Source organism: Acinetobacter oleivorans DR1 (assembly GCF_000196795.1).
Lineage (GTDB): Bacteria > Pseudomonadota > Gammaproteobacteria > Pseudomonadales > Moraxellaceae > Acinetobacter > Acinetobacter oleivorans.
Genome location: NC_014259.1, coordinates 3,343,095 through 3,400,765, shown reverse-complemented (window position 1 = coordinate 3,400,765; position 57,671 = coordinate 3,343,095). Strand labels below are relative to the sequence as shown.

Genomic DNA, 57,671 nt, shown 5'->3' with positions numbered 1-57,671 from the left:
TGCATGCCTCCAATAGAAGCAACTTTTGCTGTTTCCAAAAGATATTGATCGGCTGAATCAAATCCTAGCTTTTGGATTTTGTCACCATACTTTGACAAGTCCAAGAATAAGAAAAATCCACCTTCAGGCTCAGTCACTTCTAAACCAGTGCAGCTTTTCAAATCCTCAATGAATGTCTGCATGTTTTGTCTCGCAACTACCGCGCGTTTCTTTGCAACGTCATCCATGTATTCTTGCATTGCTTCATGCGTCGCAATTTGGGCATAGGTGGAAGCAAATGAGTTTAAGTTAACCTGTACCTTCTCCATAACTTTAATCAGTTTGTCCGAAGCACAAATATATCCAGATCGGTCTCCATGCATTCCATAGGTTTTACCGGGACCAGTAATATAAATAGTGTAGTCCCACATAGAGTGTGTCTGGGCCTTAAACTGCTGCGTAATATTTGAAATGTTTGCAGGCTTAGTATTCAAAATATGTGATTCATAAGGGCAATCAAAAAGCACATAGATTGGGCTTAGACCTTTTGATAAACGTTCGGCATTGGTAGTTAAAATCACTTTCGAAATCGACTCTAAGTCATCACGAGTATAAATTTTGCCAGAAGGGTTTAAACAGTCACCAAGAATGATAATTTTGGTTTTATCTGTAATGGTCTTTTCTAATTCAACTACATCAATCGCTTGGTTATAAAAGTCTTTGACATAGATTGGTTTAGCTTTACCTAAGTGTAATTCAATCATGTCTGCGTAATGGGGCCAGTTTGGTACTGGGTAAATCACTTCATCGTCTGGATTTAGAAGTGTATGGAATACAACGGTGATAGCGCCCTTAATACCTCCAGGAGTCACCATGATTTCAGTATCTGGGTTGAAGCTGATGTCTCGTAAACGCTTCACACGCTCAGCAATAGACTTTCGTAAGAAAGGAAAGCCTTTAACTGGGGCAAACTCATGGATAATTGCAGCATTATTCGAGATATAACTCTTAACTGCATTATCAATGCCGCTATTAGTCTTTTCATCCAATGTACCAATACTTAAATCAATGACCTGATCATCTGCATTAGATTTTTGATTTAATTCTAAAATTTTCGCCTTAGTTCCGTGTGTAATTGATTCACGTAAATTCAAGGCTGCTTGTGAAATACCTAAGTTTTGCATTATTAGATCTCAAAATCCGTTTTTAATTAAAGTGATACAGCTTGATTAAACATTGCATTCCACATCTTAAGCTGGGCTTTTAATGTTTCATTCGCCCCGAACTTAATCTCATCAAGGTCTTCTTGATCATTACAGTTATTATGGACACACTGTTTAGCATCTTGAGCGTGACGATCTTCGACGCCATTTTCGATATGGGCGTTAAAATAGACTTCAACTTTCTTAACGAATTCATTTGGATCAAGGTTTTTGTTATTAAATCGGAATGCTTCACGGAATACTGTAAGCATCTTATCTGCATGGTTCTCGAGCGCCATGACTGCTCCCAACATGCGAGGATAACTGCCTGTAATCAAACCTTGGATAGTATCTCGATACTGTAATGTCTCTGCGATGATTCGATCACTATTCTTAGCTTGCTGAACCTTCATCTCTGGAAGATTGTATTCTGCAGCGCCAAATACATTGAGCGCATTCTCCATAAATATTTCATGGCACTTGGCCTTTTCACCCATACCTGTTTCTTCACTTAAGATGTGGGTGAATAGGACTAGGGTGTCCATATCATTTTCAAAAGCAGATCGTGAACATACATGAGCAATTCCTTTCACTGTCAGCTCTGTACGATAGAAGAAGTTGTCACGAAATAAGATATATGATTCTGGCGTCCAAGACGTAGAAGTTAAATGCTTGAAATAATTGTTTTGGAAAATTTCATGATCATCCATTTTAGTAATGAATTCATCTAACTCAGCACTAATAGTTCCTTTACAATCAACATTTCCATTGATGATTACTTTAGAGTTCATTCTTGAATTATCCTTTTATAATAAAAATTATTTTTACAGCGAAATTTTTATAACAAAGAAGTAATCAAAAAAAATGAGTATTAAATATTTTAATGTTTGATAAAATTATCTAATATTTATGTGATGATTTATATTTTCGTGTAGTTTGACTTGGTTAAAAATCAAAAATGGAATTTTAAATGTATCTTTTAGAATATTTTTCAGTGCTGCAACTTTCGATAATGTTAATAACAATAGTTTTTTCTTATATTATTTTTGGAATGGTGGGTTTTGGAACTGCGTTAATTGCGAGTCCTGTATTACTTAACTTTTTACCTCTCTCACAAATTATTCCACTATTAGCCTTACTAGATATGTTCGCTGCCATTTCAAATGTCATTAAAGATGGTAAGAAGGCAGACTTTTCTGAATTAAAATTTCTAATCCCACTTATGTTTGTCGGTAGTTTTCTTGGCTTTATACTACTGATGAGAGTTAATGCAAGTTACGCACTTCTAGCATTTGGCATCTTTACGCTTTTATATGCTATTTACTCATTAAGCGGCTTTAAGCCACAGAAAAAACTAGAGAAAAAATTTGTTTTCCCTTTTGGGTTATCTGGTGGTTTCTTAGGAGCCATGTTTGGTAGCGGTGGGTTTTTATATGCGATTTACCTCAATGGACGAATCGAAACCCCAGAAAAAATCCGTGTCACTCAAACTACATTAATTGGGTGTAGTACGGTTTTTCGAGTCATTCTATTTACTACAGCGGGTGTGTACTTTTCGGATAACTTATTTTCACTTGCGCTTCTGTTTATCCCATCAATGTTGATAGGTGCGTTCATTGGTAAGCGAATTACACTCAAATTGTCTAAACAACAATTCTTGAAGATTATTAATGTCATTGTACTGCTATCTGGAATCTCGATTATTGTTAAATATGCTTTAACAATATAGATTTATTATTAGTAATACTTAAGCTAATTGATTTAGATATTAATAATTTTAATTTTATTCTATTTGTTTTAATAACGAAGGGTAAGATACATATATTGCTTTGTAGAAAATATTAACCAATACCTTGATACCTATAGTGGAATAAAACTAATTAATAAATACCCATTTATAATTGGTTTTAATGGCGTGATAGTTGGTTCTGAAAAAATAACTATAGACGCAGTAAATATTGCATTAAGCTCATTTAAAATTAATTTAAGTGAGAAAGTCACAAGAGATAAGTATAGGGGTAATCAATTTAGCAAGATTGCTAAAGATCGATATATACCTGCACGTGATGTGCGAGAGATACAGCAGGTGATAGCCAATAAAAAAACCGCTATAGATAGCGGTTTTTTATTTAGCAGATGCTTAAACTTACCAGCTTAACGCACCACCAGTTTGGTAGTCAGTTACGCGAGTTTCAAAGAAGTTCTTCTCTTTACGTAAGTCCATCATCTCAGACATCCACGCAAATGGATTCGTTACACCAGCAAATTGCTCTGGTAAACCTAACTGAGATAAACGGCGGTTACAGATGAATTTCAAATATTCTTCCATCATGCTTGCGTTCATACCCAATACACCACGTGGCATTGTGTCACGCGCATATTCGATTTCAAGCATTGTGCCTTCAACAATCATTTGAACCACTTCTTGTTGGAACTCAGCGCTCCAAAGGTGAGGGTTCTCAATCTTGATTTGGTTAATCATATCGATACCAAAGTTCAAGTGCATAGACTCATCACGCAAGATGTATTGGAATTGCTCAGCAACACCGTTCATCTTGTTACGGCGCCCCATACTCAAAATTTGAGTAAAGCCACAGTAGAAGAAGATCCCTTCAAGAACACAGTAGAATGCAATCAGGTTACGAAGTAAACGCTGATCGTTTTCAGGCGTGCCTGTGTGGAAATTAGGATCAGTTAAAGATTGAGTATATTTCAATCCCCACGCTGCTTTACGCGCAACAGATGGAACTTCACGGTACATGTTGAAGACTTCGCCTTCATCCATACCTAAAGATTCGATACAGTATTGGTAAGCGTGAGTGTGAATCGCTTCTTCAAATGCTTGACGCAAAATGTACTGACGGCATTCAGGGTTAGTAATGTGGCGGTAAATTGCCAATACTAAGTTGTTTGCAACCAAAGAGTCCGCAGTCGAGAAGAAACCTAAAGAACGCATAACAATCGTACGCTCATCTTCAGTTAAGCCGTTTTCAGACTTCCAAAGCGCGATGTCTAGGTTCATGTTTACTTCTTGCGGCATCCAGTGGTTTGCACACCCGTCAAGATACTTCTGCCAAGCCCATTCATATTTAAATGGAACAAGCTGGTTCAAGTCCGCACGACAGTTAATCATTGCTTTGTCATCAACTTGAACACGTTGCGCGCCCATTTCTAGCTCTTCAAGGCCAGGGGCAACATCTAAGTGTTCTAAGGCTGCAGAGGCTCTAGCCACCGTATCGGAGGCAACTGTTGGTCGCACGGAATGGGTTCCAGCGGATTGTGGAGCTGCCACGCTCTGCGATGATGACTGCGCAGCAGATACATTCTGCGAATCAGACGTTTTTTCCGGTTGGATGGGCGCAGACTTGTGTTCAGGTGCAGCCGGTTTTTGCGAATCATCTTCAAAATCGTCCCAACTAAGGATAGACATTTTTGTTCTCTCTTCGTTGTGTATATCTATATTTGACATCTCTTAAACGAAGATGTCCCTACTATACGCTTTTAATGTGTAAACAAAATTAAGTTTTATTGATGCATGACCAAATTTTGGGCCTCTGGTCTCTACTCACTACAACTTATTTTGCTTACGCTGTTGCTTACGTATTGTGAAAAATGCGTAAATCAATGGTATATAAAAGAAAAGAAAGGCAAAGATTAAAACTCCAACACCAAGCATATAGTTATGGCTGAGATGAAAAAGCATAATCTTTACCTCTTAAAATTGCTCTTTAGTGAAAAAGAGCAATTTCATTGAATGTTATTGGCAAGCTTCACAATCTGGGTTGTCGATTGAACAAGCCATTGGAACTGGAGCTGCTTGGGTAAAACCATCTTCTTCAACAGCTTCTGGTTTTTTCGCTTCTACAACAGGGGCAGCAACTGCCGCTGCTTCAACAGTCGCAGGTTTAACTGCGTTTAAAGCACCTGTGTTGATTGTAGATTTTTCAGCAGAAGTTGCGCCTAAAGCTCGGAGGTAATAAGTCGTCTTAAGACCACGTAACCATGCCATCTTGTAAGTGATGTCAAGTTTCTTACCATTTGCACCAGAGATGTAAAGGTTAAGAGACTGAGCTTGATCAATCCACTTTTGACGGCGTGATGCAGCATCAACGATCCAACGTGTATCTACTTCAAATGCAGTAGCAAAGATTGCTTTTAATTCTTCAGGAATACGAGCAATTTTTTGTACTGAACCTTCAAAGTGTTTCAAGTCATTAACCATCACTGTGTCCCAAAGACCACGATCTTTTAATGCACGAACGAGGTAAGGGTTAATTACAGTGAACTCACCAGACAAGTTAGATTTCACATATAAGTTCTGGAATGTTGGCTCAATAGACTGAGAAACACCACAAATGTTAGAGATGGTTGCAGTAGGAGCAATCGCCATCACGTTTGAGTTACGCATACCGTCTTTTTGAACTTTGGCACGTAAAGTGTCCCAGTCTAAACGTTGAGTACGGTCAACTTCGAACATGCGCTCTGGACGAGATTTCGCAACAATTTCTAAAGAGTCGATTGGAAGGATACCTTGATCCCACAATGAACCTTTGAATGTTGAGTAAGAACCACGTTCAACAGCCAAGTTGCTTGAAGTTTCAATCGCGTAGTAGCTAATTACTTCCATTGATTCATCAGCAAAATCAATAGCAGCGTCTGAACCGTAAGCGATGTTCATTTCATATAGAGCATCTTGGAAGCCCATGATACCCATACCCACTGGGCGGTGTTTCAAGTTCGAGTTTTTCGCTTGTGGTACAGCGTAGTAGTTAATGTCGATAACGTTATCGAGCATGCGTACTGCTGTTTTAATTGTGCGAGCTAACTTCTCACGGTCTAACACACCACCTTGAACGTGTTGTACAAGGTTGATTGAGCCCAAGTTACATACTGCAATTTCGTCTTGATTTGTATTCAAGGTAATTTCAGTACATAAGTTAGATGAGTGAACTACACCAACATGTTGTTGTGGTGAACGTAAGTTACATACATCTTTGAATGTAATCCACGGGTGACCAGTTTCAAACAACATAGAAAGCATTTTGCGCCATAAGTCTTTAGCACGTACTTTCTTGTGTAGCATGTTGGTTTCTTTCGCTACAGACTCATAGTAAGCATAACGCTCAGCAAATTCAGCACCAGTTAAGTCGTGCAAGTCTGGAGTTTCAGAAGGGGTAAATAGTGTCCATTCACCATCTTCAAATACACGTTGCATAAACAAGTCTGGAACCCAGTTTGCAGTGTTCATGTCGTGTGTACGGCGACGGTCATCACCCGTGTTTTTTCGAAGTTCTAAAAACTCTTCGATGTCTAAGTGCCAAGTTTCTAAGTATGCACACACGGCACCTTTACGCTTACCACCTTGGTTTACTGCAACAGCTGTATCGTTCGCAACTTTTAGGAATGGAACTACACCCTGAGACTTACCGTTTGTACCCTTAATGTAAGAGTTCAATGCACGTACAGGTGTCCAGTCATTCCCTAAACCACCAGCCCATTTAGAAAGCATAGCGTTGTCACGCATTGCGCCATAAATGTCGTAAAGGTCATCGCCAATTGTTGTTAAGTAACAACTAGAAAGCTGTGGACGTAATGTACCTGAGTTAAACAGGGTAGGCGTAGACGCCATGTAGTCGAAGCTAGACAATAAGTTATAGAACTCGATTGCACGTTCTTCTTTATCTTGCTCATTTAACGCAAGACCCATCGACACACGCATGAAGAATAATTGTGGTAATTCAAAGCGAACGCCGTTTGAGTGAATGAAGTAACGGTCAAATAAAGTCTGTAAACCTAAGTAGGTAAACTGATTAGAACGTTCTGGCTGAATTGCTGCTGCCAATTTCTCTAAATCGAAATCAAGCAAGTCTGGTGAAAGCAAGTCAAGCTCTACACCTTTTTTCAAAAAGGCTTCGAGTGCATTGTTTTCAGGCGTATCTGTAGGTAAGCCTAAGAATGCTAAACCTGTGCTCACTAATTCACTAGAAAGCAAACGTGCAGTTACGTAAGTATAGTTTGGTTCTTGTTCAATACGAGTACGTGTTGCCATCATCATTGTAGTGGCAATATCACTTTCTTTTACGCCGTTATATAAGTTCTTAACGGTTTCATCAACAATAGCCTGAACGTCAATACCTTCCAAACCTTCAGCTGCTTTCGCTACAGTTGCTTGCAATGCACTCAAATCAAGTGGCTGAAGCTGACCGTTAGCATCGGTAACTTGTAACGTAGGGTGGTGGTTTGAGTTCGTTTGCTGACGAGCAGTAGTACGTTGTTCACGGTAAATCACGTAAGCGCGAGCAACTTTCTGTTCTCCGGTACGCATTAAAGCAAGTTCAACCTGATCTTGAATTTCTTCAATATGGATTGTACCGCCTGATGGTAAACGACGAGTGAAAGTATTTAATACCATTTCCGTCAGTTGGGTAATACGGTCATGAATACGGCTTGAATCCGAACTCTGTTGACCTTCCACAGCAAGAAAAGCTTTACCAATCGCAACAGAAATTTTCTCTGCATCAAATGCAGCAACATCTCCAGTGCGTTTGATCACCTGAATTTGACCGGGAGTCGAAGTAATTACGCTCATGCCAGCATAGCTCCATTGTCACTTTTGTTATGTTTATAGACCGTTTGAACCGAGCAAAAAGTATGCCACGATGTTTGAGGGATAAACACAAGACTTAGTAGTTAAAGTTTATTTTGAACACAAGATACGGGATTTTTCATAGCAGATCAATCTTGACTTTTTAGTAATTTTTTATCTGTATGATTTGATGGGAGATAGCATAGCAAAGCTATTAAAAAACGCTTATAGATAACTTTGTGGATAACTCAAAAAACAATCACTTAAATACAATTAATGTAGGGGAAGAAATAATTTGTTTAATATTCATACATTGGAAATATGAATAGAATATGAAATTTCATAACAATAACTAAATGTTAAAAACACGAGAAAATTCAAAGGTTAATAAAATGCAACAAAACACGGTTGTCATGTATCAGTTTGGTGAACGCCTACTTGTTTACAATGTAAACGTGTGTATATTGCAAATGATAAACGAATGTATCTGCAAGATTTTTAAGATGCATGTAATGAGATTTATAGGGGCAATGATATGAGCCAAGAAGAAAAGTTACCAAAGATTCTGATCGTTGAAGATGACGAGCGTTTAGCACGATTAACTCAAGAGTATTTAATCCGCAACGGCTTGGAAGTTGGTGTAGAAACTGATGGTAACCGTGCAATTCGTCGTATTATTAGTGAACAACCAGACCTAGTGGTCTTGGATGTCATGTTGCCGGGTGCCGATGGCTTAACTGTTTGCCGTGAAGTTCGTCCACATTATCATCAACCGATTTTGATGTTGACTGCACGTACAGAAGATATGGATCAGGTACTTGGTCTAGAAATGGGTGCAGACGACTATGTTGCTAAACCAGTTCAACCACGTGTGCTATTAGCGCGTATTCGTGCACTATTACGTCGCACAGATAAAACTGTAGAAGACGAAGTTGCACAGCGTATCGAATTTGATGACCTTGTAATTGATAATGGCGGCCGTTCTGTAACACTGCATGGTGAGCTTGTTGATTTCACTAGCGCAGAATATGACCTATTATGGTTGCTTGCATCAAATGCTGGTCGTATCTTATCGCGTGAAGATATCTTCGAACGTTTACGCGGTATTGAATACGATGGTCAGGACCGTTCAATCGATGTCCGTATCTCACGTATTCGTCCAAAAATTGGTGATGATCCTGAAAATCCAAAACGTATTAAAACAGTGCGTAGTAAAGGTTACTTGTTCGTTAAAGAAACCAATGGGTTATAAGATCTGAATAAACTTCCTATAAGGTTGGTCGAGTGTTTAAACACAGCATATTCCTGCGAATCTATGCGGGACTGGTAATTCTTGTTGTTTTGGTTGCCGTTTTTGGTTATTTGCTTGTACAAATTATCAATTATCAGCGTGCTCAAGAATACCGTGAATCTTTAACTGATGGTATTTCTTATGTCATTAGTGAGGGAGTCGCTCGACAACCGGGGAAGCAACAGAAAATAGACTGGGTTTCAGATGCATCAGATTTATTGGAACTTCCAATTTATTACACTGATGCGAGCAAGGTTGAGTTATCTCGTACTGAGAAAAAACGGATCGAAGCTCAAAAGTCTGTTGTCCGTTACGATGCCAGTAATAGTATCGCGTATATCATTATTGGTTTACGTGACGATCCTCAGCACTTTTTATCGATAAAAGTAGACAAAATTAGTGAGCGCCAAATGAAGGCTCTCCCTATTTTTGTACTTGATTATCTAATGTTTTATCCGGGGCAAGAACAAGAATATCTTGCCAAGATTCAAAAACATTTTTCATATCCAATTAATATCTACAATATTCAAGATATTAATCTAGACTCTGAGCAAATTGGTCGTTTACGCCAAGACCAAAGTGTCATGTTGTACAAAGATAGTGCAACAATGCGCGGAACAACCATTTCAATCGTATCTCCAATACCAAATCAGCCTACACGAGTTCTGGTTCTTGGACCGGTTCCAATGTTTAACTGGATGCCTTTACAGCTTTCTGCCGGAATTACCTTATTTAGCCTATTCTTACTGAGCTTAGGTGTTTATGGTCTTATCTTGCCGTTAGAACGTAAAATTCGCCAAGTACGTTATGCATTAAACCGCATGAAGTCAGGTGATCTGTCATTGCGTGTTCCTATTGAAGGAAGTGACGAAATGGCAAACTTGGCATCAAGTTATAACAATATGTCTGATCATATTCAGCGTTTAATTGAGGCTCAGCGTGAGTTGATGAGAGCTGTATCTCATGAGCTTAGAACGCCGGTTGCCCGTATCCGTTTTGGTACAGAGATGTTGGCAGAGGAAGATGATTACAACCATCGTATGCATCAGGTCGATATGATTGATAAAGATATTGAAGCGCTCAATACCTTAATTGATGAAATCATGACTTATGCAAAGCTAGAGCAGGGCACACCTTCATTAGATTTTGCTGAAATTGCGCTATTTGATGTATTGGATCAAGTTGCGGTAGAAACTGAAGCTTTAAAAACGCAAAAAGAAATTGAGCTTGTTGCTCCTCCTGTTTATTTGAAAGTAGATGCAGAGCGCCGTTATTTACATCGAGTGGTTCAAAACTTGGTGGGTAATGCTGTGCGTTATTGTGATAACAAAGTTCGTATTACAGGTGGTGTTCACAGCGATGGCATGGCCTTTGTTTGTGTTGAAGATGATGGTGCCGGAATTCCTGAGCAAGATCGTCAAAGAGTATTTGAAGCATTTGCGCGTTTAGATGACAGCCGTACGCGTGCGTCAGGTGGTTATGGTTTAGGATTGTCAATTGTAAGTCGTATTGCTTACTGGTTCGGTGGTGAGATTAAAGTAGATGAAAGTCCTACCTTAGGTGGAGCTCGCTTTATCATGACATGGCCGGCAAAACGCTTTAAACAGCCTCCGTTGAAAACCAATAAAAAAGCACCTTCATAAAGGTGCTTTTTTATTGTATTACTTATAATTGAGTTGCATCTGGTTCCAAAATAGGTTTTCCGCTTCTTAAGCTGGTTAACGCATCGGAATTAAAGTCGATCAGTAATGAATTATTTTTTGCATCAATCTGATATTTTTGAATAAGAGGTTGATCTCCATTAAGCGTTTCTATTTTATATTCATCTGCAATATGCAAAATACCTTCTAGGTTTGTTGTCGTTGACGCAAAATCCTGTCTAAATATTTCATAGACATCTCGCAAGTCAAAAATTGCATTATTCGCATCTGGATGTTTGTGAATATAGCTTTCTATATGTCGCACAAGTAACTGAGCAAACAAGTAGTAGTTTGGTTTATGCGTATATTCTAGAGTCATGCATTTTTCTCCTTATTATCTGTTATTAGCATACATGGCAAAACACAGGTTATTGTATAAAATTCATTACACTAGATGATTAAATGAAAACCTATAAAGATATAAAGACCCGATTACGCCCTTGGCGTTTTGCTTGATATAAAGCGTCATCTGCTTCTTTAAATAAATTTTCAATCGCTCTATGGGATGAAGGGGAATATAAACTTATACCAATACTGACTTGTATGAAAATTGGTAATTTCCCATAAATATAAATCGGTTGCTGACTAATTTTAATTCGTATTTGCTCTGCAAGGTCAAAGGCACTCTCTTTTGTGGTATCTGCAATGAAAATTGCAAATTCTTCACCGCCAAATCGTCCTAATAAATCATGAGGATGCAAAATATTTTGAATAGTGGTAACACAGGTTTGTAGGGCGCGATCACCTATTTGATGGCCATAGTTGTCGTTAACTTGTTTGAAATGATCTACATCCAACATAAAAAAGGCTGAGGTTTTATTTTCCTTGTGCACTTTTTCTTGAAGTAGCCTGACCGACTGTAAAAATTGGCGTCGAGTAAGACTTGAGGTTAACTCGTCATGCGCAATCGCGTGTTGAAGCTTTTGAATTAATTCTGAGTGTAAAACGCTAATACTGGAAACCGTAAGAGGGGCAATCGTCATCATAATTAACCCAATACGGATTGAAATCGTATTGCTGAAATAGTCATTTGGATAGAGTAAAAGATAATGTCCAGAGACATGATAAATAATGTAGGCACTCGTAAGACTTGTAATGAGTGCAACAACAATAGGTTTGTAGCGAATTGCACACCAAATCAGTGCAGCAATTGGATAGAGTAGCGAACCGGGACCAGAGTCATAATAACTGGCTGCAATAGAAATGAGGACAGCTCCGAAAGGTAAAAGGTCGGTTAGTTGTAAGCCGCGATTTCTTGAAAAATAATGTTTTACCTGACTATATTGAGGTAGATTTAATATGATCGGTAAAAGAAGCAAAGCATTTTGCAATTCTGAAGTGAACCAGTAACCAAATTCATCCCACAAACCACCAAGCATAAATTTAGTATTAAACATGGGCACGAAAGTTGCTGCAAACAATGCGCCTGCTACACTTCCTACTCCGCATAAAGCAAATAAAAAAAGGTAAGAATAACCTCGGTAGGCTGCTTTAATATGCTGATTAAAAAACATATAGAGTGCAAACGTAGTAACAACATAAAGAAAATTTGACGTTGTTAAAACGAGTGTAAGAGCAAATGGAGTACCCTGAAGTAAATCAGCAACGACATAGCCGCTATAAGCACCTAAAAATGAGCTTAATCGACGTGTGCTTGGAAAGCGAATGAGTAAACCAAGCAAAACCGAGTTAGCAGGCCAGAAGAATGCGAGAAAGCTTAAAGGGCGAGATGCGATGCCAATAAAACAACATACTGCAATAATGAAGCTAAACAGGAGAAAAATTTTTAAAGAGGAGAAAAATGAAAATTCACGAAGTGAGTATGGCATCAGCTGCCCTTAATGATAAATACTCTTATCCAAGAGTAATAAAATATTATGCATGACTAAACATTCATCATAATTCAGAGGAGAAGCTGAATACAATAAAAAACAAACTAATATTATAAAAAAGTAAGTTATTAAAACTTAATAGTCGATGAACTGTGTAAATATTCTAAAATTAAAAAATGAAAAAAATCATCATAAACAAAAAAACTATTAAATAAACCGATTATGTGCGGTGAAACCCCCCTTACAACCCATAGAAGAATAGTTTTGTTTAGAAAATCATCCGAAAGACTAAGACGCTTCAACTAGCATGCGAAATTAGAAATCAGGTACAATTGGCGGGATTAATTTTGTGTTTGGTGTATTTGAAGGCCAATACATACATTCTTTGTTAAATAATAGGCCTGCCAGGAGTTATCCCCGCATGAGTGCCATTACTCCATACGACTGGGCGATTATCGCCTTCGTGATCGGCGTTACATTTCTTTGCGTCTTTATGCTCACAGTTCCCTTACTCCTCGGGGGGAAATCGTGGGGGCGTGCTAAGCAAGAGCAGTTTGAATCGGGTGTCGTGAGTGCTGGTGGCGCTCGCATTCGCCTGTCTGCAAAGTTCTATTTAGTTGCAATTTTCTTTGTTGTCTTCGACTTAGAGGCACTTTACCTATATGCATGGTCTACTTCTGTTCGTGAAGTAGGGTGGTTGGGATATACCACTGTCGTGATCTTTGTCGTTGATTTATTGATTGCGCTTGTTTATGCCTTCTCTGTAGGTGCTTTAAGTTGGTCACCAGCAGATCGCCGTAAATCAGCAGGTGAGGCGATTAAAATCGGTTCACCAACAATGAACATTGCTGAAATTACACGTTTTAACTCTATTGAAGAGCTCGTAACTGACCCTACAGGCCAGATTCCAGCTCAATCATCAGGTCGTGTTAAGTCAAAAACTACACCTGCATTGTCATCTGAAAAGGAGTAAGTCGGGATGAAATATACTCTGACCCGCGCGAATCCGGATGCTGATCAATACCCATTGCAAGAACGTCAAATCGTGACAGATCCACTAGAAGAGGAAGTGAATAAAAATGTATTCATGACTCGTTTAGAGGATGTCTTGCATACAGCAGTAAACTGGGGGCGTAAAAACTCCTTGTGGCCATTTAACTTTGGTACCTCTTGTTGTTACGTTGAATATGCAACGACCTTAACAGGTGTGCATGACTTGTCACGTTTCGGCGCAGAGGTTATCCGTGCTTCACCTCGTCAAGCTGACTTGATGATTGTTGCAGGAACCTGTTTCGTAAAAATGGCACCAGTTATTCAGCGTCTATATGAACAGATGTTAGAGCCTAAATGGGTCATCTCGATGGGTGCTTGTGCAAACTCTGGAGGTATGTACGACATCTATTCAGTAGTTCAAGGTGTAGACAAAATTATTCCTGTTGACGTGTACGTCCCAGGTTGTCCGCCTCGTCCTGAAGCATTAATTCAAGCTTTAATGCTTTTACAAGACCAGATTCAATTAGAGCGACGCCCGCTTTCTGCCGTGATCGGTGATGATCTTCAGCCAGTGTATAAGCCAAAGATGATGCCAGAACGTGACCGTAAGAATGCGCAGCGTATTGCCGTTAAAAACTTACGCTCTATGGATGAGATTAAATAATTTTTTGACGGTGTTTTGACATATCTAACCGATATGTTCATCGAGAAAATTGACAGAATTTGTATTAAATAGGAAGCCAAGCCAATGGCTGAAACTGACATTGCTATGCCAGAGTCAACACCAGTTGATTCACGCCCAGCATTTGCAATCGTAGAAGAACTCAAAACCAAATTTGGTGAGAACTTTTACGTGCAGGCGACTTTTGAAGAGTTTCCAACAGTCTGGGTTGAGCGCGCACGCGTGCAAGAAGTCCTTATGTTCCTACGTAAAGTGGAACGCCCATATGTAATGCTGTTTGACTTGTCTGCGATGGATGAGCGTTTACGTGTTCATCGTGATGGTTTGCCAGCATCTGACTTCACTGTGTTCTATCATTTATTATCGCTTGAGCGTAATAGTGACATTCGTATCAAGGTTGCCTTGAACGAAAATGATCTTAACCTTCCGACAGCGACTAATATCTGGCCAAATGCCAACTGGTATGAACGTGAAGCTTACGATATGTTCGGTATCAATTTCGAAGGGCATCCAATGCTCCGTCGTATCTTGTTGCCAACGTATTGGGAAGGTCACCCGCTTCGTAAAGAATATTCAGCACGTGCGACAGAATATACGCCGTACATGCAAGACAAAGCGAAACAAGACTTTGAACAAGAGCACTTACGCTTTGTGCCAGAAGACTGGGGTCTTAAGCGTGGTAACGCTGACGAAGACTTCATGTTCTTGAACTTGGGTCCTAACCATCCATCTGCACATGGTGCGTTCCGTGTTGTATTGCAGTTAGATGGCGAAGAAGTGAAGGACTGTGTTCCTGATATCGGTTATCACCACCGTGGTGTGGAAAAGATGGCTGAACGTCAAACATGGCATTCTTTCATTCCTTATACTGACCGTGTCGACTACTTAGGTGGTTGTGCTCAAAACATGCCGTATGTAATGGCTGTAGAGCAAATGGCTGGTATTAAAGTTCCTGAACGTGCGCAAGTGATTCGTGTCATGTTGAACGAATTGTTCCGTATTAATAACCACTTATTATTCTGTGGTACGGCAATTCAGGATGCTGGTGGTATGACTCCAGTATTCTATATGTTCGCAGACCGTCAAAAAGTTTACGACATTGTTGAAGCAATCACGGGTTACCGTATGCATCCAGCATGGTTCCGTATTGGTGGTACAGCACACGATCTTCCAAACAACTGGCAGAAACTTGTTAAAGAATTGCTAGAGTGGATGCCTAAGCGCTTAAACGAATACTACACAGCGGCATTGAAAAACTCTGTGTTTATTGGTCGTACGCGTAACGTTGCACAATACGATGCTAAATCTGCACTCGCATGGGGTGTAACTGGTACTGGTTTACGTGCGACAGGTATTGATTTTGACGTTCGTAAATATCGTCCATACAGTGGCTATGAAAACTTCGATTTTGATGTGCCAGTTGAGTATGAAGGCGATGCATATGCACGTGTACTCGTTCACTTCCGTGAAATTACTGAGTCGTTAAAAATTATTCAACAGTGTTTGGATAACATGCCTTCTGGTCCATATAAAGCGGATCATCCATTGGCTGTTCCACCACCGAAAGATAAGACATTACAAGATATTGAAACCTTGATTACGCACTTCTTGAGCGTTTCATGGGGTCCTGTCATGCCAGCGGGCGAGTCATCATTTATGACTGAAGTGGTTAAAGGTGCAAGTACGTACTACTTGACTTCAGATAAAGCGACGATGAGTTATCGTACTCGTATTCGTACACCGACGTTTACTCACTTACAGCAAATGCCTTCAGTGATTAACGGAAGTTTGGTATCTGACTTAATCATTTATCTGGCGACCATTGACGTGGTTATGGCTGACGTGGATCGCTAAGAGGTAACACATAATGATGATTTTGACTGATAAAAAGCCACGTGTGAATGTTGAAGGAATTTTGACTGCGGAAGAAATTCACGATATCGAACATCACATTGGTCACTATCCATACCCTCGTGCAGCCTCTTTGGATGCATTGAAGTGTGTACAGCGCCGTAATGGTTGGGTAGATGACGCTCAAATGAATGCCATCGCACAGTTATTGTCGATGAGTGTTGCTGATTTGGAAGGTGTTGCAACATTTTACAACCGTATCTATCGCCATCCGGTAGGTCGTCACGTAATTTTGCTTTGTGACTCAATTGCTTGCTTCTTGATGGGTGCAGAAACACTTGCTGAAGCATTCCAGCGCGAACTAGGAATTCAGTATGGTCAGACGACACCAGATGGTCGTTTTACGCTGCTTCCAATTTGCTGCCTCGGCAACTGCGACAAAGGCCCAACTTTAATGATTGATGAAGATACTCACGGTTTAGTTGAAGTGACATCGGTCAAACAGTTATTGGAGAAGTATGTATGAATACTGAACCAAAACCAATTTATGGCGACGGTAATCCAGAAACTCATCCACTAACTTGGCGTTTAAGCAAACGTGACGAAGTTCGTGGTGCTGATGATTACGAAGCACTTGAAGGTTATGCTGGCTTTAAAAAAGCATTAGGCATGAAACCTGCTGAAGTGTTAGACGTGATTAAAGCTGCAACTGTAAAAGGTCGTGGTGGTGCGGGTTTCCCAGCGGGTATTAAATGGTCATTAATGGCACCAAATGATGGTGGTCCACGTTATTTGATCTGTAATGCCGATGAAATGGAACCGGGTACCTTTAAAGACCGTTTGTTGATGGAAAAACTTCCACATCAATTGATCGAAGGGATGTTGATTGCGGGTTATACCTTAGAGGCAACTCAAGGTTATATCTTTATCCGTGGTGAATATATCGAGGCGGCTCAATATCTAAATGAAGCGTTAGAACAGATTCGTGCTAAAGGTTATTTAGGCGAAAATATTTTAGGTTCTGGCTGGAATTTTGAGTTGCATGTACATACGGGTGCAGGGCGTTATATCTGTGGTGAAGAAACTGCATTGATTAACTCGCTTGAAGGTCGTCGTGCTAACCCTCGTACTAAGCCGCCGTTCCCGCAAGTTGCAGGAGCATGGGGCCGTCCAACAATTGTGAACAACGTTGAAACTTATAACAACTTGCCAGCAATTATGCTTCGTGGTCCAGAGTGGTATATCGGTTTATCAGCAGGTAAATCAAAAGACCCAGGCACTAAAATTTATGGTGCGTCAGGTAAAGTGAAATTCCCAGGTCTTTGGGAATTGCCATTTGGTACAACTGCACGTGAAGTGATTGAAGATCATGCTGGTGGTATGCGAGAAGGCTTAAAGCTTAAAGCATGGTTACCGGGCGGTGCTTCAACTGACTTTTTACCAGCAGATACCATTGATTTACCAATGGATGCAGACACGATTATGAAAGCAGGTTCTCGTTTGGGAACATGTTTATTGATGGTTGTAGATGAAACCCAGTGCATGGTATCGCTCACTCGTAACTTAGAAGAGTTCTTTGCGCGTGAATCATGTGGTTTCTGTACACCATGTCGTGATGGTTTGCCATGGGCTGTTAAAGCGCTTAAAGCACTTGAAGCAGGCGAAGGTAAGAAAGAAGATATCGACCATTTACAAGAATTGACTCGTAAATTATGGATCGGTAAAACTTTCTGTGCCCACGCACCAGGTGCGATGGAGCCGCTTATGGGCGCACTCAAACATTTCCGTGGTGAGTTTGAAGCGAAAGTGACGACTCGTCCTGTCGTGCAAACCAGCAACGTAGAACAAGCTTAAGGAATTCGACTATGGCTACAATTCATGTCGATGGAAAATCGTATGAAGTCAACGGCTCGGAAAACTTGCTACAAGCATGTTTGAGTCTGGGCATCGACATCCCATATTTTTGTTGGCATCCATCCTTAGGTTCGGTTGGTTCTTGCCGTCAATGTGCTGTTACGCAATATGCGAATCCAGAAGATACGCGTGGTCGTTTGGTCATGTCTTGCATGACACCAGCATCTGACAATACCTATATCTCAATTGAAGACAAAGAAGCAACGGATTTCCGTGCATCTATTGTTGAATTTTTGATGACGAATCACCCGCACGACTGTCCAGTCTGTGAAGAGGGTGGTCACTGTCATTTACAAGATATGACTGTAATGACGGGGCATGACCGTCGTCGTTATCGTTTCACAAAACGTACGCATTACAACCAAGAACTCGGCTCATTCATTGCGCATGAAATGAACCGCTGTATTGCTTGTTACCGTTGTGTTCGTTACTACAAAGATTATGCGGGCGGTACAGACTTTGGTGTGTATGCCAATGCATCTCGTGTTTACTTTGGTCGTCCAGAATCAGGTACTTTAGAATCTGAATTCTCGGGTAACTTGACTGAAGTATGTCCAACAGGTGTATTCACTGATAAGACTCATTCAGAGCGTTATAACCGTAAATGGGATATGCAGTATGCACCAAGCGTGTGTCAAGGCTGTTCTTCTGGTTGTAACATTTCTCCGGGTGAACGTTATGGTGAAATCCGTCGCGTAGAAAACCGTTTTAATGGTTCGGTTAACCAGTACTTCCTTTGTGATAAAGGTCGTTTTGGCACAGGTTATGTAAACCGTGCAGACCGTCCACGTCAGCCTCAGTTCCGTAATGGTGAAACTGTTGCAACTGTTTCTGTTGATCAAGCTTTAGATCAAACGATTGCAAAGCTTCAAGGCAAAAAAGTCTTGGGTATTGGTTCTCCACGCGCAAGCTTGGAATCGAACTACGCACTACGTGAGCTTGTAGGTCAGGCAAATTATTCAACTGGTGTTGCTCAAAAAGAACAAAAACTTGTTGAACTTGCTGCGTCTATCATGCAAACCGAGGGTATTTATAACCCGAACATGCGTGAAATCGAAAGCTACGATGCTGTTCTGATTTTAGGTGAAGACCTGACTCAAACTGCTCCACGTATGGCATTGTCTGTTCGCCAAGCTGCGAAAAACAAAGCTCGCGAAATGGCTGCGAAAACACGTACTCCAGATTGGTTGGCTGAACCTGTACAACGTATTGGTCAAGAAGCAAAATCTCCGATCTATATCTTGGCTGCAACTCAAACTCGTCTTGCCGACGTTGCAACTGGTGAAGTTGTTGCTTCTCCAAATGATATTGCACGTTTAGGCTTTGCCGTAGCAGCAGCAGTGAAAGGTGATGTATTAATTGGTCTGGATGACGATGCAAAAGCATTCGCTCAAACTATTGCTGACACTTTAAAAACAGCAAACAAACCATTAATCATTGCAGGCACAAGTTTGCAAGATGCTTCTATTATGGAAGCTGCGGCTGAGTTGACTCAGAACTTAGGTTCTAAAGCTGGTTTAAGTCTTGTGGTTCCTGAAGTGAACTCTATGGGCTTGGCATTGTTTGGTGGCTTAAGCCTGGAACAAGCATTTGCTCAAGACTACGACACACTTGTTATTGTTGAAAATGACTTGTTCCGTCGCTTACCTGCTACTCAAGTAAAAGCTGCACTAGATAAAGCTGAAACAGTAATCGTGCTTGATCACAGTGAAACTGAAACTGTGAAACAGGCTGATATCGTTCTTTCAGCAGCAAGCTTTGCAGAAGGTGACGGTACTGTTGTAAGCCAAGAAGGTCGTGCACAACGTTTCTATCAAGTTTACGATCCAAGTTACTACAAGCCTGAATATGCAATTAAAGAATCATGGCGTTGGTTACATGCCATTGAAACTGGCATTAAAGGTAAGGCTGTAGATTGGACATTGCTTGATGATGTGATTGAAAGCATCGTGAAAAATGTACCAGTACTTGAAGCAATTCAAGATGTGGCACCTGATGCAGGTTACCGTGTACATGGTTTGAAAATTGCGCGTGAACCACGTCGTTATTCAGGTCGTACAGCAATGCGTGCGCCGTTATCGGTTCATGAACCGAAACAGCCTACCGATCCAGATTCAGCATTAACATTCTCAATGGAAGGTTATGTTGGTCCACAAAAAGCATCATCATTAGTACCGTTTGCATGGGCTCCGGGCTGGAACTCTCCACAATCTTGGAACAAATACCAAGATGAAGTAGGTGGTCACTTAAAAGGCGGTGATTCAGGTGTTCGTTTATTCGATCGCTTGGCAAAACGCCCTGCGCGTAGCTATGTTGCTCCAGTGGCTGTAGTTGCAAACCCTGAAAGTTTCCGCTTAGTACCAATGCATCATATTTTTGGTTCTGGTGAATTCACTATTAAAACACCTGCAATGGAAACTCGTATTCCAGAAGCTATGTTTGCAGTGGGCGAACAAGATGCAACTCGTTTGAACCTTCAAGAAGGTCAACGCATTACTGTAAAAGCAGGCGAAACCAGTGTGAGCTTGCCTGTACAAGTAATTGAATATTTACCTACAGGTTATATTGGTTACCCAGTTGGTTTAGCACCAATGGTGTCACTAGCTGAGCCTGTTTCAGTGGCTTTAGGAGTGTAATTCATGAATCAAGAAATTATACGTCAAACGCCACTTTGGGCTGAGAACTGGCCAATCGCCTACGCTGTAGTTCAAGCAGTTGTGATTTTGCTTGTTGTCGTTTTAGTTGCAGCGTTGATGTCTTTCATTGAACGTCGTTTACTTGCTTGGTGGCAAGACCGTTATGGTCCGAACCGTGTTGGTCCTGGTGGTATGTTCCAGATCGTTGCCGACATGCTTAAGATCATGTTCAAAGAAGACTGGACACCAAAATTTGCTGACAAACTTACATTCCGTTTAGCACCAGCTGTTGCAATGGCAACAGCGGTTCTTTCATTCATGGTAATCCCGGTGAGTCCTTCACTGGGTGTTGCTGACATGAGTATCGGTTTGTTGTTCTTCATGGCAATGGCTGGTATTGCAGTCTATGCAGTATTGTTTGGTGGCTGGGCTTCAAATAACAAATACTCATTGCTTGGTGGTTTACGTTCGGCTGCTCAAACCATTTCTTATGAAGTGTTCTTGGGTATCTCATTGATGGGTGTGGTTGCAATTGCAGGCTCATTTAACCTTCGTGAAATTGTTGAAGCACAACGCGATGTTTGGTTCGTTATTCCACAATTCTTAGGTTTCTTGATTTTTGTGGTTGCTGGTGTTGCGGTAACTCACCGTCATCCATTTGACCAACCAGAAGCAGAACAAGAATTGGCTGAAGGTTACCATGTTGAATATGGTGGTATGAAATGGGGTATGTTCTTCGTTGCTGAATATGTCAACGTGGTACTTATTTCTGCATTGATCGTAACTTTATTCTTCGGTGGTTGGTTAGCACCATTCAATTTAGAAATTCCATTTGTTCCGCCAGTATTCTGGTTTGTGATTAAAACAGCGTTCTTTGTAATGATGTTTGTTTTGGCTCGTGGTTCTTTAATGCGTCCACGTTATGACCAAGTCATGAACTTTGGTTGGAAAATTTGTTTGCCATTGGCGTTGGTCAACTTGTTAGTGACTGGTGCTGTGATTCTGATGAATCAGGCCTAGGACAGCAGGGAGTACAAAATGTATAAATTTCTAGCTGGATTCGGATCGATTGTACGTTCGTTGTTTATGGTATTTACCCATGTAACGCGTAAACGTGACACGATTTTATATCCAGAAGTACCGGCTGAACAGATTGTGCCGCCACGCTTTCGTGGTCGTATTGTGTTAACGCGTGACCCAGATGGGGAAGAGCGTTGTGTGGCATGTAACCTATGTGCGGTTGCGTGTCCAGTTGGCTGTATCTCACTACAAAAAGCAGAAACAGAAGATGGACGTTGGTATCCGGAATTTTTCCGCATCAACTTTTCACGTTGTATTTTCTGCGGTATGTGTGAAGAAGCTTGTCCAACAACTGCAATTCAGCTCACACCAGACTTCGAGTTAGGCGAATACGTACGTCAAGACCTTGTTTATGAGAAAGAAAACTTACTCATTTCAGGTCCGGGAAAATACCCAGACTACAACTTCTACCGTGTAACGGGTATGGCGATTAACGGTAAAGAGAAAGGTCAAGCACAAAAAGAAAGTGCACCAATCGATGTACGGAGTCTATTACCATGATGTGGCCGTTTTATTTGATGGCACTCGTGGCCATCGTTTCTACGGTTCGTGTAGTGACTAACACGAACCCTGTACACGCTTTACTTAGTCTAATCGTTTCATTGCTTGCTGTTGCTGGTATTTTCATGATCGTGGGGGCGCCTTTTGCAGGTGCTCTTGAAATCATCGTTTATGCCGGAGCAATTATGGTTCTGTTTGTATTCGTTGTGATGATGCTTAACTTAGGTCAACACACCGTTGAACAAGAACGTAAATGGCTTTCTTCAGATGCTTGGGCATATCCAGCACTCATGAGTTTCTTACTCGGTTTGCTTTTAGTTTGGATGCTTGGTGGTGAATACACCACTATTTCAGCACCGCTTGGGGCACAAGTGATTGGACCAAAAGTCGTTGGTCAAGCACTCTTTACTCACTATTTATTATTGGTTGAAGTTGCCGCGATGTTATTGCTAGCAGCCCTTGTTGCAGCATACCACTTAGGTAAACGTGAACCAGGTGCAGAAGAGGAAAAAGAATAATGGGCCAGATTCCTTTAGAACATGGTTTGATTGTTGCAACCATCCTTTTTGCACTCGGTTTTTACGGTGTAATGGTGCGACGCAACCTATTATTTATGTTAATGAGCCTTGAGGTCATGATGAATGCTGCTGCATTGGCATTTGTTCTTGCGGGTAGCGTATGGGCACAACCAGATGGACAAGTAATGTTCATTCTGATTTTGACCCTTGCAGCAGCAGAGGCATGTATCGGTCTTGCGATTGTCCTTCAGTTCTATCATCGCTTCCATCATTTGGATGTGGATGCTGCTAGTGAGATGCGCGGATGAGTTATTTATATCTAACAGTATTATTTCCGCTAATCGGTTTTATTTTGTTGGCGGCGGGACGAGACAAACTCTCTGAAAATGTTGCAGCAATTATTGGTGTAGGTTCTGTAGGTTTATCTGCATTATTTGCACTGATTGCTGGAATGGCATTTACCACAAGTGGTCAGCAAGTTTTTGTTCAAAATCTGTGGACATGGTTCAATGTTGGTGGTTTTGCACCAGGCATTAGCTTACATTTAGATGGCTTATCTTTACTCATGATGGGCATGGTGACAGGTGTTGGTTTCTTAATCCATATCTTTGCATCATGGTACATGCGCGGTGAAGAAGGTTATGCGCGTTTCTTCTCTTATTTCAACCTGTTTGTTGCTAGCATGCTTGTGCTTGTATTGGGCGACAACTTAGCGTTGTTATTCTTAGGTTGGGAAGGTGTAGGTCTTTGCTCTTATTTGCTTATCGGTTTCTATTATGCAAACCCTGCAAATGGTTGGGCTGCGATCAAAGCATTTACAGTTACCCGCGTAGGTGACGTATTCTTACTTATCGCTTTATTCTTGCTTTACCAACAATTTGGCACGCTGAATACTCAGTACATCGTTGAACACGCAGCAGAAGTAATGACGAAGAGCTCGTCACTTACAATCTGGACTGCATTAATGTTGTTCTTGGGTGCTGCTGGTAAATCTGCGCAAATTCCATTGCAAACATGGTTGGCAGATGCAATGGCAGGTCCAACGCCTGTTTCTGCATTAATCCACGCTGCAACAATGGTAACGGCTGGTGTGTACTTATGCTGCCGTCTATTCAGCGTATTCGAACTTGCTCCTGAAGTGATGCAATTCATTTCAGTAACTGGCGCGGTAACTTTGTTAGTTGCAGGTTTTGCTGCACTCGTTCAAACAGACATCAAACGTATCTTGGCTTACTCAACAATGAGTCAGTTGGGTTATATGTTTATGGCTGTAGGTGCGGAAGCGTATCAAGCTGGCTTGTTCCACATGTTGGCTCACGCATTCTTTAAGGCATTATTATTCTTGTCTTCTGGCGCGGTGATTTTGGCTTACCACCATGAGCAAAACATCTTCAAAATGGGTGGTTTGTTCAAACGTAACAAATTCCTGTTTGCTTGTTTCGCGATTGGTGGCGGTGCATTAGCAGCGATTCCATTCTTGACCATTGGCTTCTTCTCTAAAGATGCGATTCTTGGTGAAGTTTGGGTACAAGGTCAATCAGTTGCCCTATATCACACCTTATATTGGGTGGGTGTAGCAGGTGCATTCCTGACTTCAATCTATACATTCCGTTTAATCTGGGTTGTATTCTTTGGTCAAGAAAACACGCCTTACCATGAAATTAAAGGCGCAACTTACTGGGCTCCATTGGGCATTTTAGCTGTACTGTCTACTTTTGTAGGTGCCGTATTAAAAGCGCCTGTAGCTGGTATTCTTAATACTGCAAAAATTCCTGAATTCCATGTGGCTGAACAATTTGTTGAAGGCATGCATGGGGCAGAGCATTTAGCAGTAGGAATTGCGCTAGTTGGTTTAGTTGTTGGTATAGCATTATTTACATTTGCTTATGGTGCAGTGAAATCATTCGCTCAAACAAGTTTGGGTTCAGGTTTGGCACATATTTGCCGTACCGCTTTTGGTTTTGATGCATTGTATGACATCGTTTTTGTTAAACCTTATTTATTCTTCGCCAAAATCTTTGGCCGTGACCCGATTGACAGTTTGTGGTTAGTTCTTCCTGCACTTGTTAAAGGCGGAAACAGTTTTACAAGCTCACGTCAAACCGGTTCATTGCGTGAATACGCATCAAGTATGTCACTCGGTGTAGTGGTGTTATTGATGATCTTGATCGTTATTCAGGTAGTGGGGAAATAAAATGGAAAACAATTTAATTTTACCCGCGCTGATCCTTGTTCCGTTCATTGCTGGTTTTATTTGTTGGTTAGTCGATAAGCTCGACAAAACCTTGCCACGCTGGATTGCCTTAATTGGTATGCTCATTACTTTGGGCTTAGGTCTTGCACTTTGGCAAAATGGAACTTATAGCTATGAGATGGGTTCAAAAATCCCAACTTGGTCTGCTGAGTTCTATTTACCGTGGATTCAATCACTCGGTATCGGCATTCACTTAGCTGTGGATGGCTTATCTTTACTCATGGTGTTATTAACAGCGCTACTTGGTGTACTTGCTGTTGGTTGTTCATGGGGTGAAATTCAAAAGAACGTTGGTTTCTTCCACTTAAACCTTTTATGGAGTTTAGGTGGCGTTATCGGTGTATTCTTAGCGATTGACCTATTCTTGTTCTTCTTCTTCTGGGAGATGATGCTTGTACCAATCTACTTCCTGATTGCGTTATGGGGTCATAAAGGTTCAAACGGTCGTTCACGTGTTTACGCAGCTACTAAGTTCTTCCTTTACACGCAAATCGCTGGTTTAGTGATGTTAATCGGTATTCTTGGTCTTGTAGTTTATGGCTACATGATGACAGGCATGATCGGTTTCGATTACAACTATTTATTAGCTGTAGCTAACCACTTACCGCCTGGCTTAGCGTACGGTTTCATGATCTGTTTCTTCATCGGTTTTGCGGTGAAGTTACCAGTGTTCCCATTACACGGTTGGTTACCAGATGCGCATGCTCAAGCACCTACAGCAGGTTCTGTAGACTTAGCGGGTATCTTGATTAAAACAGCTGCGTATGGCTTGCTTCGTTTCGTTATTCCATTCTTCCCGACAGCTTCTGCTCAGTTTGCAGACATTGCGATTATTTTCGGTTTGATTGGTATTTTCTACGGCGCATGGTGTGCTTACCAGCAAACTGACATGAAACGTTTACTTGCGTATACGTCGATTTCACACATGGGCTTTATTTTACTTGCGATCTACGCAGGTAACATTTTGACCTTCCAAGGTCTAATGATCATGATGTTGGCACATGGTTTGTCATCAGCTGCATTGTTCATTATGTCTGGTCAAATCTACGAACGTTTACATACACGTGACTTGCGTTTAATGGGTGGTCTTCGTGGCCAGCTTCAGTACTTGCCATTTTTCTTGATGTTCTTCGTTGCTGCTCTTGTTGGTGTGCCAGGTTTAGGTAACTTTATTGGTGAATTCCTGATTTTGATGGGTTCATTTAATAAATATCCTGTATTCACGATTCTTGCTTCTATCAGCCTTGTATTTGCAGGCTTATACGGCTTGATTTTGATTCACCGCGCTTTGTTTGGTGAACCAAATCCTGAACAAAAGCAACACTACACTAGTCCACTAAAAGACTTATCTGCTCGTGAAGTTGGTATTTTGATGATTTGTGCGATTGGTCTCGTTTGGCTTGGTATCTACCCACAAACATTCTTGGATGTATCTCATTCAAGCATGCAGTGGTTCGTCAATAGTTATGTGCCAGTTCAAGAAGTCGTTGACACTGTTCAGCAAACAGCTACTCAACTTGACCATGTGGAGATCCAATAATCATGAACTTCACAGTATCATTCGCTACGCTTATGCCTTTAGCTCCGGTGATGATTGTTGCTTTAACAACAATCGTCGTCATGCTGTTAATTTCAATTAAGCGTAATCATAATTTAATCGCAACAGCTTCTGTTGTTGGTTTAAACCTCGCTGCACTTTATATTTTATTTGCGGTATTTGGCGGTAAGTTTGTACCGGCAAATGTGATGGGCATGTTTATGGTTGATCCATTTACCATGTTCTATCAATTTATGATTTTGATTGCGGCTTTGGCTTGTTGTACTTTGTCTCACGCTTACATCGAAACCTATAAAGACAACCGCGAAGAACTCTATCTTTTGTTACTTGCTTCAGTAGCAGGTGCAATGTTGATGGTTGCAAGTTCTCACTATGCATCGTTCTTCATTAGCCTTGAGTTAATGTCGATCCCTGTATACGGCTTACTTGCTTATACTTATCAACGTAGTAGTTCACTTGAAGCTGGTATTAAATATCTTGTACTTTCAGCGACAGCTTCTGCAATGTTGTTGATGGGTATGGCATATATCTATGCATATACTGGTTCACTTTCATTCTATGATTCTGTACAGGCTTTATTTGGCGCAATTAAACAGCCAATGGTGTTATTAGGTTTAGCACTCATTATCTTTGCTGTTGCGTTTAAATTATCGCTTGCGCCGTTCCATAAATGGACACCAGATGTATATGCAGGTGCACCAGCGCCAATGGCAACTTTCTTAGCGACTGCTGCTAAAGTTGCAACCATTGGTTTGTTCGTGCGCTATATGCTTGCTTCAGGCGCAATTATGGTGGATTCGTTAGTCACTATTTTGACAATCATTGCAGTATTGTCGATTTTAGTTGGTAACTTACTCGCTGTTCGTCAAGTTAACTTAAAACGTATCCTTGGTTATTCATCTATTGCTCATTTTGGTTATTTGTTAATTGCTTTAATTAGCATGACTTATGCGAGCTTGGGTAGCGTAACTGTATATGTGGTGTCTTACGTATTAACAACTATCGGTGCTTTTGGTGCTGTAGCGTTAATGTCTAGCCCATATAACAACGTAGATGAAGCACAAAGTCTTGCGGACTACCGTGGTTTGTTCTGGCGTCGTCCAGTACTTACAGCAACTTTAACAGTCATGATGTTATCTTTGGCTGGTATTCCATTAACAGCAGGCTTCATTGGTAAGTTCTTGGTTGTAATGGCTGCTGTAACAACTCAGCACTGGTTCTTAGCTGCCATGATTATTGTGGGTAGTGGTATTGGTTTGTACTATTACTTACGTGTGATGGTTGTAATGTATATGACACCACCAGAAACTCCTCGTATTGATGCAGATGCTCATTGGGGTCAAAAAGTAGGTGGTTTAATGGTATTAGCTGCTGCTGCATTAGTTATTATTTTGGGTGTATATCCAGATCCAATGATTAATTTAGCATTAAAAGCAGAAATTTTATCTCCATTACATTTCATGCTTTCACAACAACACTAATTCTAGTGTACAAAAAAGCCTCCAAATCTGGAGGCTTTTTTTTATTGAGCATTAAAAAAAGATTATAATAAATACGTTTTTATATTTTTAGGTAACATCTGTGGCCATTCAAGAAATTCGTCACCCACTTATTCGTCATAAATTAGGTTTGTTGCGTCGTTCTGATATCAGTACTAAGAATTTCCGTGAGCTTGCTCAGGAAGTGACTATGTTGTTGACGTATGAAGCAACAAAAGATTTACCAGTGGTGGATTGTGAAATTGCTGGATGGGCTGGAACTGTTACTACACAGCGTATTGCTGGTAAAAAAATAACGATTGTACCGATTTTACGTGCAGGAATTGGTATGCTGGATGGCGTACTTAATCTGATTCCAAGTGCAAAAGTAAGTGTTTTAGGTCTTGAGCGTAATGAAGAAACATTAGAAGTTCGTACTTATTATAAAAAACTCGTTCCAGATGTCGCTAATCGTCTTGCAATGATTATCGACCCAATGTTGGCAACAGGTAATTCATTAGTTGCTGCGATTGACGTATTAAAGGCGAGTGGCTGTAAAGATATACGTGTTATGGTATTAGTTGCTGCTCCAGAAGGTGTTGCTAAAGTTGAAGCAGCTCATCCAGATGTACAGATTTATACAGCATCTATTGATAATGGCTTAAATGAACAAGGCTATATTGTTCCTGGTCTAGGTGATGCGGGCGATAAAATTTTTGGTAGTGTCCAAAAAGACTAGTTTTTGAAATAACGATAAAAGAGACTTAATCAAACCGTAAAGTTTTGAGGGCGGATTGAAAGTCTCTTTTTAATTTTCTGCTGTAATAACAGTATTGAAAAAGTAAGGTAAAGATCATGAAGCAAGAATTTTATACCGGAAAAGTTAAACAATATGATCCTGATAAAGGATTTGGTTTTATTTCGACTACTGAAGGAGATATTTTCTTTCATATTTCTGATTTCCCTGCATCCGAAGGTGAGCCAAAAAGAAATGAAAAAGTGAGATTTCTTGCGGCAGATAATCAGGGGAAATTTAAGGCTATCAAGATCGAGCGTATCGATCCTAATCCGGCTAAAACAAAAAAGAATAAAATCGCTGATCATAATAAAGCGATTACGTCAGAGTTGTTATCACATTTTCGTCGTTAATAGAGATTCTCAATCTTCAAGGCTAACTTGTTGTCGAGTTTAGCCGTGACAGACAGAGATGATTATTGATAACGTTTCGAACAAGTAAGTAATACAAAATTAAGGGAGGTGGTAGCTTCCCTTAATTGTCTTAACCCATAAATAATAAAATGAAAAATGGTGAGCCATGTGAGAATGACTCAAGATGGCACTAGAAGATCAGGTCTTAAACTTGATCTTCACAGAATTGTAAGAATGCCTTGAGGCCAGGACCTTGGTATTTTTGACGATGTACCAACATGTAAAGTGGGCGAGTGAGTTGCCAGAAAGGTGTTTCTAAAATCACTAATTGCTCTTTTTCAATTAAAGGTTCAATAGCGAGTTTAGAGATACAAGACATTCCTAAGCCACCAGCAACAATTTTCAAGATTGCTTCATTGTGACCTAGGGTTAGGCGAATATTGGCATCTGGCAGATCTTGCAAAATAGCATTATCAAATACTTCACGAGTTCCCGAACCTTCCTCACGTAAAATCCATTCAACTTGATAAAAATCATTTGCTGTTAAAGGTCGATTTAAACGTGCTAGAGGGTGATTAGGGGAGCAACATACTGCAAGCTCATCATCTCGCCAGTGAATACATTGAAGTTGAGGCAGATGACATGAGCCCTCAATTAATGCCAAATCAAGCTGAAACTGATTGACTGCTTCAATCATTTGGCGTGTGTTGCCCACTTGTAATTGCAGGTGTGCTTTGGGGTGATACTGTAAAAAGTTCGCCATTAAATCTGGCATAAGGTAATCACTGATCGTTAGAGTTGCCCCAATACGTAAATCAATGCTTTGTAACTCACCTTTTGCAGCTTGCTCAAAAGCTTCACAGCGACCTAATATTTCTAGCGCTTGAGGCAATAAAAACCGACCAAGATCATTGAGTTGTAGTCGTTTACCTAAACGATCAAATAGAGGGGCACCAAGACCATCCTCTAAATCGGCTAAAGCCATACTTGCTGCACTTTGCGTCAGTCTGACCGCATCACTGGCTTTGGTGACAGTTCCTTCTTGAGCGACTGCTACAAAAACAGCCAACTGGCGTAATGTCATGCGCATGTTTAAAAAGCCTTAACGTTTAAAAGTATTCATTATTTCGGCTGTCATGCTAACATGAGCGCACTATTTCATGCCACGTTGAAATCATGTCAATTGAAAAATTTAGCGTAGAAAAAGTTTTATCTGTACACCGCTGGACGCCAACTCTTTTTAGTTTCACCATGACTCGCCCTGCACATTTTAAATTTACGGCTGGGCAATTTGCGCGTATTGGACTGAAAGTTGGAGAAGAACTTGTTGTTCGTGCCTATTCGGTGGTGTCTTCTCCATTTGATGAAACGCTAGAATTTTTCTCGATTGTAGTGCCTGATGGTGCATTTACCTCTAATCTTCAACATTTGAAGGTAGGTGATGAGCTTTACTTAGAAAAAATACCTTATGGTTATCTTACTTTAGCTCGCTATCAACAGCCTTTACCACATGATTTATGGTTATTGGCAACGGGTACGGGTTTAGCACCATTTTTGTCGATGCTACAAGACTTCGATACATGGTCTAAATATCAAAAGATTAATTTGGTCTACAGTGTCCGTACCGCAGCTGAATTGGCTTATGTCGATCGTATTCAAGAAATTGCTGAAACTTTTGGGGAAGGGCACATCGGTTTTAAATTTATTTCAATTATCACTCGTGACCCATCAGCACAGTTACATGATCGTTTGCCAGTTTTGATTGAGAATGGTGAATTAGAAAAAGTTGCTGGTATAGAACTGAGCCCTGCAACAAGCCATGTCATGCTTTGTGGAAACCCAGAAATGGTAGATGACACGAAAGATGCTTTAAAGCGGCGTGGTTTGACGATGAATCGTCGAGGTGAGGGAAATATTGCAGTAGAAAATTACTGGTAACAAACGACAATTAAAAGAACTTTAAAATTATTTTTATGGATATGTTTATTAATGGACAAACATATCCATAAATTCACGAATTTCGGAAATTGCACTGTCTACATCGCTTGAAAGCCAAGTTGGTTCAAAAAGGCCTGCATAATGTTCCAAACGATCTTGAGGAACAACTAAGCGAACAGGGCAGTCTTCTTCAAGTAAACGCCAAGGTAAAATTGGAACTTCATTGTCCAGAAAAATATTGATATTACGAATATCAACAATCATGGCGTTAATGCAGTCAGGAAATGGCATCACTGAAAACTCTTCAGTACGACGACGAAAATACTCCAGATCACCCCACTTGAGTTCATAACTTGGTTTATTAAATTCAATAATACCAATGAGATGTTCATCTCTAGTCTGGTGTATATAACATTGATGTGTGACGTCAGTGTCGAGATCAAGAGTTACGTTTTGCTGACGATACATCATAAAATAGAGCAGCTTTAAAACTAGGGGGCTTATTATAGCCTATTTTATAAAAAGTAAGCGCTAAAACATATTGTATTACAAATGGGGAATAGACGAAGTTCGTGAATAAAGAGAAATTATTTTTAATTGGCTAAATTAATGTGTGCAAATTTTATACTGTTTTTATTATTTTAAAAGTAGAGTTTTGCAACTACAGACACCTTCCAATAATGCTTTTTCACACAATGCAACAAAGCAAATTGCTATGATGAATATAAAGTTAATGATAATAGAAGAGGGGAAAGAAGATGCATGACTTTTCAAAACCACCTCATGTGACGAGTCCTGAAGAAACTGCGAAAAAAAGAAGACTGCCAGTTTATATTTTAATTATTGTTGGGCTTTTTCTTCTTGCACTTATTGTCTATATGGTTGCTGACCACAACCAGACTCCTAAACAAGAAGGAGCATTTCAAAATGAGACCACACCATATGTAATTAAGGGTAGTTCTGATTTGAATTTAAAGACCTACACAGGGTAATAAGAGAATCAGTTTAACTTGATATCAAGCCTTTAGGTGTAAACCTGAAGGCTTTTTTGCAACCTTTTGCATCAATTTGTTGTATTTGTGCAGAAGTGTGTTGATTAGAAAATATTCAAAACATAATGTGAGATAGACCGCATTCATCGTCATTTTTTACAACGAATGGTGTTTCCTAGAGATAACACTGAAAAGAACATAACAATTGAGGACATAACAATATGAATGAATTTTTTGATGGGCCTCGCGGCGCTCAATTTGATGCGATGTATTACTGGGATCAGTTTCATCCTATCCTGGCTGCAGTAGTGATCTTATTGGTTGGTTGGATAATTGCTTTATTAGTAGCAGCAGGTGTGAAAAAGCTTCTACAAAAAGTAAATACCAATGCCAAACTATCTTCAGCTACTGGCCGAGCGCCAAATATTGAAGGCCTGATCTCCAAGGTAGTATTCTGGTTTATTCTGATTTTAGCTGTTGTCGCGGCTCTAAATGTGCTCAACATTAGTGGAGTGAGTGGCCCATTCAGCAACATGGTAAATCAGGTACTGGTCTACATTCCAAATATTATTGCTGCTGTGGTGGTGGGTTTTATTGGTTGGATCGTTGCCCGACTGGTGCGGGCAGGCATTACCAATGTTTTATCCAGAACCCAACTCGATGATAAGTTAAGCAGTGAAGTGGGTGTAGGTGGAATTAGCCAGAACATTGGTGAAATTCTTTACTGGCTTGTATTGTTACTTTTCCTTCCAATTGTTCTTTCAATATTAGGACTTACAGGCTTACTCATTCCAGTTCAAAATATGGTAAATGACGCCGTAGCTTTCTTACCGAATATCTTTATTGCTGGCGTTATCGTTTTTGTTGGTTATATCTTGGCAAAAATTGTACGCGGTATTGTTGAAGGTCTAGTAAATAGCTTAGGTGTTCAGGCTCAAGCTGAAAAAATTGGTCTTTTTAAAAGCTCTAATGTAGGCAAATTCTTAGGTTCATTTGTTTTTGCCATCATCATTATTACTACATTAATTGTAGCGTTCGAAGCGTTAGGTATTGAGACAATTTCTCAACCTGCGACAGCAATGCTAAATGAAATCTTGCAAGCAATTCCAAACATTATTGCGGCTGGTTTAATTTTACTGGTTGCTTATATTGTTTCTCGTTTTGTTGGCCGTTTAGTAGCTGAACTGATTGCAGGAACAGGTGTTGATGAAATTCCTGCAAAATTAGATGTACAACGCTTTTTAGGTCAAACTAAAGTTTCTAATGCAGTTGGCTGGCTAATTGTATTCTTTACTATGCTGTTTGCAGTATCTGAAGCAGCGGATCGTCTTGGTTTCGATCAAATCAGTGGTCTCATTGCAATGTTTATCCATTTCGGTGCAAACATTCTATTGGGTGCTGTAATTTTAGTAATTGGTTTCTGGTTAGCGAATGTTGTAGCGAATGTGGTTCAACGTGGTGAATATAATAGCTCGCGTTGGTTAGCTAGTTTAGTTCGTGTTTTAATTATTGGTCTGGTACTTGCGCTTGGTTTAAGAGCAATGGGTATTGCAGATTCAATTGTTAACCTTGCATTTGGTTTGACTCTAGGCGCGGTTGCCGTGGCTTTCGCTCTTGCATTCGGTTTAGGTGGTCGCCAACCAGCAGAACGACTTTTAACTGATTTACTTGATAAAGCGAAAAAAGAAGCGAATCAACCAAATCCTCTTTATCAACCGCCTTCTACTACGAGTAGTTCAGCTCCAGCTACGTCAACAACTCAATCTACGCCAACAACGCCACCATCAACAGCTCCATCTGATGCAAAACCAGCAGATTCTGTACAGGTGAATCCAGCACAACCGCCAGTGAATAAACCGTTTGGTTCTACAGGCGAAAATGATGAAATTTAAGGGAATTAAATTAAATTTCAGATAAACAGTACAAAAAATCTTTGATTTTTGTGATAAGTTCGACCACTCTATATTGAGTGGTCGTTCTTTTTTGGCCGTTATAAAAACAAATAAGTGAGGAAAATACGATGAAGAAACCAGGTCGTTTTTTAGCACCGATTGTCATTGCCGGAATTACGGTAGGGTTTTTAGCAAGTGCTTATAAATTTGTATTTAGTAAGTCAGAAAGCTCAAAACAGACTACTTCTCAGCCACAAGATTCATCGAACGCATCAAGTAGTTCGAAAAACTCAAATTAGCTTATACATATTGGGCAGCAGCATAGGCAGAAGACCATGCCCACTGGAAGTTGTAGCCCCCTAAATGTCCAGTGACATCGAGTACCTCGCCAACAAAAAACAGTCCTTTCTGCTTTTTACTCTCCATGGTCTTAGAAGATACTTCTGTTGTATCTATTCCGCCTAAAGTAACTTCAGCGGTACGATATCCTTCTGTGCCAGATGGTTTAACTGCAAAGCCATGTAGCTGCTCGGCAATATGATCTAGCTGTGCATCACTGATATTGCCAATCGCTGTTTCGCTCTGTTCTGACCATATGAGTTGTTGTAACTCTTGGATAATACTTTTGGCAGTAAACTCATTAAGAAGGGTGCGTAATAAAACTTTTGGCTGTGCTTTCTTTTTATCTTTTAAATAGGTCGCTAAATCTTGGCTAGGGAAGAAGTCAATTTTAAAACTTTCTCCTGAGTTCCAATAGTTTGAAAGCTGCAAAGAACTTGGCCCACTCAAACCACGGTGGGTAAATAATAATGCTTCAGTAAAGCTATTTTTTGAGTTACTTAACGTCACATCCAAAGCATTACCACTTAAACGTGTGGTCACCTCTTTAATGTGATCTGAAAAAGTAAATGGAACTAAACCAGCACGGGTTGGAAAAACTTGATGTCCAAATTTTTGTGCTAGTTCATAGCCAAATCCAGAACCGCCTAATGTTGGAATCGATAAGCCGCCTGTAGCAATAACTAAAGAATCACAAGTGTAATGTCCTTGATTGGTGTTTAGTGAAAACCCACCTTTTTCTAAGGGCGTAATTTGGCCAACTTCGCAATGGGTTTGAATATCCACATTTTTGGTTTTATTACACTCGCTCACAAGCATTTCTAAAATTTCTTTAGCGCCGTTTAGCGTAAATAATTGCCCGTGTTTACGTTCTTCATAGGCAATTTTGTAGTCACATACCAAACCGATAAAGTCCCAGTTGCTATAGCGTGACAGGGCAGAAATAACGAAGTGCGGATTATGAGAAATATAGTTATCAGGTTCGACATACAGATTGGTAAAGTTACACTTACCGCCACCTGACATTAAAATCTTTTTACCAATTTTATTGGCTTTTTCTAAAATTAAAACCGAGCGCCCGCGTTTAGCAGCATGTGCAGCCAACATGAGTCCAGAAGCACCCGCACCTAAGACAATGACATCAACATGGCTGTTAGACATAAGAGGTTCTCGATTAATCTTGAAAATTAAAAAGGGGGCATATACTATCATGCCGAGCCTTAGTCATGCTAAAGACATTTATCACGCTAGTGAATAATGCGACCTAAAAGCTAGTAAGTTATTGATGTGATTTATTTCTTATATCTGCTTGTAAACCACCAGAATGAATTGCCAGAATGCGAGTTCCTTCAGGGAAGTAATTGTTTTTGATAAGGTCAAACAAACCGAACATCATTTTTCCCGTATAGATCGGTTCAAGGGGTACAGCGTATTGTTCTTCGAAATTTTCTATAAATGCCAGTAAATCAGATGAAGTTTTCGCATAACCACCGCAGCAATAAGCATCTGTCAGCGACCAATTCTGTTTTTTAGTCCACTGCATAATATCTTGTTGTAGAAAGTTGCCTTTTAATGCTGAAAATCCTAGAACCTTTTGATGCGGTGCGCTTCGTTCAATGAGTCCTGAAATCGTGCCTCCAGTTCCAACCGCACAGCAAATTACATCATAGTTGTGTAAATCGCTTTGACTGAGAATTTCCTGACATCCTTGTACTGCTAGCTCATTAGAACCACCTTCAGGAATAATGAAAGTTTCAGGAAATTGATTGTGTAATTGTTGAAGGTAGTTTGCATCATCCCTCAAGCGATATTCAGTGCGTGAGACAAAATGTAAATGCATTCCTAAACTTTGAGCTTTTGCCAAGGTTGGGTTAAGAGGCTGGGTTGCTAATTCTTCACCACGAATAATGCCTATACTTTTAAAGCCAAAAAGATGAGCTGCATACGCAGTTGCAGCAATATGATTTGAATAAGCCCCACCAAAAGTCAAAACACGTGATAACGCTTGTGGTTTTGCGGCAAGCAAATTGTATTTTAATTTGAAAAATTTATTACCTGAAATTTGAGGATGAATTAAATCTAGCCGCTTAATGTCGAGATGCAGGTGATAGGGTAGTTGAATATGTTGATAAGGAACTGATTGAGCAATGTGATCAAACATTAGAAATTGAGAAAATAATGATTGATCACATTGTAACTTTTTAAATAGAACTTTAAAAAGCTGTTTACGAATTTGTATCGACAGAAGTAACCACTGACATGCCAGGACGTAAATGTTCCATTCCTTCCTGATTTGGATCAATAGTAATGCGTACGGCAATTCGTTGTACAACTTTAGTAAAGTTACCTGTCGCATTGTCAGGTTTTAACACACTGAACTCGGAACCCGCAGCAGGCGAGATCTGCTCAACATGTCCTGTAAATTTTTTGTGTTTCATCGCATCGACTGTAAACCATGCTTTCTGACCAATCCGCATATTGGCAATTTGGGTTTCTTTGAAATTGGCAATCACCCAAGTTTGCTGTGGAATGAGGTAGAGTAACTGTGAGCCTGCTGCTACATATTGCCCAACACGAGGGTTAACTTCACCAAGTTGGCCATCCATCGGAGCAACAATAACACTATAGTCTTTGGTGGTTTGTGCTTGGTCTAACTGTGCTTTAGCACTTGAAACTTGTGCTTCTAAACCAGCTTCTGCAACCTGTGCTGTTTTAAGTGCTTCATTTGCAACTAACACATTGGCTTCTGCTTGCTTCAGTGCTGCAAGGTTATTTTCAGCATCTGCTGCGGCTTTATCTTGCTCAGATTTAGAAGCTGCGCCACTATTTCCTAGCTGTTGATAGCGTCTAAGCTGGGCTAAAGAAAGTTCATATTGAGCTTTGGCTTGATCCACTTTGGCTTGTGCCGCCACAATATCAGCTTGTTTTTGGGCAATGGATTGCGTTTGATTAGCTAAGGTATTTTTAGCTTGCTCAACACCTGATGCTGCTTGTGTTACTTTTTGGTCGTAAGTGGTTGCATCAATATGCATGAGCACTTGACCTTTTTTGACATGATCAAAGTCTTTAACGACTACATCTTTAACGTAACCATTAATTTGTGACGATAAAATCGTGGTTTTACCTTTGACATAACTATTGTCAGTTTGCTGGACACTCGTTGCAAATGGCCCGATTCTCCATGCCCATAAAATCACTAAAATACCGACAATAAGAACACCTAACATCCATAACAACGTTGAGCGTTTTGTCGGAATCAGTTTACTTGCAGGTGCAGGTGCAGGTGCAGGTGTTGGCTCGTTGGCGGGTGCCTGAGCAGGTGTTTGTTCCGGTTTGTTTTGATCATCTGACATATATCAATCTCAATTTCTATTTCATCAAATATGAAAGCCATTAAGGACGGCTAATTCCTTTGCGTTGTAGATATTTACTACGTGCAATATTAAATCCACCCCATAAGAGTAGTGCGACGGCAAAAATACCGTTTAAAGCAATAACATCATTGTAGGCACGCACTTGGGCTTCACGAGTGACCACTTGGTTAAGTGAGCGCATGGATTGAGCTGTTTGTAATGCTGGGTCAGTAGTCGTGATTGATGCACTGCGTTGATAGGTAGAGAGCCTTTGAGCAACTAGAGGGTCTGCTTGTTCTAAATCTTTAATAATCTCTGCCTGATAGTTTTGTGTACGATGTTGTTGATAGGTCGAGAAAAAAGAAGACCCGACCAGACCACCAAAGGTTTGAGTTGCTGAGAACAGCACAATAAAAGTCACCACATAGGAAGGACCTTTAGCCAAAGTTTGGGCAAAACCAATCAGAAGTAACGGCCCAATAAATAGACCACCAGCAAAACCGACTAAAAACTGACTTGCAAAGAAATTCACAGGTCGAACATCACTGGTTAGGTGATAATCTAGTCCACAAGCAACCAGAATGAGGAACTCTGCAAAAAGTAAGTGAAAGATAATTCGTTCGCGTGAAAAAGTAAGTGCACTAAAAAGTGTTCCGCTTAAAATCCCAACCAATATGACAACATAGAGGGGTACAAATTGGTCAGGACCCATTCCCATGGCTTTTAAGAAATTAACAGCAGCATAGCTTTGCTCTGACATTAGAAGTCGGATAGCAAAAGCACCAAAAATAAAACGCAAGGTTGAAGAGGCGCCTAGCCAACGTGTCATAATTAATGGATTGGCGCGATAGTGTTCATAGAGCAAACCTAAAACAACTAAGCTAAAACCTGCAATCAAGACGTAAGCGAGCCATTCGCTATTAAACCACCATAAAATTGGACCTTGGGTGAGCACAATACATAAGCAGGCAAAACCTGGAGCCAATAAAGCAAAGGTAAAGAAATCTTGTTTCTCAAAAACATAAATTCGTAAGCTACGTGGTAATTTCAATGAAACAACCATGGCTAAACAACAAAGTGCTAAACCAAGCTCAAAGGTGTAAAGAACAGACCAACTGTCTGTACTGACAAGAAATGGAGAAATAATCCAAGCGAGGGGAACCCCTAACTGCTGAAAACCGAAGGCGATATATATACCTTTTGCCATATCTGCTTTTTTAAAAGCTTGCATGGTGTAATACATACCTAAAGAGCTGAGAGGTGCTCCTGCTAAACCCGCGACAACCCGTGCGAATAGGGCCATTTCATAGGTATGCACAAAAATATGTAAAACCAGTACGGCAATAAAAATAACCAGCCCTATTTCTGAAAATACTCTTAGGCCATATTGTTGTCTGGCTTTAAACAAAATCAGGTTTGAACTGACATTTGCCATGACATATGCCGCAGGCAGCCAAGCAGCTTCGGAAGGCGTTAGGCCATATTCACCTTGGATTAAGGGTAAGTTTGCTGTAATAAAACCATTACTTAAGCTTGCCGAAAGGGCGATAAATAAACCAATAAAAAAGTAAATAAATCGCTTAGGTACAGAATGCGCAATAGCTGCTGGTGAACCAGGTAGAGTCGGTTGCTCTTCTGGTGTCCAGTCGGGTGGTGTTTCTAAATAACGAGGCGTTTTACTCATTCTATCCCTCGAATTTTTTGTATTTGAATACCATGAAATAGTAATTCAATTGCTCGTTTTGCTAAGCGAGTCTGTTCTTCTGGCTCATGTCCTTGAAATGAAGAACCCAACATTGCAGTGACCATTGCATAGTCATTGGCAGTGAAATCGGCTCGGCACAATTTTTGTTCTATCGCATTTTCAATCAGTGGGTTAAGTGCATTATTTCGCCGTTCATAAATTTTTAACATAATTGGGTCTTGTCGATCAATTACTCTCCAAAAATCTTGCAAAATTGCGAGCTTGGGAAGTTGCCCAATGTGTCCTTCAATTAAACGAAATAAACCGTCCTCGAATTGTTGAAAATGAGCTGCTTTTTGCTCTAGCTGTGTAATCGCACGCTCTAAAAGTGCGCTAATTAAAGCTTTGCGATCACAAAAGTTACGGTAAAAAGTTGCTCTGCCGACACCAGCGTGGTCAATTACAACTTGTAAGGGAACATTAATGCCATGAATACGAAAACATTCTTCGGCTGCATTGAGTAATTCATCCCGATTGTGGGCAGCAATTTTTTGACGTTTACTCATGTCATCGATTGGGGAGTTTCAAAGGTGATATATTTAACGGACATTTTTGTCCGTTGTGAAGATATAAATTGTAAAAACATGAAAATTCAATTTTCATCATTTATATCTTCTGCATTTTTATATGCGTCATAAAAAGCTGCTAGAATACCGCGCAATTGCGTGATGCTAGGTCAATACAATGTTTGAGTCCCTTATTCCTCTTTTTTCAATTGCGATGGCATTGATGCTTGGAGCAATAAGCCCTGGGCCAAGCTTTATTTATGTAGCGCAAAATTCAATTTCTAAATCACGTAAACATGGCTTATTTACAGCGTTAGGAACAGGAACGGGCGCAGCTCTGTTTGGCCTATTAGCTGTTATGGGATTGCAAGCAGTTTTATTGGCAGTGCCTTCTGCTTATTTAATTTTAAAAATTGGTGGCGGGCTCTATTTGCTTTGGCTGGCTTTTAAAATTATTAAACACGCCAAAGAACCAATTGCCATGGAAAATGATGGCAAATCAAAAATGACCTATAAACAGGCATATCGTTATGGTCTTATTACGCAGTTAAGTAATCCGAAAATTGCAGTCGTGCTAGCCAGTGTATTCACTGCTTTGTTGCCAAAAGAAATCCCAAATTATTACTACGTCGCATTACCAGTGATTTGTTTTATGATTGATGCGGGTTGGTACTCATGTGTGGCAATGCTGCTCTCTTCAGAGAAGCCTAGAACGATGTACTTAAAAGCAAAAACTGGCGTTGACCGAGTCGCTGGAAGTATTGTGAGTGTATTAGGCTTAAAGTTAATTTTCTTCAAATGATAAGTCTTTAATTAAAATATCTAAAAAATCCAAAGCCAGCTATTTATAGTCTGGCTTTGTTTTTGCGTAAAATATATACAAATTGAAATATCTTTTTTAGCACTTAAACACTTTAAAAGTGGTAACTTAATAAATAAAACAAAAAGAAATGAGGATCACGTTATGAAAAAACTAATGGTGAGCATTTCTGTAGTTTTTCTCATCTTAACTACAGGATGTGAGATGAGAACAATGAGCAAGCAACAGCCAGCAAATGAGCGGACCATGAGTATTGTGGGTACTCCGGTTCATGAAAAGGATTATAAAATTTCCGATATACAAGTGAATAATCATGAGCAAGCTAACTATTAAGTTACTTGCTGGATATGCAACTTACTGTATTTTGAATATGGTAAATGCATGTGAGCCTGCTTCTTTAGATTGGAAGCTTTTTCAGGAAAAATATGATTTAAATCATGATGGCATGTATAGTCTAAAAGAATTTCAACGCGTTGAAGATTTCTATCCTTACAACTGGCCGAGCGATAAACGTTTTCAAGGCGAAAATAAGCAAACAGAGTTATTTCATTATCTAGATGAAAATAAAAATGGTTATTTAACAAATGAGGAGTTAGGAAACATACATGTTTTATTTAATAACCCTTGTGAAGGCTGGCCGTGGTCATAATTTGAAAGCACTGGCTTCCTAAGTTTATTTAATATTTTAATTCACTCAGTTTTGATATTTCAAAAATAAAAAAGCTTCCAATTTAGGAAGCTTTTTTATTAAGACAGATTAAGAAACTTTATCGCCTGGTTTCGCGCCTGTATCTGGAGAAATAATGAAAATACCTTCACCATTTCCAGCAGCAAGTACCATTCCGTTTGAAATACCAAAACGCATTTTACGTGGTGCAAGGTTAGCCACCATGACGACCAATTTACCTTTTAAATCTTCTGGTGCATATTGGCTACGAATACCACTAAATACATTGCGTGGTTCAGCTTCACCAACGTCTAACGTCAGTTGAAGTAACTTATCTGAACCTTCAACTGTACCTGCTTCAATGACCTGAGCAACACGCAAGTCAACTTTTAAGAAGTCTTCGATACCGATAATTTCAGCTTCACCCACTGCTGGAGCAGGGGCAGCTTTTTTCTCGGCAGCTTTGTCCTTTTTCGCCGTTGCTTTAGTTGCTTCTGGAGCAGGAGTACCTAAAGACTCTTTAGAAGCATCGACCATTGCTGTAACAGCTTTTGGATCAACGCGCTGCATGAGAGGTTGGAACTGTGCAATCTCGTGGCTTACAAGAATTTGTTTACGTGATTCGAAATTAAAGCTTTCAAGTTTTAAGAAACCTTGAACTTGCTCAGCCAAAGTTGGAAGAACAGGCGCTAAGTACACTGCTAATTGACGGAATAAATTGATACCAACTGAACATACATCAAGAACCTGTTGCTCTTGACCTTCTTGTTTAGCAAGTGCCCAAGGTTTTTTCTCGTCAATATATTGGTTTGCACGATCAGCTAGCGCCATGATTTCACGAATAGCTAGTGAGAATTCACGTGCTTCATATGCACTAGCGATTGAATCACCTGCATCAATAAAGCTTTGTACCAACTCAGGTTCTGCACATTCAGCAGACAAAGTATTGTTAAAGCTACTGTTGATAAATTTAGCGCAACGACTAGCAATGTTGACTACTTTACCGACTAAGTCAGAATTTACTTTTTGAATAAAATCATCAAGATTTAAATCAGAGTCTTCAACTTTATCTGAAAGTTTAGAAGCAAAGTAGTAACGTAAATATTCTGGGTTTAAATGCTGTAAGTAAGTCTCTGCTTTAATAAAAGTTCCGCGAGACTTAGACATCTTTTGTCCGTTCACAGTCAAGAAACCATTTACAAACAGACCAGTTGGAGTGCGATAGTTTGCACCATCTAACATTGCAGGCCAGAACAATGCATGGAAATAAACAATATCTTTACCAATGAAATGGTAAACGTCGTTTTGACTGTCTTTTTTCCAGAAATCATCAAAGTTTAAATCTGGACGTTTCGCTTTGATGTAGTTTTCAAAACTAGACATATAACCAATTGGTGCATCAACCCAAACATAGAAATATTTATTAGGCGCATCTGGAATTTCAAAACCAAAATATGGTGCATCACGAGAAATATCCCAATCTGCTAAACCTGCTTCAAACCATTCATCGAGTTTGTTCGCAATCGAAACAGGTAAGCGACCTTCATCACGGGTCCATTTCTGTAAATACTCAGCAAAGTTCGGTAGTTTAAAGAAATAGTGATCTGAAGATTTTTCAACTGGTGTTGCACCACTTAAAGTCGAGCGCGGGTTAAGTAACTCAGTTGCATTATAGGTTGTACCGCAAACTTCACATGAGTCGCCGTATTGGTCTTCTGATTTACATTTCGGGCATGTACCTTTAATGAAACGGTCAGATAAGAACATACCTTTTTCTGGGTCAAATAATTGAGTTACAGGACGAACTGCAATATTTCCAGCTTCACGGTTTTTAATATAAATATCTGTTGAACGTGCTTTATTGGCATCGCTATGAGTTGAATCATAGTGATCGAAATGTACACCGAAACCATCAAAATCACGAATATGTTCTTTCTGAACGTTCGCAATTTGCTCCTCAGGGCTAATACCGTTTGCCTCAGCACGTAGCATGATGGCAGTACCATGAGCATCATCCGCACATACATAAGTCACATCATGACCCATTGCCCGCATGGCACGAACCCAGATATCTGCCTGGATGTAACCGAGTAAATGACCCATATGAATTGGACCATTAGCGTAAGGAAGGGCATTAGTGACTAAAATTTTACGCACGGATTTCATTCTCTCATTCGTATTTATAAGGTGGAAGATTTTAACTGATGAAGGAGGAAAAACAAAGCAACGCTTTGTCCGACTGCAAGACGAGAGCTAAGCTTGAGTGGTGGGATAAGCAAAGGTTAATAATCTTTGCCCGAGCGCAAGGCGAGAGTTGTGCTTGAGTGGGGGGATAATAATCTTTATTGGGTAACAATGAGTATTCGTAAAAATCGGGTTTTAATTGCGAAGTTATTTCTCTTTAGAACAGATAAACAAATCGAAAAATATTTGAATCTTCCTGTATTGTCTTTGTTTCAAATTGCAGTTACGGTCAGAAAACAAGCCATAACGATGTATAACTAATAACTTATTCAGGTAATTTTTTAATTAACTAGAGGATAACAACGATGACTACTGAAAATAAATTAGATGATTTAAAGGCAAAAGCGGCAGATGCAAAAGTTCAAGGTGAAAAAGCTTTGGATGATTTAAAGGAAAATGTAAAAGAGAAACAAGCTGCTGGTAAAGAAGCAGTTGAAGATACAGTAGACAAATTAAAGGCAAAAGCGGCAGATGCAAAAGCTCAAGGCGAAAAAGCTTTGGATGATTTAAAGGAAAATGTAAAAGAGAAGCAAGCTGCTGGTAAAGAAGCGGTTGAAGATAAAGCAAGTGATTTGAAAGGCAAACTTGAAGATGCTCAGCACACTCTGCAAGACAAGTTTGATCATTTACGCACTGAGGCAAGCCATAAACTTGATGATGCCAAAGCTAAGGCCGCAGAGCTAAAAGATGAGGCTGCAACAAAATTTGATGAGTTAAAAACTCAAGCAACAGCAAAATTTGACGAGTTAAAGAAAACAGCAACTGATAAGTTAAATAAATTGAAAAACCATGATTCTGCTGAATAAGCTGATCTAAACTAAAATCTGCACTCCTCACCTAAAAGATGAGATTGTAAGTGAGTAATTATTCATCCCAAGGTGAGCGAGTGCGGACCAATACTGTTACACTATCTCCATTAAGCTGTAATGATCTGTTTTTGGAGTAAACAATATGTCTTGGCTTTCTTCACTAAAGTCTGTTTTTTCACCCGCACAAGAAGTGAAAGAAGATGAAATCCAAACCGTACTCCAAAATTATTTACTACCCCATTCAAAAGATGCTTTAAAAGATCGCATTAGTCAGCTCCAAGTTCAGGGGCGTGTATTACAACTTACTATTAATACCTTTCCTGATGAAAAAGAGCACTTGCAGCAAATTCATGATGATTTGGCTGGGGCTTTGGAAAAGTGTGGTATTGAAGAATTAAACCTACATGTGGTGCAACAGAAGCGCCCTACACAAGAAAGTTCAAACTTACCTCCTGTACTAGATGCTTCACCTAAATCAGAACCAGATCCGAATAATCCCCCTATTCAAAAAGCCGCTCCACAACAAAGAGATGTTCCACTTCATCCACGCATTAAGCATGTTATTTTAGTTTCATCTGGTAAGGGCGGTGTTGGTAAATCGACAACTACGGTCAATTTAGCGCTTGCTTTGCAAAAAATGGGACTTAAGGTTGGGGTTTTGGATGCAGATATCTATGGTCCAAGTATTCCGACAATGCTAGGCAATGCTGGCAAAACACCTCTTATTGAAAGTGAAAATTTTGTGCCTTTAGATGCCTATGGAATGGCAGTGTTATCGATTGGACATTTAACTGGTGATAACAACACACCTGTCGCGTGGCGTGGACCAAAGGCAACGGGGGCTTTAATGCAACTGTTTAATCAAACGCTTTGGCCTGATCTAGATGTACTCATGATTGATATGCCACCGGGTACTGGTGATATTCAACTCACGCTTGCACAGCGTATTCCAGTGACTGGTTCAGTCATTGTGACTACACCACAAAATGTTGCCTTACTGGATGCTACAAAAGGGATTGAGTTATTTAATAAAGTTGGCATTCCTGTATTAGGCGTCGTTGAGAACATGTCGACCCATATTTGCTCTAACTGTGGTCATGAAGAACAAATTTTTGGTATTGGTGGCGGTGATAAGCTTTCCGAGCAATACCATATTCCATTGTTAGGTCGCTTGCCTCTAAATGCTCAGATCCGTGAGCATGCCGATCAGGGTAAACCAAGTGTTGTAGCAATGGATGATGCGGCTGATAGTTATATTGATATTGCTAAAGTTATGTGGGAACAGATTGAAAAAATTCCTCAACGTACACGTGATGACAAGCGGATTTTTTAACTTATTAAAGCCCGACTTTAAGTCGGGTTTTTTATTGTCTGGTTAAAATAAAAAATTAAATTACTGAATTTTAATAACAAAGCTAAACTTGAAATTGGCATGTAGATTGCTACTTTACACTTTTTAAAAAGAAAGGGTAAAAAATGCAATTTAAATGTGCTTTTGGCGTAATTAGTTTATGTAGCGCTTTATTTTTAGTCGGATGCAATAATGACGACTCTTCTGTTTCACAGACACCAACCGTTCAGGAACAAAAACAGAAATTACAGCCGATTATTATTCAGGGTGCTTTGCCAGTAGAATCGGAAAGAATGGCTTCAAAATTAGAGAATAAGACTGTTGAAGAAATTGGTGGGTGGAAATTCTGGAAGGGCTCCTATAACGGTTATCCAATGATTATTTCTAAAACCCGTATGGGGATGAGCAATTCTGCTGCTGCAACTGCTTTAGCTATTGAACGTTATAAACCGATTGCGATCATTAATCAGGGAACAGCAGGTGGGCACGACCCAGATCTACACGTTTACGATATTGTTTTAGGAAAATATGCGACCAATATTGGTGCATTTAGAACTCCTAAACAACCATTGGGTGCTGGGTCAAATTCACTCACTTGGGTTGAAGCTTTTGATGTTTTGCCAACAGATGAGTCTGATCCGGAACCGATTGCAATACGCAAATTTGAAGGTGATCAAGAGCTATTAATGGCGGCACATAAAGTCCGTTATGACAAAGGTGAGGTAGTTGAGGGAACGATTGGTTCAGCAGATGTTTGGAATAACGAACTTGATCGTATTCAATTTTTCCATCAGCGTTATGGCACTTCAGTTGAGGAAATGGAAGCAGCATCAGTTGCACAAATTGCAAGTCAGTTGAATGTTCCGTTTTTAGGCATTCGAATCTTATCTAATAATATTACGAACAACGGAGCTTATGACCCTGGTACAGGAGAGGCTTGCCAAGAGTATGTACTCAATGTGGCTGAAGAATATATGAAATCAAAACTACCAAAATAATAATTTAACACTCAGCAAGAAGATTGGAGTTTTATAAAACTTCTTCTTCTTGCTTTTTATGACAATGTCTACTTTTCCAGTTCTTAATAACCATCCAACGCCAAAAAATTTCTGTAGATAGATATAAAATGACGGCAAATACGAAAGCTTCGACCACTAGACCTGTCATCAAAATTTTCGCGAGACTAAAATCAATGTGTCCATGCCCGAAATGAGTAATCCAGCGGGAAATTTGGTGCAATACACCTAGCAACATTTCTTTGTTGATCATATGCACATGAAAAATATGTGCACCAAACCAAAAACCAATATATAGAATAGGAACTAGAGTAAGAGGATTACTTAGCCAAGCCAGCATTAAGCTAATGGGTAAATTTACTTCGAATAGTAAGACCGCCATCACAATAAATACACTGTGAAAAGGAATAGGCAGTAAACCAAAAAAAGTTCCGACAAAAACAGCTCGGGTAATCGATTTCCGATTGACATACCAAAGCACAGGATTCAAGGTCTTTTTACCAAAAATCCTTAGAAATTTCATATTTGAAACTTTCTCGGGTGAGGGAAGCCAAGATTGAAAAAAGTGCTTTGCCATAATCATTAAGGTAGTAGAGCGCGGTGCTCTATATAAAAAAATCAGAAACAATATATGAATTGAAACTTATTAAAAGCTTAAAATTTAAACTTACCATCGCTATATATTTTTTATTATAAAGGCTTTTGATGGAAAAATAGACTTAAAATAAAAATACTTATGTTACTTAAGTACGAAATTATTTGAAAAGCATAACAACTGACCGTAAAGTTTTCTTTACTGCTTTCTCTAGTAATTTTGTAAGTAATTGTTTTTAATTTATTTATTTTAAATTAAAAAATGATTTGAAAAACTTTGTCTTACAATTACCTTTTGCCATGTGACCGGATATCTATTAATCTGAGATGACTATATTGTGAGGTCATTCAATGATTTCATGGCTTTTTATTGGCTTAGTAGCCACAATTTTACTTACCCCTGGTCCAACTAACACTTTGCTTGCTTCTTCAGGCGTGCAAGTGGGACTACGGAAGTCAGTAAAACTTATTCCAGCAGAAGTTTTGGGTTACGTGATCTCTATTTCTGCATGGGGAATGCTAATTGGGAAAGTGTCTAACACATTGCCCTTGCTGCCGCCTATTCTTAAGCTGTTGAGTGCTTGCTATATTATTTTCTTAGCCATTAAGCTATGGCATACGGCAAATCAAGAAGTTGAATTAAATCAGCCTACAATCCGTGCTCGTGAATTATTTTGTGCAACTTTATTGAACCCCAAAGCCTTACTGTTTGCTTCAGCAATTTTTCCGGTAGCTGCATGGAGTAATTTTCATATTTATTTGGTTCATATGATGGCTTACTTAGCACTCATTACACCAATTGCGTTGTTCTGGATTTTCTTGGGTTCAGTTTTAGCATCTAAGAAAGTGGGTTGGTTAAATCAAACTAATTTACAAAGAACGGCTTCACTTGTTTTAGTCAGCTTTTCAATTCCAATTAGTTATTCTGCTTTACTGAACCTTTAAATGTACAGCTGAGCTATTCTTATCGAGAAGAGTAGCTCAAGCGTTGTTTTCATAATTGCTTTTTTACGTTAAAGTACGTCGCAATCAATGAAATTACCTTTTGGATAGAAAATACATGGCTATTAAGTCTGATCGTTGGATTCGCGAGATGAGCGAAAAACACGGCATGATTGAACCTTATGCAGAGAATCAAGTCCGTTTTGATGAAAATGGTGAAAAGTTGATTTCCTACGGGGTCTCTAGCTATGGTTACGATGTACGCTGTGCCCGTGAATTTAAGGTTTTTACTAACGTACATTCTGCAATTGTCGATCCAAAGAATTTTGATGACAAAAGCTTTATCGATATTGAATCTGATGTTTGTATTATTCCGCCAAACTCATTTGCTTTAGCGCGTACAATCGAATATTTCCGTATTCCTCGTAATGTGTTGACAGTCTGCTTAGGTAAATCGACCTATGCTCGCTGCGGTATCATTGTGAATGTAACTCCATTAGAGCCTGAATGGGAAGGTCACGTAACTTTAGAATTTTCAAACACCACTAATTTACCTGCCCGGATTTATGCAGGGGAAGGTGTAGCACAAATGCTATTTTTTGAAAGTGATGAAGTATGTGAAACATCTTATAAAGATCGTGGTGGTAAATACCAAGGACAAACTGGCGTTACACTTCCTAAAACATAATTTTTCTTAGATAAAGAAAAGTTTTAAAATAATGGGTCACTGAGGTGGCCCAATTTTTATAAATAAAATTTACAAGAGATGCGTTTATCGGAATTATGATAAACGACAGTTTCCTTTTGTAAAAAATAATATAATATGATGAATAATTGATTTGTTTTTTTGTTCTGCATCACAGAATTTAAAAGCAAATGTATCGGTTGTCTTTTTAGTCGTAATTGTTTAGATATCTACTAAATTTAGGCAAACCAAATAAAAAGAAATTAAATAGGATTATGCCCCCAAGGATACGGAGGTCGGTCATGCGACAGTTTACGTCTCTTCATATAGCCATAGCGCTTGGAAGCTTATGCTTTTCTTCAGCTTATGCTGCCTCTACATTAGTCCCTATGTCAGATTCGGAACTATCCGCAACTCGTGGCCAAGCTTTAATGAGTATGTCTTATATTGCGCCTACGGACTCTGCAAATTTAGAAAAATTACGCGATAATAATAGTAATGTAGGTTTTTATAAATTGGGCTTAGATGCTGATTTAGAGCTGAATGCGAATATTAAAAAACTACAGCTTGGGTGTGGTGGAGCCAATGGAGCAGGTGCATGTGATATTGATATCGATAACTTAAGTCTAAGTGGGCTTTCAGATACTAATGATGGTCGTGCTAGCTCTTCAGCAAAACTAACTAATCCGTTTATTGAATTTGCGATTAAAAATCCTAACAGTGCATCGACTCGCGAAGTTGCTGGGGTAAGATTAAGTGCCGAATCTATTCAGGGTTTACTGACTTTTGGTTCAGAGAATAGTGCTACAAAAAATGGTATTAACTCTTTCAGTGGTTATATGGTGACTCAAGAAACCGGGGGAACTGTAAATACTTTTGCTCGTTCTCCAGGTTCTGGCTTAACTCAAACTAATTTGGGGACAGTAATTACTGGTCGAGCACGAAGTTCTGATCGTTTAATCTGGGCTAATTTTAAATCTACAGCTTATGATCTAGGTTTAAGTAGTGCTTCTGGTAGCTTAACTTTACCGTCGCAAGTCATCTCTGGTAAACGTATAACTACTGCAAATTTAACAGGTACTGCTAATGTAAGTGGTATTAATTTATCTGGAACTATTTCAGCAGATGCGAAACTGGATCTTGGTTTAACGATTCCTTTATCTGGTAATTTAACAGGTGTGATCAACAATTTAGGAGTAAATGTTGCTGTCAATGAAGATTTAGGTTACTTCCATAAAGTTAACTTGAATGGCACAGCGGCTTCTCTTTCCTTACAAGGGCAAAATTTACAATGGACAGGGGCAAAGTCAGTTTCCCAGGCAGGTTGGTGGTTAGAGCTTTCGAACCCGATTGATATTGGTGATGTAACCCCACAGTCACAAGTAGTTATTACCGATGATGTTGTTAAAGCAGCTCTAGATAAAGTTAGTGCATATTTAGGAAAAGATGAAAATGCAGTCAACTGTGGCTTGCTCGCAATTTCTTGTTTAGCAGGAAGTATTAATACAGGAAATATTGATTTAAGTGGCCAGTACGTTCCTATGAATTTGACGAATTTAGTGTTAAAAAATCAGAGTTTTGCCCCTAACTGTTATGGAAACTTAAAGTTCTGTTAATTTTAAAAGAATGTTATAGCTGATACTTTACATTCATCGGAAAAGTAATTTTTTACATGCTTTTTTTTGCATTTGTGCAAATATTCCGCATAATAGAAATGTGGAAAGGTTGGCAATATCTTTTAGATTTGCCTCTTTGTCTAAGGTGAAAAGGATAGATTCACCTGGCATCAAGGATTGTTAAAGAAAAATAAATATGGTGCGCGGCATCGTATAAAACAGGAAGGTCAAGATGACTACACTTAATTATACGGTAAGGTTTCAAAAAACCGTTTTGGCAAGTTTAATCGGGCTTTGTATAAGCCAAGCTAGTTTCGCACTCGAAGAACTTTCTGATGCGGGCTTAAGTGAAACTACAGGTGAAGGTATTGCTATCTTGCCACAGAATGCCTATATGGTATTTCGTGGTGCAGGCGCTAATGAAACCTCAAGTCAGATATTAACTGATCGTACTAAAGATACTGGTTATATCAATTATGTACCTGTCGGTCCTTTAAGTATGACAGCAGCAGATACCAATAAAAATGGCTCTGTCGATTCGGGCGATCGTGCAGTTGGTAAAGCAGATATTTTTCTTTATGGTTTAGCGCTTTCTAAATCTGATAATGATACAAATACCCGCATTGCTTCTACTGATGCGGCCGCTGCAATTTCGAGTTGGGGTACTCCGGTTAACCCATGGATATTTAAAGTTGCGACTGAAAATTCAGTGCCGAATTTTAGTGCAAATAATTGTACAGGTGCGACTGATCCTACTTGTCAGGTAACTTACTTAGCTCTAGAGGCACCTTTATATGAAGTTGGAACGAAAGATACAGCAGGTATTGATGCATATAAGCTGAAATTAGGTTTATGGTCAGATATTTTTGTCCGAAATCCAAATAAAATAAATGGTGCAGCAGACCAATTTAATTATGGCGACTCAAATGGTTTAATTGGTACGAGTACGGATGCAAGCCGTGCAAACCGTCTTCGTTTACAAGGGGTTTGGAATAACTTTAGTTTAAATGGCAGTCGTTTACAGCTTTTTCAGACATTAGGTGGAGCGACATCTGCTGGAGGAATGAGTCCTTTTTATAACGATACTTTAGGTTTAGCAGGAGTTATTCGCTTAAACAGTGGTGATGCCTCTAATTTAAGAGCAACCATCACTTCAAATACCCCAACATCTACAGTCGGGCCATGGGTAAATCGCTATAGCACCCAGTATACTGGCGCCCCAAGTAATAGTTCACCTAGCTCGGATTGGTTATATCGGATTCGCAGTCAAACTACGACGATTACTTCAACTGGTTCATGGACTGCCCCAACAGACAGCGCTATGAATAATGTATTACGTTTGAGCACGCGTGAAACTGGAACTACTCAAGGTAATTTGGTAACACCTGCAATTAATGGTGGGCTTGCTCCAACTTTTGATGCAAATGAAGGTTTATACCTTTATAACCCAAATATTAACCTTGTTTTGGGCTCGTTATATCAACCCTTAGTTTTAAGCTCAGATGGTAAAAACTTTAGTTTAGAACTTGCTCGTATCCCGAATAAACCAGAAATTTATAAGAAAATTTATACAGATTATAGCGGTGCCGACACAAGTTACTTAGGTTCAACTTGTAATATTTATCAATGTGGTACCAGTGTCACATTAGGTGGTAAAACTTATCAAGGTTCTAGTGCAACACATAGCAGTATTTCAATTGGTTCAACAGTTTATAATGCAACGAATAATACTTTAGAAGCGTTTAAAGGGAACAATACGCAAGATGCGGTCGGTATTTCATTTGGTAAATTACCTACAGGCACTGTGGCTGCTATAACGCAGACTAAAAACTTCTACCAATTGCAAAATCAGGAGCGTCGTGCAGGTAGTTATAGTTGTGGATTTTTGAACTTAAGTACTTGTTATGATACTTGGCAGTACCGTACAGCAACGGGCTGGACTGGCAATGCAGGCTCAGGTTTAAGGTTCGATTCCCAGAGTGCGAACTGGGCTAATATTGATAGTACCTCTTATTATAACCCGACAGTAAATAATACAGGGTATACCTTAGCTGATGCAGGTAATGGCGCTCAGTTTGCTGTACCAGCTGGCACACCTTTACCAGATGCACTTTATAACAATGGACGTTGGTCTACTACCACGCCAAATGCAGATATAAATACCTATAAGTTATCTGGAGCACAAATTAGTTCTGCGATTACGAATAACATGGGTTCTGCTGTTATTGATGGTGTTTTAATCCAACACTTGAAACTTACCACTAAGGGTCTATAAGAGGAGGAGATTGATATGAAAAAAATAAGTACTTTGATCCTCGCTCTTTGCGCAACAGTTACTCATGCGGAGCTGCAAACTTTAGATAATGATGCTTTACAAGCGATTAATGGCCAAGCTGGTGCTGATTTGTCTTTAATGCTTAATTTAAACCAGACCAGTAACGGTATATTTGATAATGGTAGCGGCGGCGTTTGTGAAAACGTAGAGTTCTGCCACATTGGTTTAGCAATTAATAAACGTTTTGTGCAAGCAGATGCAACTAAGCCAAGTGGTTGGGCTGAAAATAGTGATAGTGGTAATAAGCTTTGGTTGGTGTTTAAAGGTGTACAAGGAACTTTAAACATCCAAAAAATGGGTTTGGATGGTGCTGATTTGAAGTATCTTGATAAAAGTAATACTGAAATTATTAAGCCTGCTATTCAGCTTAGTTTTAGCTCAGCTCAACCGATTTTATTGCGTAATTTTGGTTTTAATGCGTTATCCATTGAGCAAGATAACTTTACAAGTTCAACAACGACCCAAGGCTCGAGTACGAATATGTATGATTATGCATATTTCAAAAAACCAACGTATGCGGCGACTGCAAACAGTGCGAATCAGCAAGTGGCCACAGCAACGCCTTCAGCCTATGATTATGGACGTGAAACAGGTTTTATGGGTTTAATGATGAACGGAAACTTGGCTATTCAAGGAAAAGTCATGGTCTTTAGCTGTGATGGTAGCCATCCTCGTTGTTAAGGGTTAATGTAGATTTCAAAGGAACTGAAGTGATGAAAAAAAATAAAGAAAATCACAGCTCAAAGTTTATTTTAAATACATTAGCAACCAGCATGTTGTTAGTGAGTGGTCAAATTTATGCTTTAGAAGCTTTAACAGATGCTGATTTGAGTGCCGTCAATGGACAAGATGGGATCTCGATTCAAACTACGTTTAATGAAATTAATATTGATAATGCTTACTGGGATGACCATGCAGGAACGCCAACAAGTGCTGATCAGGTATTAAGAGCTCAAGCAAGTGGTGTAAAAGTCCAAAAAAGTAATGCATCTAGCCAAACTTTAAGCACTAATTACCGTTTAGATGTAGGGAGTAACCCAACTACGGGTAAAACTGGACTAGACTTTTCTATGCAAAGTAGTCCATCACTTATTACAGTAAATAGCGTTAAAGTCTGTAATAGTTCAGCTACATGCTCGCCTACTTTAGGGCAGTTGGCTATTCAAACGACCTCTCCTTTAAATTTGGCACTTACAACCCAAGATGGGCTATTTAATGCAAATAGCCAGTCAAGCATGACACTTGGTATTAATAATGCCAATATTTATCTAGGGCAATTGGATGCTCGTAGTCAGCTAAATCAGTTAATTTTAAGAAATTTTAACTTTAATTTTGTTGGTAAAGGGGCCATGTTGATTGACCCAACTCGTGGCTTAGTTTTACAGACAAATACTGGAACTAATGTTGCAGGTGTAGGGCAAACTCCGAATACTACCTATGGCTATGTTGATTTTAACCGTGTAGCAGATTCAGCTTCTGGTTTAACTGCGGGTACATATGTTGACAGTAGCGGCAAAGTAACCAATTCAGGCCTGAATATTGAGGTGATGCTCAGCTCGAATGTAAATAAAGCTAACCCTTATGCTTTAGATGCAACTAATAGCCCACAAAATGCGAAAGGTTTGATTCGTTTAGGTGCTAGCGGACGTATGGTAAATAGTTATCTACAACTTCGTGGGATAGATGGTACTGCGGATACCACTACTTTAGGCACTGCAAATACAGCTGCTGGTACCAGTTCAAGTAATAGCATTTTAGGTAATTCTGGCATTGCCTTTCGTATGAAAGGTGAGTTCACTAAAGATAATGACTCAATGCTAGGTGCAGATGGTAAAGCAACCACTTTAGAAATTGGTGGAGCAGGTCTAAATGCTTATGGTTTCGAGTTTGGCAATTTAACTGGTCTTAACTCAGCTACGCGTGGTTATTTCGACAGCGGAAATATTTATCTAAATCTTGCTGATACAAAAACCTTATTAATGCCAAACAACGCAACCTTAAACGGAATCCGTTTAGGTAGTGGTACTTTAACGACAGCTGCTGATTATCAGCATAACATTCACCGTGATACGGTTACTAATCCGTTTAGCTTGATTCTTGCAATGCGTGGAGCAGAGTTTCAAGCATTTTCAAGACGTGGTCGTTTTACGACAAGTGCGAATGTCGCTCCTGCCAATCAGTTTGCAGATAATGGTGCAAACAACCAGTGGGGCTTAGCACTACCTTTTTATAATTTAAATGCTAATGCTGCTGTATATGGTTTAGACGCGCCAGCAAATAGTACTTATTACTATACAAAAGATGCCAATGGTAAACCTGTCCAGAATGTTGTTGCGGCATCTGGAACGACTTCACGTTTGGGTTTTGGTATTGCAGCTGGAACTACTGGACGTGATGCGACTGGAACCAAAACGACCTCAATTTTATTAATTGATGGTTCTCCAAATGCTAATAATGGCGGTAGTCCTACTGATTATTACATGGGGTTACGTAACATTGATATGTTCGTTAAAGGCAATGGAAGCATCGGTTTAGAAAATGGCAGTCTTAACATTAGTTTAAAAGAGATGCTACTTGCTTTATCAACTGAAATTGCAGCAGGGTATTTACCGGGGGCAAAATATAAAACTTGTCCAGCTACCGGTTCATGTACCTCACCAATTGATAACTTTGCCAGAAATAATGATGTCTTATTTGGTCTAAAACTGCGTTTAGGCGGAGATCTTAACTTATCGATCGTGCCAAACAGTTCAATTGCAGACGGTAGTGCTCTAACTGTACTGGGCGATTTCACCATGCCTGCCACAGCAACTGGAAATACGGTTCAAATTAGTGATCCGATCGATGGTTCTGCAATTGGCTTTGATAATATTACTGGAAAGCTTGCGTTTAATACTGCTTTAGTTGTTGGTAAAGACAGTACAAGTGGTTTAGGTAAAGTTGGCGTAAATACGGCGGTTTATTTTAATCCTGATAAGAGTATTGACGGCGCATTACGTGTTAAAGATATTAATTTCTATCCTCCATCAACTGGTGCAGGTGCACGTTTAGGTGAGCTTGCGATTACTGGTGGACGTTTAAATAGTAGCTTTAGTATTGTTCCTAGAAATGGTGCTTTTAACTAATAAAGAAAAGTGGCGATATCGCCACTTTTTATAAAAAATTTATTTTGAATGTGATTGGGTTTGCATTCGTCGGGTTATAGGGATAATTGCTTTGTACTTGAATATTATTCTGATAGTCTGAACAAATAATAAGCGTTTGTCTCTTAAGGATTAGAGCGACATGAAGAATAAAAATATAGGGTGCTGGTTGCTACTTGCCAGTAGTTCAAGTGTTTTTGCAATGCAGCCTTTAGATGATCAAAGTCTTGCGGCCGCGACGGGTCAAAATGGTTTAACCTTAGGTATTCAGGCTGATAAAGTTAAATTTAATCAAGTCGCTCTGATTGATACAAACGGTATTGCTTCAACTTCATATAACAGTAAGGCTGGCTTTGTCATTGCAGGAAATTCTACAAATCCAGTTCCTGGCATAGAGTTTATTAAAGCTACGGTATCGAGTAATCCTTCTTTTAATATTGCAATGGATGTCGATGCTGGTGGTGGAAATCCTTTTTTAAATTTAGCTGTATCTATGGGGAGTGATGTAAACGGTATTCGACTTTTACCTTTTTCAGTTTATTTAGCTCCAAGTGCATCTTTATCTAGTCCATCTGATTATGCATTAACAAGTTATGCACCAAAATCAATTTTTAGTTCAGGAACGACAGTCAATACGGGTGTAAAAGAGCTGATCCGTTCTACTGGCAATTTAGATATTAACTTTGTACAAACCAATAAACCTCGTTTAAATATTCAGCTTGGCCATGCTGCTCAATCAGTTATGGTTAAATTTGGGGGGGCAATTCAATCTATTTGTTCTGCTGCTACAGGTTGTCCAATTACTTTAGTGTCCGATAATACAGGTGCTACATTTGGATTTAAATTTGCGGGCACAAATACCTCAACTGGTTTTGTGCTTGATGGTTTCTATGCAGGTGTTGATCCAACTGGATTAACTTTTGGAAATACAGGCGTATCAAGTAAATTTGATGCTTCACTTAATAATGTCACTTTAGGAAATATGGGTACTCAAAATACAACAACATTTAATAATTTACCGAATGGCTCAATGGGGAGTTTTGGTGTCACTGGCGTTTCTGTAACTGACTTTAAAATGAAAGTAAGCGGCTTTTAAAAAAAGAATAATAGCTTAACCTGAAATACGAAAGAGGGCGGTTGTAAAAACAATCGCCCTCTTTTTTTTGACTATATTGCGTTAAATGTTTTCTGATCTGGTGTGTTCTAATTGTTGAACAATTTCATCCAAAGCTTTAATACGTTTAACTTGGTCCCATAATTCTTTCGCTTGAGGGTAGGCTTTGGTCATCATTCCTAACCATTGCTTATAACGACCAACCATACCAATTTCTGTCTTTGCCTGACCGTTTAAAAAGCGAATTTGTAAATCAACCAGTTGTTCCCAACTAAATAACGCTTCATCCATGTTTTGGCGAATGCATTGGGTTAAATCTGGAGTCGTTACCGCACCACGGCCAATCATTAAGTCTTCACAACCAGAC

Annotated in this window: 54 protein-coding genes (2 of these 54 cut by a window edge); 37 read left to right on the top strand and 17 right to left on the bottom strand. The window is 39.6% G+C overall.

Annotation, left to right across the window (positions count from 1 at the left end; genetic code table 11):
* Both AOLE_RS15960 and AOLE_RS15955 read right to left on the bottom strand, forming a co-directional pair.
* Positions 1 to 1,163: the 5' portion of a pyridoxal phosphate-dependent aminotransferase gene (locus tag AOLE_RS15960; protein ID WP_013198849.1), read on the bottom strand. 118 nt of this gene lie to the left of the window's left edge; the window shows 1,163 of its 1,281 coding nt (coding positions 1-1,163); the start codon lies at positions 1,161 to 1,163; its stop codon lies beyond the left edge, outside the window.
* Positions 1,164 to 1,189: 26 nt separating this feature from the next.
* Positions 1,190 to 1,972 (bottom strand): iron-containing redox enzyme family protein, encoded by a 783-nt coding sequence (locus AOLE_RS15955; RefSeq protein ID WP_005302962.1) that lies wholly within the window; start codon positions 1,970 to 1,972, stop codon positions 1,190 to 1,192.
* A 179-nt stretch (positions 1,973 to 2,151) separates the two neighbouring features.
* On the opposite strand from AOLE_RS15955, the gene AOLE_RS15950 reads away from it, so the two are divergent.
* Positions 2,152 to 2,910 carry a sulfite exporter TauE/SafE family protein gene (locus AOLE_RS15950; protein ID WP_013198848.1) on the top strand — a complete coding sequence of 253 codons (759 nt, stop codon included), beginning with the start codon at positions 2,152 to 2,154 and terminating at the stop codon, positions 2,908 to 2,910.
* Positions 2,911 to 3,096: 186 nt separating this feature from the next.
* Positions 3,097 to 3,339, top strand: a complete 243-nt coding sequence (locus tag AOLE_RS15945; protein WP_013198847.1) for a hypothetical protein — start codon at positions 3,097 to 3,099, stop codon at positions 3,337 to 3,339.
* On the opposite strand, the gene AOLE_RS15940 is transcribed toward AOLE_RS15945, so the two are convergent.
* From AOLE_RS15940 to AOLE_RS15935, 3 genes are all read right to left on the bottom strand, one after another.
* Entirely contained in the window at positions 3,328 to 4,611 is a 1,284-nt protein-coding gene (locus AOLE_RS15940) for a ribonucleotide-diphosphate reductase subunit beta (RefSeq protein WP_005302967.1), read from the bottom strand. The two genes, AOLE_RS15945 and AOLE_RS15940, sit on opposite strands and share 12 nt — an antisense overlap.
* A 138-nt stretch (positions 4,612 to 4,749) precedes the next feature.
* Positions 4,750 to 4,884 (bottom strand): preprotein translocase subunit YajC, encoded by a 135-nt coding sequence (locus tag AOLE_RS20085; protein ID WP_081399196.1) that lies wholly within the window; start codon positions 4,882 to 4,884, stop codon positions 4,750 to 4,752.
* A gap of 54 nt (positions 4,885 to 4,938) precedes the next feature.
* On the bottom strand, positions 4,939 to 7,770 hold the full coding sequence (locus AOLE_RS15935; protein ID WP_004794340.1) for a ribonucleoside-diphosphate reductase subunit alpha: 2,832 nt from the start codon (positions 7,768 to 7,770) through the stop codon (positions 4,939 to 4,941).
* Between the two features lie 353 nt (positions 7,771 to 8,123).
* Between AOLE_RS15935 and AOLE_RS15930 the strand changes: the two genes are divergently transcribed.
* Genes AOLE_RS15930 through bfmS form a run of 3 tightly spaced genes read left to right on the top strand, consistent with a single transcriptional unit; the run spans position 8,124 to position 10,701 of the window.
* Positions 8,124 to 8,306, top strand: a complete 183-nt coding sequence (locus AOLE_RS15930) for a hypothetical protein (protein ID WP_034679197.1) — start codon at positions 8,124 to 8,126, stop codon at positions 8,304 to 8,306.
* Positions 8,303 to 9,019 carry a response regulator transcription factor BfmR gene (gene bfmR / locus AOLE_RS15925; protein WP_003653488.1) on the top strand — a complete coding sequence of 239 codons (717 nt, stop codon included), beginning with the start codon at positions 8,303 to 8,305 and terminating at the stop codon, positions 9,017 to 9,019. The genes AOLE_RS15930 and bfmR overlap by 4 nt, the downstream gene beginning before the upstream one ends.
* Before the next feature lie 32 nt (positions 9,020 to 9,051).
* Positions 9,052 to 10,701 (top strand): sensor histidine kinase BfmS, encoded by a 1,650-nt coding sequence (gene bfmS / locus AOLE_RS15920; RefSeq protein ID WP_005302970.1) that lies wholly within the window; start codon positions 9,052 to 9,054, stop codon positions 10,699 to 10,701.
* Between the two features lie 22 nt (positions 10,702 to 10,723).
* Here bfmS and AOLE_RS15915 read toward each other — a convergent pair whose 3' ends face one another.
* Positions 10,724 to 11,077 carry a hypothetical protein gene (locus tag AOLE_RS15915; protein WP_002120022.1) on the bottom strand — a complete coding sequence of 118 codons (354 nt, stop codon included), beginning with the start codon at positions 11,075 to 11,077 and terminating at the stop codon, positions 10,724 to 10,726.
* A gap of 91 nt (positions 11,078 to 11,168) precedes the next feature.
* A complete protein-coding gene (locus AOLE_RS15910) occupies positions 11,169 to 12,587 on the bottom strand; it encodes a sensor domain-containing diguanylate cyclase (protein WP_013198845.1) in 1,419 nt (472 codons plus the stop codon).
* 424 nt (positions 12,588 to 13,011) lie between these two features.
* On the opposite strand from AOLE_RS15910, the gene ndhC reads away from it, so the two are divergent.
* The 15 genes from ndhC to AOLE_RS15835 all read left to right on the top strand — a co-directional run bounded on the left by ndhC (position 13,012) and on the right by AOLE_RS15835 (position 29,204).
* Complete coding sequence (gene ndhC / locus AOLE_RS15905) at positions 13,012 to 13,563, top strand: NADH-quinone oxidoreductase subunit A (RefSeq protein ID WP_003653481.1); 552 nt, start codon at positions 13,012 to 13,014, stop codon at positions 13,561 to 13,563.
* Between the two features lie 6 nt (positions 13,564 to 13,569).
* Positions 13,570 to 14,247 (top strand): NuoB/complex I 20 kDa subunit family protein, encoded by a 678-nt coding sequence (locus tag AOLE_RS15900; RefSeq protein ID WP_002050353.1) that lies wholly within the window; start codon positions 13,570 to 13,572, stop codon positions 14,245 to 14,247.
* Between the two features lie 84 nt (positions 14,248 to 14,331).
* Positions 14,332 to 16,119, top strand: coding sequence for an NADH-quinone oxidoreductase subunit C/D (gene nuoC / locus AOLE_RS15895; RefSeq protein ID WP_004794331.1), 1,788 nt, complete (start codon positions 14,332 to 14,334; stop codon positions 16,117 to 16,119).
* 13 nt (positions 16,120 to 16,132) lie between these two features.
* Positions 16,133 to 16,642 (top strand): NADH-quinone oxidoreductase subunit NuoE, encoded by a 510-nt coding sequence (nuoE, locus tag AOLE_RS15890; RefSeq protein ID WP_005302974.1) that lies wholly within the window; start codon positions 16,133 to 16,135, stop codon positions 16,640 to 16,642.
* Complete coding sequence (nuoF, locus tag AOLE_RS15885) at positions 16,639 to 17,970, top strand: NADH-quinone oxidoreductase subunit NuoF (protein WP_004794326.1); 1,332 nt, start codon at positions 16,639 to 16,641, stop codon at positions 17,968 to 17,970. Before nuoE ends, nuoF begins: the two co-directional genes overlap by 4 nt.
* 11 nt (positions 17,971 to 17,981) lie before the next feature.
* Positions 17,982 to 20,666, top strand: a complete 2,685-nt coding sequence (gene nuoG, locus AOLE_RS15880) for an NADH-quinone oxidoreductase subunit NuoG (RefSeq protein ID WP_013198844.1) — start codon at positions 17,982 to 17,984, stop codon at positions 20,664 to 20,666.
* Positions 20,667 to 20,669: 3 nt separating this feature from the next.
* Entirely contained in the window at positions 20,670 to 21,686 is a 1,017-nt protein-coding gene (nuoH, locus tag AOLE_RS15875; protein ID WP_004703499.1) for an NADH-quinone oxidoreductase subunit NuoH, read from the top strand.
* An 18-nt stretch (positions 21,687 to 21,704) separates the two neighbouring features.
* On the top strand, positions 21,705 to 22,247 hold the full coding sequence (gene nuoI, locus AOLE_RS15870; RefSeq protein ID WP_013198843.1) for an NADH-quinone oxidoreductase subunit NuoI: 543 nt from the start codon (positions 21,705 to 21,707) through the stop codon (positions 22,245 to 22,247).
* Positions 22,247 to 22,765: an NADH-quinone oxidoreductase subunit J gene (nuoJ, locus tag AOLE_RS15865; RefSeq protein WP_014205902.1), complete on the top strand. Its 519-nt coding sequence runs from the start codon at positions 22,247 to 22,249 to the stop codon at positions 22,763 to 22,765. The genes nuoI and nuoJ overlap by 1 nt, the downstream gene beginning before the upstream one ends.
* Entirely contained in the window at positions 22,765 to 23,073 is a 309-nt protein-coding gene (gene nuoK, locus AOLE_RS15860) for an NADH-quinone oxidoreductase subunit NuoK (protein WP_003653467.1), read from the top strand. The genes nuoJ and nuoK overlap by 1 nt, the downstream gene beginning before the upstream one ends.
* Positions 23,070 to 24,959, top strand: coding sequence for an NADH-quinone oxidoreductase subunit L (gene nuoL / locus AOLE_RS15855; protein ID WP_004794316.1), 1,890 nt, complete (start codon positions 23,070 to 23,072; stop codon positions 24,957 to 24,959). Before nuoK ends, nuoL begins: the two co-directional genes overlap by 4 nt.
* Before the next feature lies 1 nt (position 24,960).
* Positions 24,961 to 26,559, top strand: a complete 1,599-nt coding sequence (gene nuoM, locus AOLE_RS15850) for an NADH-quinone oxidoreductase subunit M (RefSeq protein ID WP_004794314.1) — start codon at positions 24,961 to 24,963, stop codon at positions 26,557 to 26,559.
* A gap of 2 nt (positions 26,560 to 26,561) precedes the next feature.
* Positions 26,562 to 28,058, top strand: coding sequence for an NADH-quinone oxidoreductase subunit NuoN (gene nuoN, locus AOLE_RS15845; RefSeq protein ID WP_004794312.1), 1,497 nt, complete (start codon positions 26,562 to 26,564; stop codon positions 28,056 to 28,058).
* Between the two features lie 100 nt (positions 28,059 to 28,158).
* On the top strand, positions 28,159 to 28,794 hold the full coding sequence (gene upp / locus AOLE_RS15840; protein WP_004794310.1) for a uracil phosphoribosyltransferase: 636 nt from the start codon (positions 28,159 to 28,161) through the stop codon (positions 28,792 to 28,794).
* A 116-nt stretch (positions 28,795 to 28,910) separates the two neighbouring features.
* A complete protein-coding gene (locus AOLE_RS15835) occupies positions 28,911 to 29,204 on the top strand; it encodes a cold shock domain-containing protein (RefSeq protein ID WP_004794308.1) in 294 nt (97 codons plus the stop codon).
* Positions 29,205 to 29,409: 205 nt separating this feature from the next.
* On the opposite strand, the gene gigC is transcribed toward AOLE_RS15835, so the two are convergent.
* Positions 29,410 to 30,294, bottom strand: coding sequence for a LysR family transcriptional regulator GigC (gigC, locus tag AOLE_RS15830; RefSeq protein ID WP_005302979.1), 885 nt, complete (start codon positions 30,292 to 30,294; stop codon positions 29,410 to 29,412).
* An 86-nt stretch (positions 30,295 to 30,380) separates the two neighbouring features.
* Between gigC and AOLE_RS15825 the strand changes: the two genes are divergently transcribed.
* Positions 30,381 to 31,142: a ferredoxin--NADP reductase gene (locus AOLE_RS15825; RefSeq protein WP_005302981.1), complete on the top strand. Its 762-nt coding sequence runs from the start codon at positions 30,381 to 30,383 to the stop codon at positions 31,140 to 31,142.
* Positions 31,143 to 31,190: 48 nt separating this feature from the next.
* Here the strand turns inward: AOLE_RS15825 and AOLE_RS15820 are convergent, their stop codons facing one another.
* Positions 31,191 to 31,610, bottom strand: coding sequence for a hypothetical protein (locus tag AOLE_RS15820; protein ID WP_171056780.1), 420 nt, complete (start codon positions 31,608 to 31,610; stop codon positions 31,191 to 31,193).
* 290 nt (positions 31,611 to 31,900) lie between these two features.
* Here AOLE_RS15820 and AOLE_RS15815 point away from each other — a divergent pair, with 290 nt between their 5' ends.
* The 3 genes from AOLE_RS15815 to AOLE_RS20080 all read left to right on the top strand — a co-directional run bounded on the left by AOLE_RS15815 (position 31,901) and on the right by AOLE_RS20080 (position 34,325).
* Positions 31,901 to 32,134 carry a hypothetical protein gene (locus tag AOLE_RS15815; RefSeq protein ID WP_013198842.1) on the top strand — a complete coding sequence of 78 codons (234 nt, stop codon included), beginning with the start codon at positions 31,901 to 31,903 and terminating at the stop codon, positions 32,132 to 32,134.
* Positions 32,135 to 32,355: 221 nt separating this feature from the next.
* Positions 32,356 to 34,026, top strand: coding sequence for a mechanosensitive ion channel (locus tag AOLE_RS15810; RefSeq protein WP_013198841.1), 1,671 nt, complete (start codon positions 32,356 to 32,358; stop codon positions 34,024 to 34,026).
* 128 nt (positions 34,027 to 34,154) lie between these two features.
* Entirely contained in the window at positions 34,155 to 34,325 is a 171-nt protein-coding gene (locus AOLE_RS20080) for a hypothetical protein (RefSeq protein WP_004794296.1), read from the top strand.
* Position 34,326: 1 nt separating this feature from the next.
* On the opposite strand, the gene AOLE_RS15805 is transcribed toward AOLE_RS20080, so the two are convergent.
* The 5 genes from AOLE_RS15805 to AOLE_RS15785 form a co-directional block, all read right to left on the bottom strand.
* A complete protein-coding gene (locus AOLE_RS15805; RefSeq protein WP_013198840.1) occupies positions 34,327 to 35,526 on the bottom strand; it encodes a BaiN/RdsA family NAD(P)/FAD-dependent oxidoreductase in 1,200 nt (399 codons plus the stop codon).
* Between the two features lie 118 nt (positions 35,527 to 35,644).
* Positions 35,645 to 36,526, bottom strand: coding sequence for a 1-aminocyclopropane-1-carboxylate deaminase/D-cysteine desulfhydrase (locus tag AOLE_RS15800; RefSeq protein WP_013198839.1), 882 nt, complete (start codon positions 36,524 to 36,526; stop codon positions 35,645 to 35,647).
* Positions 36,527 to 36,590: 64 nt separating this feature from the next.
* A complete protein-coding gene (locus AOLE_RS15795) occupies positions 36,591 to 37,718 on the bottom strand; it encodes an HlyD family secretion protein (RefSeq protein WP_013198838.1) in 1,128 nt (375 codons plus the stop codon).
* 40 nt (positions 37,719 to 37,758) lie between these two features.
* Positions 37,759 to 39,402 carry an MFS transporter gene (locus tag AOLE_RS15790; RefSeq protein WP_013198837.1) on the bottom strand — a complete coding sequence of 548 codons (1,644 nt, stop codon included), beginning with the start codon at positions 39,400 to 39,402 and terminating at the stop codon, positions 37,759 to 37,761.
* Positions 39,399 to 39,968: a TetR/AcrR family transcriptional regulator gene (locus AOLE_RS15785; protein WP_013198836.1), complete on the bottom strand. Its 570-nt coding sequence runs from the start codon at positions 39,966 to 39,968 to the stop codon at positions 39,399 to 39,401. Before AOLE_RS15785 ends, AOLE_RS15790 begins: the two co-directional genes overlap by 4 nt.
* Positions 39,969 to 40,146: 178 nt before the next feature.
* Here AOLE_RS15785 and AOLE_RS15780 point away from each other — a divergent pair, with 178 nt between their 5' ends.
* The 3 genes from AOLE_RS15780 to AOLE_RS15770 all read left to right on the top strand — a co-directional run bounded on the left by AOLE_RS15780 (position 40,147) and on the right by AOLE_RS15770 (position 41,437).
* The gene (locus AOLE_RS15780) at positions 40,147 to 40,770 is read left to right on the top strand and encodes a LysE family translocator (protein WP_013198835.1); all 624 of its coding nucleotides are present in this window, start codon (positions 40,147 to 40,149) and stop codon (positions 40,768 to 40,770) included.
* A gap of 162 nt (positions 40,771 to 40,932) precedes the next feature.
* Positions 40,933 to 41,121, top strand: coding sequence for an NF038215 family lipoprotein (locus AOLE_RS20605; protein WP_005302999.1), 189 nt, complete (start codon positions 40,933 to 40,935; stop codon positions 41,119 to 41,121).
* Complete coding sequence (locus AOLE_RS15770) at positions 41,102 to 41,437, top strand: EF-hand domain-containing protein (protein ID WP_013198834.1); 336 nt, start codon at positions 41,102 to 41,104, stop codon at positions 41,435 to 41,437. Before AOLE_RS20605 ends, AOLE_RS15770 begins: the two co-directional genes overlap by 20 nt.
* 108 nt (positions 41,438 to 41,545) lie before the next feature.
* Here AOLE_RS15770 and metG read toward each other — a convergent pair whose 3' ends face one another.
* Entirely contained in the window at positions 41,546 to 43,612 is a 2,067-nt protein-coding gene (gene metG / locus AOLE_RS15765; protein WP_013198833.1) for a methionine--tRNA ligase, read from the bottom strand.
* A 392-nt stretch (positions 43,613 to 44,004) separates the two neighbouring features.
* Between metG and AOLE_RS15755 the strand changes: the two genes are divergently transcribed.
* From AOLE_RS15755 to AOLE_RS15745, 3 genes are all read left to right on the top strand, one after another.
* Positions 44,005 to 44,505, top strand: coding sequence for a hypothetical protein (locus AOLE_RS15755; protein WP_013198830.1), 501 nt, complete (start codon positions 44,005 to 44,007; stop codon positions 44,503 to 44,505).
* A gap of 145 nt (positions 44,506 to 44,650) precedes the next feature.
* The gene (gene apbC / locus AOLE_RS15750) at positions 44,651 to 45,841 is read left to right on the top strand and encodes an iron-sulfur cluster carrier protein ApbC (RefSeq protein ID WP_013198829.1); all 1,191 of its coding nucleotides are present in this window, start codon (positions 44,651 to 44,653) and stop codon (positions 45,839 to 45,841) included.
* 143 nt (positions 45,842 to 45,984) lie between these two features.
* Positions 45,985 to 46,857, top strand: coding sequence for a 5'-methylthioadenosine/S-adenosylhomocysteine nucleosidase (locus AOLE_RS15745; RefSeq protein ID WP_013198828.1), 873 nt, complete (start codon positions 45,985 to 45,987; stop codon positions 46,855 to 46,857).
* 31 nt (positions 46,858 to 46,888) lie between these two features.
* On the opposite strand, the gene AOLE_RS15740 is transcribed toward AOLE_RS15745, so the two are convergent.
* On the bottom strand, positions 46,889 to 47,458 hold the full coding sequence (locus tag AOLE_RS15740) for a DUF2062 domain-containing protein (protein ID WP_035331492.1): 570 nt from the start codon (positions 47,456 to 47,458) through the stop codon (positions 46,889 to 46,891).
* Between the two features lie 362 nt (positions 47,459 to 47,820).
* On the opposite strand from AOLE_RS15740, the gene AOLE_RS15735 reads away from it, so the two are divergent.
* The 7 genes from AOLE_RS15735 to AOLE_RS15705 all read left to right on the top strand — a co-directional run bounded on the left by AOLE_RS15735 (position 47,821) and on the right by AOLE_RS15705 (position 57,286).
* Positions 47,821 to 48,414, top strand: a complete 594-nt coding sequence (locus AOLE_RS15735; protein WP_013198826.1) for a LysE family translocator — start codon at positions 47,821 to 47,823, stop codon at positions 48,412 to 48,414.
* 115 nt (positions 48,415 to 48,529) lie between these two features.
* Positions 48,530 to 49,099 (top strand): dCTP deaminase, encoded by a 570-nt coding sequence (dcd, locus tag AOLE_RS15730; protein ID WP_003653416.1) that lies wholly within the window; start codon positions 48,530 to 48,532, stop codon positions 49,097 to 49,099.
* Positions 49,100 to 49,398: 299 nt separating this feature from the next.
* Entirely contained in the window at positions 49,399 to 50,712 is a 1,314-nt protein-coding gene (locus tag AOLE_RS15725) for a hypothetical protein (RefSeq protein WP_013198825.1), read from the top strand.
* Positions 50,713 to 50,944: 232 nt separating this feature from the next.
* Positions 50,945 to 52,987 (top strand): hypothetical protein, encoded by a 2,043-nt coding sequence (locus tag AOLE_RS15720; RefSeq protein WP_013198824.1) that lies wholly within the window; start codon positions 50,945 to 50,947, stop codon positions 52,985 to 52,987.
* A 15-nt stretch (positions 52,988 to 53,002) separates the two neighbouring features.
* On the top strand, positions 53,003 to 53,728 hold the full coding sequence (locus AOLE_RS15715; RefSeq protein WP_013198823.1) for a DUF6160 family protein: 726 nt from the start codon (positions 53,003 to 53,005) through the stop codon (positions 53,726 to 53,728).
* A gap of 32 nt (positions 53,729 to 53,760) precedes the next feature.
* Positions 53,761 to 56,172 carry a DUF6160 family protein gene (locus AOLE_RS15710; protein WP_013198822.1) on the top strand — a complete coding sequence of 804 codons (2,412 nt, stop codon included), beginning with the start codon at positions 53,761 to 53,763 and terminating at the stop codon, positions 56,170 to 56,172.
* A gap of 160 nt (positions 56,173 to 56,332) precedes the next feature.
* Positions 56,333 to 57,286, top strand: coding sequence for a DUF6160 family protein (locus AOLE_RS15705; RefSeq protein WP_013198821.1), 954 nt, complete (start codon positions 56,333 to 56,335; stop codon positions 57,284 to 57,286).
* Between the two features lie 81 nt (positions 57,287 to 57,367).
* Here the strand turns inward: AOLE_RS15705 and AOLE_RS15700 are convergent, their stop codons facing one another.
* On the bottom strand, positions 57,368 to 57,671 hold the 3' portion of the coding sequence (locus AOLE_RS15700; RefSeq protein ID WP_023274313.1) for a tRNA dihydrouridine synthase. 641 nt of this gene lie beyond the right edge of the window; only the last 304 of its 945 coding nucleotides appear in the window; the start codon falls outside the window, past its right edge; its stop codon occupies positions 57,368 to 57,370.

Coding starts and splice junctions, on each gene's coding strand:
- AOLE_RS15955 (WP_005302962.1), bottom strand. CDS start 1,972: ATGAACTCTAAAGTAATCATCAATGGAAATGTTGATTGTAAAGGAACT.
- AOLE_RS15950 (WP_013198848.1), top strand. CDS start 2,152: ATGTATCTTTTAGAATATTTTTCAGTGCTGCAACTTTCGATAATGTTA.
- AOLE_RS15940 (WP_005302967.1), bottom strand. CDS start 4,611: ATGTCTATCCTTAGTTGGGACGATTTTGAAGATGATTCGCAAAAACCG.
- AOLE_RS20085 (WP_081399196.1), bottom strand. CDS start 4,884: ATGCTTTTTCATCTCAGCCATAACTATATGCTTGGTGTTGGAGTTTTA.
- AOLE_RS15935 (WP_004794340.1), bottom strand. CDS start 7,770: ATGAGCGTAATTACTTCGACTCCCGGTCAAATTCAGGTGATCAAACGC.
- AOLE_RS15930 (WP_034679197.1), top strand. CDS start 8,124: ATGTTAAAAACACGAGAAAATTCAAAGGTTAATAAAATGCAACAAAAC.
- bfmR (WP_003653488.1), top strand. CDS start 8,303: ATGAGCCAAGAAGAAAAGTTACCAAAGATTCTGATCGTTGAAGATGAC.
- AOLE_RS15915 (WP_002120022.1), bottom strand. CDS start 11,077: ATGACTCTAGAATATACGCATAAACCAAACTACTACTTGTTTGCTCAG.
- AOLE_RS15910 (WP_013198845.1), bottom strand. CDS start 12,587: ATGCCATACTCACTTCGTGAATTTTCATTTTTCTCCTCTTTAAAAATT.
- ndhC (WP_003653481.1), top strand. CDS start 13,012: ATGAGTGCCATTACTCCATACGACTGGGCGATTATCGCCTTCGTGATC.
- AOLE_RS15900 (WP_002050353.1), top strand. CDS start 13,570: ATGAAATATACTCTGACCCGCGCGAATCCGGATGCTGATCAATACCCA.
- nuoC (WP_004794331.1), top strand. CDS start 14,332: ATGGCTGAAACTGACATTGCTATGCCAGAGTCAACACCAGTTGATTCA.
- nuoE (WP_005302974.1), top strand. CDS start 16,133: ATGATGATTTTGACTGATAAAAAGCCACGTGTGAATGTTGAAGGAATT.
- nuoF (WP_004794326.1), top strand. CDS start 16,639: ATGAATACTGAACCAAAACCAATTTATGGCGACGGTAATCCAGAAACT.
- nuoG (WP_013198844.1), top strand. CDS start 17,982: ATGGCTACAATTCATGTCGATGGAAAATCGTATGAAGTCAACGGCTCG.
- nuoH (WP_004703499.1), top strand. CDS start 20,670: ATGAATCAAGAAATTATACGTCAAACGCCACTTTGGGCTGAGAACTGG.
- nuoI (WP_013198843.1), top strand. CDS start 21,705: ATGTATAAATTTCTAGCTGGATTCGGATCGATTGTACGTTCGTTGTTT.
- nuoJ (WP_014205902.1), top strand. CDS start 22,247: ATGTGGCCGTTTTATTTGATGGCACTCGTGGCCATCGTTTCTACGGTT.
- nuoK (WP_003653467.1), top strand. CDS start 22,765: ATGGGCCAGATTCCTTTAGAACATGGTTTGATTGTTGCAACCATCCTT.
- nuoL (WP_004794316.1), top strand. CDS start 23,070: ATGAGTTATTTATATCTAACAGTATTATTTCCGCTAATCGGTTTTATT.
- nuoM (WP_004794314.1), top strand. CDS start 24,961: ATGGAAAACAATTTAATTTTACCCGCGCTGATCCTTGTTCCGTTCATT.
- nuoN (WP_004794312.1), top strand. CDS start 26,562: ATGAACTTCACAGTATCATTCGCTACGCTTATGCCTTTAGCTCCGGTG.
- AOLE_RS15835 (WP_004794308.1), top strand. CDS start 28,911: ATGAAGCAAGAATTTTATACCGGAAAAGTTAAACAATATGATCCTGAT.
- gigC (WP_005302979.1), bottom strand. CDS start 30,294: ATGCGCATGACATTACGCCAGTTGGCTGTTTTTGTAGCAGTCGCTCAA.
- AOLE_RS15825 (WP_005302981.1), top strand. CDS start 30,381: ATGTCAATTGAAAAATTTAGCGTAGAAAAAGTTTTATCTGTACACCGC.
- AOLE_RS15820 (WP_171056780.1), bottom strand. CDS start 31,610: ATGTATCGTCAGCAAAACGTAACTCTTGATCTCGACACTGACGTCACA.
- AOLE_RS15815 (WP_013198842.1), top strand. CDS start 31,901: ATGCATGACTTTTCAAAACCACCTCATGTGACGAGTCCTGAAGAAACT.
- AOLE_RS15810 (WP_013198841.1), top strand. CDS start 32,356: ATGAATGAATTTTTTGATGGGCCTCGCGGCGCTCAATTTGATGCGATG.
- AOLE_RS20080 (WP_004794296.1), top strand. CDS start 34,155: ATGAAGAAACCAGGTCGTTTTTTAGCACCGATTGTCATTGCCGGAATT.
- AOLE_RS15805 (WP_013198840.1), bottom strand. CDS start 35,526: ATGTCTAACAGCCATGTTGATGTCATTGTCTTAGGTGCGGGTGCTTCT.
- AOLE_RS15800 (WP_013198839.1), bottom strand. CDS start 36,526: ATGTTTGATCACATTGCTCAATCAGTTCCTTATCAACATATTCAACTA.
- AOLE_RS15795 (WP_013198838.1), bottom strand. CDS start 37,718: ATGTCAGATGATCAAAACAAACCGGAACAAACACCTGCTCAGGCACCC.
- AOLE_RS15790 (WP_013198837.1), bottom strand. CDS start 39,402: ATGAGTAAAACGCCTCGTTATTTAGAAACACCACCCGACTGGACACCA.
- AOLE_RS15785 (WP_013198836.1), bottom strand. CDS start 39,968: ATGAGTAAACGTCAAAAAATTGCTGCCCACAATCGGGATGAATTACTC.
- AOLE_RS15780 (WP_013198835.1), top strand. CDS start 40,147: ATGTTTGAGTCCCTTATTCCTCTTTTTTCAATTGCGATGGCATTGATG.
- AOLE_RS20605 (WP_005302999.1), top strand. CDS start 40,933: ATGAAAAAACTAATGGTGAGCATTTCTGTAGTTTTTCTCATCTTAACT.
- AOLE_RS15770 (WP_013198834.1), top strand. CDS start 41,102: ATGAGCAAGCTAACTATTAAGTTACTTGCTGGATATGCAACTTACTGT.
- AOLE_RS15755 (WP_013198830.1), top strand. CDS start 44,005: ATGACTACTGAAAATAAATTAGATGATTTAAAGGCAAAAGCGGCAGAT.
- apbC (WP_013198829.1), top strand. CDS start 44,651: ATGTCTTGGCTTTCTTCACTAAAGTCTGTTTTTTCACCCGCACAAGAA.
- AOLE_RS15745 (WP_013198828.1), top strand. CDS start 45,985: ATGCAATTTAAATGTGCTTTTGGCGTAATTAGTTTATGTAGCGCTTTA.
- AOLE_RS15740 (WP_035331492.1), bottom strand. CDS start 47,458: ATGATTATGGCAAAGCACTTTTTTCAATCTTGGCTTCCCTCACCCGAG.
- AOLE_RS15735 (WP_013198826.1), top strand. CDS start 47,821: ATGATTTCATGGCTTTTTATTGGCTTAGTAGCCACAATTTTACTTACC.
- dcd (WP_003653416.1), top strand. CDS start 48,530: ATGGCTATTAAGTCTGATCGTTGGATTCGCGAGATGAGCGAAAAACAC.
- AOLE_RS15725 (WP_013198825.1), top strand. CDS start 49,399: ATGCGACAGTTTACGTCTCTTCATATAGCCATAGCGCTTGGAAGCTTA.
- AOLE_RS15720 (WP_013198824.1), top strand. CDS start 50,945: ATGACTACACTTAATTATACGGTAAGGTTTCAAAAAACCGTTTTGGCA.
- AOLE_RS15715 (WP_013198823.1), top strand. CDS start 53,003: ATGAAAAAAATAAGTACTTTGATCCTCGCTCTTTGCGCAACAGTTACT.
- AOLE_RS15710 (WP_013198822.1), top strand. CDS start 53,761: ATGAAAAAAAATAAAGAAAATCACAGCTCAAAGTTTATTTTAAATACA.
- AOLE_RS15705 (WP_013198821.1), top strand. CDS start 56,333: ATGAAGAATAAAAATATAGGGTGCTGGTTGCTACTTGCCAGTAGTTCA.